The sequence below is a fragment of the Enterobacter sp. 61D5 genome (genome assembly GCF_034107965.1).
Lineage (GTDB): Bacteria > Pseudomonadota > Gammaproteobacteria > Enterobacterales > Enterobacteriaceae > Enterobacter > Enterobacter cloacae_M.
In genome coordinates this window covers 1-56,820 of record NZ_JAWNFK010000007.1, presented here as the reverse complement: position 1 = coordinate 56,820, position 56,820 = coordinate 1, and the positions used below count along the sequence as shown (strand labels likewise).

At 55.1% G+C, this 56,820-nt stretch carries 56 protein-coding genes, 1 tRNA gene and 3 pseudogenes (1 of these 60 only partly in view); 37 read left to right on the top strand and 23 right to left on the bottom strand.

From position 1 onward, the window contains the following. Positions 1-278: the final stretch of a UDP-N-acetylmuramate:L-alanyl-gamma-D-glutamyl-meso-diaminopimelate ligase gene (gene mpl / locus UTM25_RS08520; RefSeq protein ID WP_194401558.1), read on the top strand. 1,102 nt of this gene lie to the left of the window's left edge; only the last 278 of its 1,380 coding nucleotides appear in the window; its start codon lies beyond the left edge, outside the window; the stop codon is at positions 276-278. 94 nt (positions 279-372) lie between these two features. Here mpl and yjgA read toward each other — a convergent pair whose 3' ends face one another. Further along, on the bottom strand, positions 373-924 hold the full coding sequence (gene yjgA, locus UTM25_RS08515) for a ribosome biogenesis factor YjgA (protein ID WP_029739257.1): 552 nt from the start codon (positions 922-924) through the stop codon (positions 373-375). A gap of 95 nt (positions 925-1,019) precedes the next feature. Between yjgA and pmbA the strand changes: the two genes are divergently transcribed. The 12 genes from pmbA (at position 1,020) to UTM25_RS08455 (ending at position 11,701) form a co-directional block, all read left to right on the top strand. After that, positions 1,020-2,372 carry a metalloprotease PmbA gene (pmbA, locus tag UTM25_RS08510; RefSeq protein WP_194401557.1) on the top strand — a complete coding sequence of 451 codons (1,353 nt, stop codon included), beginning with the start codon at positions 1,020-1,022 and terminating at the stop codon, positions 2,370-2,372. A gap of 41 nt (positions 2,373-2,413) precedes the next feature. Beyond that, a complete protein-coding gene (cybC, locus tag UTM25_RS08505; protein ID WP_008501412.1) occupies positions 2,414-2,800 on the top strand; it encodes a cytochrome b562 in 387 nt (128 codons plus the stop codon). Between the two features lie 315 nt (positions 2,801-3,115). After that, positions 3,116-3,454, top strand: coding sequence for a glycine dehydrogenase (locus UTM25_RS08500; protein WP_194401556.1), 339 nt, complete (start codon positions 3,116-3,118; stop codon positions 3,452-3,454). A gap of 10 nt (positions 3,455-3,464) precedes the next feature. After that, a complete protein-coding gene (locus tag UTM25_RS08495; protein WP_023293430.1) occupies positions 3,465-3,827 on the top strand; it encodes an SFCGS family glycine-rich protein in 363 nt (120 codons plus the stop codon). Positions 3,828-3,829: 2 nt separating this feature from the next. Then, complete coding sequence (locus UTM25_RS08490; RefSeq protein ID WP_006810338.1) at positions 3,830-4,129, top strand: DUF4312 family protein; 300 nt, start codon at positions 3,830-3,832, stop codon at positions 4,127-4,129. Between the two features lie 22 nt (positions 4,130-4,151). After that, a complete protein-coding gene (locus UTM25_RS08485) occupies positions 4,152-4,928 on the top strand; it encodes a DUF4311 domain-containing protein (protein ID WP_023310182.1) in 777 nt (258 codons plus the stop codon). Positions 4,929-4,941: 13 nt separating this feature from the next. Beyond that, positions 4,942-5,583 (top strand): DUF4310 family protein, encoded by a 642-nt coding sequence (locus UTM25_RS08480; RefSeq protein ID WP_023310183.1) that lies wholly within the window; start codon positions 4,942-4,944, stop codon positions 5,581-5,583. A 42-nt stretch (positions 5,584-5,625) separates the two neighbouring features. Continuing rightward, on the top strand, positions 5,626-6,759 hold the full coding sequence (locus UTM25_RS08475) for an amidohydrolase/deacetylase family metallohydrolase (RefSeq protein ID WP_194401555.1): 1,134 nt from the start codon (positions 5,626-5,628) through the stop codon (positions 6,757-6,759). After that, entirely contained in the window at positions 6,743-7,861 is a 1,119-nt protein-coding gene (locus tag UTM25_RS08470; protein WP_194401554.1) for a DgaE family pyridoxal phosphate-dependent ammonia lyase, read from the top strand. Before UTM25_RS08475 ends, UTM25_RS08470 begins: the two co-directional genes overlap by 17 nt. Further along, complete coding sequence (gene dagF / locus UTM25_RS08465; protein ID WP_023310186.1) at positions 7,858-8,598, top strand: 2-dehydro-3-deoxy-phosphogluconate aldolase; 741 nt, start codon at positions 7,858-7,860, stop codon at positions 8,596-8,598. Before UTM25_RS08470 ends, dagF begins: the two co-directional genes overlap by 4 nt. A gap of 36 nt (positions 8,599-8,634) precedes the next feature. After that, on the top strand, positions 8,635-9,771 hold the full coding sequence (locus tag UTM25_RS08460; protein WP_320714628.1) for a lactonase family protein: 1,137 nt from the start codon (positions 8,635-8,637) through the stop codon (positions 9,769-9,771). Positions 9,772-9,790: 19 nt separating this feature from the next. Further along, the gene (locus UTM25_RS08455) at positions 9,791-11,701 is read left to right on the top strand and encodes a PRD domain-containing protein (RefSeq protein WP_194401552.1); all 1,911 of its coding nucleotides are present in this window, start codon (positions 9,791-9,793) and stop codon (positions 11,699-11,701) included. A 32-nt stretch (positions 11,702-11,733) separates the two neighbouring features. On the opposite strand, the gene nrdG is transcribed toward UTM25_RS08455, so the two are convergent. The 5 genes from nrdG to treR form a co-directional block, all read right to left on the bottom strand. Continuing rightward, positions 11,734-12,198, bottom strand: coding sequence for an anaerobic ribonucleoside-triphosphate reductase-activating protein (gene nrdG, locus UTM25_RS08450; RefSeq protein ID WP_194401551.1), 465 nt, complete (start codon positions 12,196-12,198; stop codon positions 11,734-11,736). Positions 12,199-12,340: 142 nt separating this feature from the next. Further along, complete coding sequence (gene nrdD / locus UTM25_RS08445) at positions 12,341-14,479, bottom strand: anaerobic ribonucleoside-triphosphate reductase (protein WP_023310191.1); 2,139 nt, start codon at positions 14,477-14,479, stop codon at positions 12,341-12,343. Positions 14,480-14,854: 375 nt separating this feature from the next. Continuing rightward, positions 14,855-16,498 (bottom strand): alpha,alpha-phosphotrehalase, encoded by a 1,644-nt coding sequence (gene treC / locus UTM25_RS08440; protein ID WP_194401550.1) that lies wholly within the window; start codon positions 16,496-16,498, stop codon positions 14,855-14,857. A gap of 51 nt (positions 16,499-16,549) precedes the next feature. After that, positions 16,550-17,968 (bottom strand): PTS trehalose transporter subunit IIBC, encoded by a 1,419-nt coding sequence (treB, locus tag UTM25_RS08435; protein ID WP_029739268.1) that lies wholly within the window; start codon positions 17,966-17,968, stop codon positions 16,550-16,552. 129 nt (positions 17,969-18,097) lie between these two features. Next, entirely contained in the window at positions 18,098-19,045 is a 948-nt protein-coding gene (gene treR / locus UTM25_RS08430) for a trehalose operon repressor TreR (RefSeq protein WP_047174646.1), read from the bottom strand. A gap of 387 nt (positions 19,046-19,432) precedes the next feature. On the opposite strand from treR, the gene mgtA reads away from it, so the two are divergent. Together mgtA and UTM25_RS08420 are read left to right on the top strand one after the other, a co-directional pair. Next, positions 19,433-22,141: a magnesium-translocating P-type ATPase gene (gene mgtA / locus UTM25_RS08425; protein WP_167818966.1), complete on the top strand. Its 2,709-nt coding sequence runs from the start codon at positions 19,433-19,435 to the stop codon at positions 22,139-22,141. A gap of 210 nt (positions 22,142-22,351) precedes the next feature. Next, a complete protein-coding gene (locus UTM25_RS08420) occupies positions 22,352-24,736 on the top strand; it encodes a beta-N-acetylhexosaminidase (RefSeq protein ID WP_194401549.1) in 2,385 nt (794 codons plus the stop codon). A 51-nt stretch (positions 24,737-24,787) separates the two neighbouring features. On the opposite strand, the gene ridA is transcribed toward UTM25_RS08420, so the two are convergent. The 4 genes from ridA to UTM25_RS08400 all read right to left on the bottom strand — a co-directional run bounded on the left by ridA (position 24,788) and on the right by UTM25_RS08400 (position 26,793). After that, positions 24,788-25,174 carry a 2-iminobutanoate/2-iminopropanoate deaminase gene (gene ridA / locus UTM25_RS08415; protein WP_008501391.1) on the bottom strand — a complete coding sequence of 129 codons (387 nt, stop codon included), beginning with the start codon at positions 25,172-25,174 and terminating at the stop codon, positions 24,788-24,790. 73 nt (positions 25,175-25,247) lie between these two features. Next, positions 25,248-25,709, bottom strand: a complete 462-nt coding sequence (pyrI, locus tag UTM25_RS08410; protein ID WP_023310197.1) for an aspartate carbamoyltransferase regulatory subunit — start codon at positions 25,707-25,709, stop codon at positions 25,248-25,250. 12 nt (positions 25,710-25,721) lie between these two features. After that, positions 25,722-26,654 (bottom strand): aspartate carbamoyltransferase, encoded by a 933-nt coding sequence (gene pyrB / locus UTM25_RS08405; protein ID WP_023310198.1) that lies wholly within the window; start codon positions 26,652-26,654, stop codon positions 25,722-25,724. A gap of 34 nt (positions 26,655-26,688) precedes the next feature. Then, positions 26,689-26,793 (bottom strand): pyrBI operon leader peptide, encoded by a 105-nt coding sequence (locus UTM25_RS08400; RefSeq protein ID WP_022646880.1) that lies wholly within the window; start codon positions 26,791-26,793, stop codon positions 26,689-26,691. On the opposite strand from UTM25_RS08400, the pseudogene UTM25_RS08395 reads away from it, so the two are divergent. Further along, a pseudogene (locus UTM25_RS08395) lies at positions 26,773-26,890 on the top strand (hypothetical protein). The gene UTM25_RS08400 and the pseudogene UTM25_RS08395 sit on opposite strands and share 21 nt — an antisense overlap. A 3-nt stretch (positions 26,891-26,893) precedes the next feature. Here UTM25_RS08395 and UTM25_RS08390 read toward each other — a convergent pair. The 5 genes and pseudogenes from UTM25_RS08390 to arcA all read right to left on the bottom strand — a co-directional run bounded on the left by UTM25_RS08390 (position 26,894) and on the right by arcA (position 32,168). Further along, a complete protein-coding gene (locus UTM25_RS08390) occupies positions 26,894-27,373 on the bottom strand; it encodes an arginine repressor (protein WP_029739272.1) in 480 nt (159 codons plus the stop codon). A gap of 80 nt (positions 27,374-27,453) precedes the next feature. After that, a complete protein-coding gene (locus UTM25_RS08385; RefSeq protein WP_063441362.1) occupies positions 27,454-28,857 on the bottom strand; it encodes a YfcC family protein in 1,404 nt (467 codons plus the stop codon). Between the two features lie 47 nt (positions 28,858-28,904). Beyond that, complete coding sequence (gene argF / locus UTM25_RS08380; protein ID WP_023310201.1) at positions 28,905-29,909, bottom strand: ornithine carbamoyltransferase; 1,005 nt, start codon at positions 29,907-29,909, stop codon at positions 28,905-28,907. 118 nt (positions 29,910-30,027) lie between these two features. Next, a pseudogene (arcC, locus tag UTM25_RS08375) lies at positions 30,028-30,937 on the bottom strand (carbamate kinase). Positions 30,938-30,947: 10 nt separating this feature from the next. Continuing rightward, on the bottom strand, positions 30,948-32,168 hold the full coding sequence (arcA, locus tag UTM25_RS08370) for an arginine deiminase (RefSeq protein ID WP_194401547.1): 1,221 nt from the start codon (positions 32,166-32,168) through the stop codon (positions 30,948-30,950). A 674-nt stretch (positions 32,169-32,842) separates the two neighbouring features. Between arcA and UTM25_RS08365 the strand changes: the two genes are divergently transcribed. After that, a complete protein-coding gene (locus UTM25_RS08365; RefSeq protein WP_194401546.1) occupies positions 32,843-33,295 on the top strand; it encodes a YhcH/YjgK/YiaL family protein in 453 nt (150 codons plus the stop codon). A 66-nt stretch (positions 33,296-33,361) separates the two neighbouring features. On the opposite strand, the gene argF (UTM25_RS08360) is transcribed toward UTM25_RS08365, so the two are convergent. Both argF (UTM25_RS08360) and argL read right to left on the bottom strand, forming a co-directional pair. Beyond that, complete coding sequence (gene argF / locus UTM25_RS08360) at positions 33,362-34,366, bottom strand: ornithine carbamoyltransferase (protein ID WP_023299201.1); 1,005 nt, start codon at positions 34,364-34,366, stop codon at positions 33,362-33,364. Next, the gene (gene argL, locus UTM25_RS08355) at positions 34,336-34,431 is read right to left on the bottom strand and encodes a putative translational regulatory protein ArgL (protein ID WP_213328991.1); all 96 of its coding nucleotides are present in this window, start codon (positions 34,429-34,431) and stop codon (positions 34,336-34,338) included. Before argL ends, argF (UTM25_RS08360) begins: the two co-directional genes overlap by 31 nt. A gap of 99 nt (positions 34,432-34,530) precedes the next feature. Between argL and rraB the strand changes: the two genes are divergently transcribed. The 7 genes from rraB to UTM25_RS08320 all read left to right on the top strand — a co-directional run bounded on the left by rraB (position 34,531) and on the right by UTM25_RS08320 (position 40,232). Further along, a complete protein-coding gene (rraB, locus tag UTM25_RS08350) occupies positions 34,531-34,956 on the top strand; it encodes a ribonuclease E inhibitor RraB (RefSeq protein ID WP_023334329.1) in 426 nt (141 codons plus the stop codon). Positions 34,957-35,002: 46 nt separating this feature from the next. Further along, complete coding sequence (miaE, locus tag UTM25_RS08345; RefSeq protein WP_194401545.1) at positions 35,003-35,761, top strand: tRNA isopentenyl-2-thiomethyl-A-37 hydroxylase MiaE; 759 nt, start codon at positions 35,003-35,005, stop codon at positions 35,759-35,761. A gap of 30 nt (positions 35,762-35,791) precedes the next feature. Further along, the gene (locus UTM25_RS08340) at positions 35,792-36,517 is read left to right on the top strand and encodes a topoisomerase II (RefSeq protein WP_194401544.1); all 726 of its coding nucleotides are present in this window, start codon (positions 35,792-35,794) and stop codon (positions 36,515-36,517) included. A gap of 106 nt (positions 36,518-36,623) precedes the next feature. After that, positions 36,624-36,708 (top strand) — tRNA-Leu (locus tag UTM25_RS08335). A gap of 546 nt (positions 36,709-37,254) precedes the next feature. After that, a complete protein-coding gene (locus UTM25_RS08330) occupies positions 37,255-38,166 on the top strand; it encodes a restriction endonuclease (protein ID WP_094317794.1) in 912 nt (303 codons plus the stop codon). A 35-nt stretch (positions 38,167-38,201) separates the two neighbouring features. After that, positions 38,202-39,017, top strand: coding sequence for a hypothetical protein (locus UTM25_RS08325; RefSeq protein WP_112018755.1), 816 nt, complete (start codon positions 38,202-38,204; stop codon positions 39,015-39,017). Between the two features lie 588 nt (positions 39,018-39,605). Then, positions 39,606-40,232 carry a recombinase family protein gene (locus UTM25_RS08320; protein ID WP_001598168.1) on the top strand — a complete coding sequence of 209 codons (627 nt, stop codon included), beginning with the start codon at positions 39,606-39,608 and terminating at the stop codon, positions 40,230-40,232. A 39-nt stretch (positions 40,233-40,271) separates the two neighbouring features. On the opposite strand, the gene UTM25_RS08315 is transcribed toward UTM25_RS08320, so the two are convergent. After that, on the bottom strand, positions 40,272-40,481 hold the full coding sequence (locus UTM25_RS08315; protein ID WP_001598170.1) for a hypothetical protein: 210 nt from the start codon (positions 40,479-40,481) through the stop codon (positions 40,272-40,274). Positions 40,482-41,545: 1,064 nt separating this feature from the next. Between UTM25_RS08315 and UTM25_RS08310 the strand changes: the two genes are divergently transcribed. From UTM25_RS08310 to UTM25_RS08250, 13 genes are all read left to right on the top strand, one after another. After that, the gene (locus tag UTM25_RS08310) at positions 41,546-43,390 is read left to right on the top strand and encodes a DEAD/DEAH box helicase (RefSeq protein ID WP_001598173.1); all 1,845 of its coding nucleotides are present in this window, start codon (positions 41,546-41,548) and stop codon (positions 43,388-43,390) included. A 37-nt stretch (positions 43,391-43,427) separates the two neighbouring features. Beyond that, complete coding sequence (locus UTM25_RS08305) at positions 43,428-43,865, top strand: hypothetical protein (RefSeq protein WP_044264644.1); 438 nt, start codon at positions 43,428-43,430, stop codon at positions 43,863-43,865. Continuing rightward, complete coding sequence (locus UTM25_RS08300) at positions 43,862-44,065, top strand: hypothetical protein (RefSeq protein WP_001598176.1); 204 nt, start codon at positions 43,862-43,864, stop codon at positions 44,063-44,065. Before UTM25_RS08305 ends, UTM25_RS08300 begins: the two co-directional genes overlap by 4 nt. Further along, a complete protein-coding gene (locus tag UTM25_RS08295) occupies positions 44,065-44,256 on the top strand; it encodes a hypothetical protein (protein ID WP_001598177.1) in 192 nt (63 codons plus the stop codon). Before UTM25_RS08300 ends, UTM25_RS08295 begins: the two co-directional genes overlap by 1 nt. After that, positions 44,240-44,821: a hypothetical protein gene (locus tag UTM25_RS08290; RefSeq protein ID WP_001598178.1), complete on the top strand. Its 582-nt coding sequence runs from the start codon at positions 44,240-44,242 to the stop codon at positions 44,819-44,821. The genes UTM25_RS08295 and UTM25_RS08290 overlap by 17 nt, the downstream gene beginning before the upstream one ends. A gap of 247 nt (positions 44,822-45,068) precedes the next feature. Beyond that, positions 45,069-45,308 (top strand): hypothetical protein, encoded by a 240-nt coding sequence (locus UTM25_RS08285; RefSeq protein WP_001598182.1) that lies wholly within the window; start codon positions 45,069-45,071, stop codon positions 45,306-45,308. A gap of 2 nt (positions 45,309-45,310) precedes the next feature. Beyond that, positions 45,311-46,006 carry a hypothetical protein gene (locus tag UTM25_RS08280; protein ID WP_137578986.1) on the top strand — a complete coding sequence of 232 codons (696 nt, stop codon included), beginning with the start codon at positions 45,311-45,313 and terminating at the stop codon, positions 46,004-46,006. A gap of 159 nt (positions 46,007-46,165) precedes the next feature. Continuing rightward, positions 46,166-46,513: a hypothetical protein gene (locus UTM25_RS08275; RefSeq protein ID WP_194401542.1), complete on the top strand. Its 348-nt coding sequence runs from the start codon at positions 46,166-46,168 to the stop codon at positions 46,511-46,513. Between the two features lie 68 nt (positions 46,514-46,581). Beyond that, the gene (locus tag UTM25_RS08270; RefSeq protein WP_194401541.1) at positions 46,582-47,577 is read left to right on the top strand and encodes a capsid protein; all 996 of its coding nucleotides are present in this window, start codon (positions 46,582-46,584) and stop codon (positions 47,575-47,577) included. A gap of 16 nt (positions 47,578-47,593) precedes the next feature. After that, positions 47,594-48,103 (top strand): HNH endonuclease signature motif containing protein, encoded by a 510-nt coding sequence (locus UTM25_RS08265; protein WP_194401540.1) that lies wholly within the window; start codon positions 47,594-47,596, stop codon positions 48,101-48,103. Between the two features lie 18 nt (positions 48,104-48,121). After that, positions 48,122-48,547, top strand: a complete 426-nt coding sequence (locus UTM25_RS08260; RefSeq protein WP_001598187.1) for a hypothetical protein — start codon at positions 48,122-48,124, stop codon at positions 48,545-48,547. After that, complete coding sequence (locus UTM25_RS08255) at positions 48,531-48,830, top strand: hypothetical protein (RefSeq protein WP_320714616.1); 300 nt, start codon at positions 48,531-48,533, stop codon at positions 48,828-48,830. The genes UTM25_RS08260 and UTM25_RS08255 overlap by 17 nt, the downstream gene beginning before the upstream one ends. Next, on the top strand, positions 48,803-49,228 hold the full coding sequence (locus tag UTM25_RS08250; RefSeq protein ID WP_194401539.1) for an endonuclease domain-containing protein: 426 nt from the start codon (positions 48,803-48,805) through the stop codon (positions 49,226-49,228). Before UTM25_RS08255 ends, UTM25_RS08250 begins: the two co-directional genes overlap by 28 nt. A gap of 26 nt (positions 49,229-49,254) precedes the next feature. Here the strand turns inward: UTM25_RS08250 and UTM25_RS08245 are convergent, their stop codons facing one another. From UTM25_RS08245 to UTM25_RS08225, 5 genes and pseudogenes are all read right to left on the bottom strand, one after another. After that, positions 49,255-49,860, bottom strand: coding sequence for a hypothetical protein (locus UTM25_RS08245; RefSeq protein ID WP_194401538.1), 606 nt, complete (start codon positions 49,858-49,860; stop codon positions 49,255-49,257). A gap of 58 nt (positions 49,861-49,918) precedes the next feature. Further along, positions 49,919-51,127 (bottom strand): site-specific integrase, encoded by a 1,209-nt coding sequence (locus UTM25_RS08240; protein ID WP_194401537.1) that lies wholly within the window; start codon positions 51,125-51,127, stop codon positions 49,919-49,921. Between the two features lie 347 nt (positions 51,128-51,474). Then, positions 51,475-54,705 carry a type I restriction endonuclease subunit R, EcoR124 family gene (locus tag UTM25_RS08235; protein ID WP_320714612.1) on the bottom strand — a complete coding sequence of 1,077 codons (3,231 nt, stop codon included), beginning with the start codon at positions 54,703-54,705 and terminating at the stop codon, positions 51,475-51,477. A gap of 9 nt (positions 54,706-54,714) precedes the next feature. Continuing rightward, positions 54,715-55,995: a restriction endonuclease subunit S gene (locus tag UTM25_RS08230; RefSeq protein ID WP_194401535.1), complete on the bottom strand. Its 1,281-nt coding sequence runs from the start codon at positions 55,993-55,995 to the stop codon at positions 54,715-54,717. A gap of 1 nt (position 55,996) precedes the next feature. Further along, a pseudogene (locus tag UTM25_RS08225) lies at positions 55,997-56,820 on the bottom strand (type I restriction-modification system subunit M); the annotation flags it as partial.

Genomic DNA, 56,820 nt, shown 5'->3' with positions numbered 1-56,820 from the left:
GCATCTGCAAAGATGACCTCGCGCCGTCGTTAGGACGTGCCGATGAGGTCTTCCTGCTGCAGCCGCAGCATATTCCGTGGCAGGTGGCAGAAGTGGCCGACGCCTGCATTCAGCCTGCGCACTGGAGCGCGGATGTGGATGCGCTCGCGGATATGGTGGTGAAAGCCGCTCAGCCTGGCGACCACATTCTGGTGATGAGCAACGGCGGTTTTGGTGGGATCCATCAGAAGCTGCTGGACGGTCTGGTGAAGAAAGCGGAAGCGGCAGCCGCAGAGTAAAAAAAGCCCGGTGGCGCTTGCGCTTACCGGGCCTACTTTCCCGTATTTTCTCCCTCGCCCCTCCGGGGAGAGGGCCGGGGTGAGGGGGAAGAGATTACTCTTCGTTCTCAGACAGCTCGCGCAGATACTGGAAAATCAGGCGCGCAGACTTCGGCGGCTTATTCCCTTCTTTCTCTTTCTGCGCGTTGCGGATCAAGGAACGCAGCTGCTGGCGGTCGGCATCCGGCCACAGGTTCAGCACTTCCGGTACGGCATCATCACCCTGTTCAATCAGGCGATCGCGGATCTGCTCAAGCTTATGGAAAAACGCAACCTGCTGGTTGTGGCGGTTTTTCAGCTTGTCCAGCGCCTGGCGGATCGGATCGACATCGCGCTGACGCAGCATTTTCCCGATAAGCTGAAGCTGGCGACGACGGCCTTCTTTCTTGATTTTCTGTGCCAGTTCAATGGCATCACGCAGATCCTGGTCGAGCGGGATCTTGTCCAGCGCGTTTTTACCCAGTTCTACCATTTCTGCGCCAAGCTGTTTTAACTCTTCGGCGTCACGTTTAATTTCACTTTTACTGACCCAGATGATCTCATCATCTTCGTCTTCGATGTCATCACCGGGAACGTCGTCGAGCCAGTCTTCGGGCTGCTTAGTCATGTCAGGCTCCTTAAAAAAAGAGGCTAATGTTACCAGTTAAGACGCGCACTGAAAAACGGTTCTCTGTTAGACTTCAGATAACTCTCTCTTACAGTATGGCATTTGCGATGAAAGTAACCTCACAAGTTGAAGCGCAGCGTAAGATTCTTGAAGAAGCCGTCTCCACCGCGCTGATGCTTGCTTCAGAAAAATCAGATGGCGCCGAAGTGGCGGTCAGCAAAACCACCGGCATCAGCGTGAGTACCCGCTATGGTGAAGTGGAGAACGTAGAATTCAACAGCGATGGCGCGCTTGGGATCACGGTGTATCACCAGAATCGCAAAGGCAGCGCGTCATCCACCGATCTCAGCCCGGATGCCATTGCCCGTACGGTGCAGGCTGCGCTGGATATCGCCCGTTATACCTCTCCGGATCCTTACGCAGGCGTGGCGGATAAAGACCTGCTGGCGTTTGACGCGCCGGATCTCGATCTTTTCCATCCGGCTGAAGTGACCCCGGACGAAGCGATCGAGCTGGCCGCGCGCGCCGAGCAGGCTTCCCTGCAGGCGGATAAGCGCATCACCAATACCGAAGGCGGCAGCTTCAACAGCCACTACGGCATCAAAGTCTTCGGCAACAGCCACGGCATGCTGCAGGGCTACTGCTCCACCCGTCATTCGCTCTCCAGCTGCGTCATCGCCGAAGAAAATGGTGACATGGAGCGCGACTACGCCTACACCATTGGCCGCGCGCTGGGCGACTTGCAGTCTCCTGAGTGGGTGGGTAAAGAGTGTGCAGAACGCACGCTGTCTCGCCTGTCGCCGCGTAAACTCTCCACCATGGAGGCCCCGGTCATTTTTGCCAACGAAGTGGCGACCGGTCTGTTTGGCCATCTGGTGGGCGCTATCGCGGGCGGCTCGGTTTACCGTAAGTCGACCTTCCTGCTCGACTCGCTGGGCAAGCAGATCCTGCCGGAATGGCTCACCATTGAAGAACATCCGCACCTGCTGAAAGGGCTGGCCTCCACGCCGTTCGACAGCGAAGGCGTGCGCACCGAACGTCGCGATATCATCAAAGACGGTATTCTGACCCAGTGGCTGCTGACCAACTACTCCGCGCGCAAGCTGGGGCTGAAAAGCACCGGACACGCTGGCGGCATCCACAACTGGCGCATTGCCGGACAGGGCCTGAACTTTGAGCAGATGCTGAAAGAGATGGGCACCGGCCTGGTCGTCACGGAACTGATGGGGCAGGGCGTAAGCGGTATCACCGGAGACTACTCGCGCGGCGCGGCGGGCTTCTGGGTGGAAAACGGCGAAATCCAGTATCCGGTGAGCGAAATTACTATCGCCGGCAACCTGAAGGACATGTGGCGCAATATCGTTACGGTCGGTAACGATATTGAAACACGTAGCAATATACAGTGTGGTTCTGTACTTCTGCCGGAAATGAAAATCGCCGGTCAGTAATATCCGTAAAGGCGTTTTAATAATAAAAAAGGAAGTGAGCAATGCGTAAACATCTGTTAGCGATCGTCGCAGCTTCAACGCTGGTTCTTGGCTCTTCTGCGTTTGCTGCCGATCTTGAAGACGACATGGGCATCCTCGGTCAAAACCTGAAGGTGGTGCAGAAAACCGACAATGCGGCTGAAATGAAAGACGCGCTGACCAAAATGCGTGAAGCGGCGCTGGACGCACAAAAAGCAACGCCTCCTAAGCTGGAAAGCAAAGCGGCAGACAGCGCAGAGATGAAAGACTACCGCCACGGCTTTGACGTGCTGGTCGGCCAGATCGACGGCGCGCTGAAGCTGGCTAACGAAGGCAAAGTGAAGGAAGCCCAGGCGGCGGCCGAGCAGTTTGTGACGACCCGTAACACGTATCACAAGAAATACCGTTAACCGATCGCGCATCTGACAAACAACCAGCGGGGGCCAGTGGCTCCCGTTTTTTTTACGCGGTAATAAGTAAACCCTATCGCCATCACATTTTTGCGTCACCACGCCTGAACGTTTCGTTTCCCCGGCGCGCGTTTTGCCGCTGGAATACGTGATATTCATCACGCAAATACCGTGATTAATTCAGATTCACTGCATTTATGTGGCACAGATCACTGCTGCGGCTCGCCTTTCCACTTCGAAGTGGAAAACAACTCGCTACAAACAATTCCCCCCCAACGTTAGTTTTATTCCAGAGCCATTAACGGGGTAAGACGAGTGATTAACGGAGCGGTAATGAACGACGTTGGGGATCAGGCGAAGCAAACAGAACAGCTCGCTAACACCATGCTGCAGCAGGTTTATGCTCTGCTGGCCGGGCACAACATCATCCCCAACGCAGTACAGGAACAGATGCTGACTTCCCACGTGCGCGCTATGGCGCACCGGTCGGTGACAGGCGAGCCGCTGCCGGAAGTTGAAGCAGAGCTGTTTGACGAAATTTCACCGGATTCAATGCGGCTCGCCCGTGAAGTGGTCGCGCAGTTTGGCAATCTTCCTGATGAAGAAGCCTGGCTGCTCTCCGTTCACTTTGAAGTCGCGAAAGACAACCTTTAAGGAGCAACACATGGAACAGATTACAGTCGTGATTGGCGATCGCCTGGGTAAAGGTCAGAAAGTGGCTGCAGGTGTGGAAAAAGCCGGTGGACGCGCGGTTGTCGTACCGGGTATGGCGGCAGACATGAAGCTCGGCGACGTGATGAAAGCGGAAAACGCCACCTTCGGCATCTCCTTCTGCGGCAGCGGCGGCGCGGGTGCCATCACTGCCCAAACCAAATATGGCTACAAGGCTAAATACGGCATGCGTTCCGTGGAAGAGGGCGTGACCGCCATCAACGAAGGCTGCAACGTGCTGGGCTTTGGCTTTATGGATAAAGAAGAGCTGGGCGAGCGTCTGGTGCAGGCGTGGCAGAAGAAATACGGCGCATAAGCATGAAAGAACAGTTCACAACCACGGTGAGAGTGAAGGGGAAAGGCGACGCCAAAGCGCGCGCCTTTGCCGACGCGCTCAACCACGTTCAGGCCGCGGTGATGAAAGCCTCACCGCATATCTTACTGCGTATTGAGCCACAGGATGTGCAGGTTGTTCAGGCGCAAGAAGCGGTGCGAAAAGAAGCGTTTCTGTTCTTCTTTCTGCGCCGGGAAAGACGCACCTACAGCGTGGAGCTGGATGTGACCGTCAACGTGACCGCTATCAATCTCGACCAGGTGGATTTCGTCACGCAACGCTGATTATTCATAAAAGGGCAGACTGATGTTCTTAATTATATTAATAAAATCGCTCATCATTGGCGGCCTGGTTGGCGTCGGTGTCGGAGCCGGTGCTGCACGCATGTTTCATGCGCCTACCACTCAGGGGATGGGCGCGTTTCGTACGTTGGGGGAACTGAACTCCTGTGAAGGGGATCCGGCGTCCCACTTCTCCTTTGGGTTAGGTTTCTTCTTTAACGCCTGGGCCTCTTCCGTGGCCGCAGGTGCCTTCACACAGGACGTTGACCACCGCATCATCCCGAACTGGGGTGCTGCTGCACTGATGATCAAAAACCGTAACGTCGGCGAAACGCTGCACGACCCGCGCAAAATGGCGATTGCCTGCGGCGTGATTGGCATGCTCGTCGTCACCTTCCTGAACCTGACCGCCTCCTCCGTTCCGGCTGCGCTTCAGGTCACCGCCGTGAAGGTGCTGGTACCGGCGGCAAACCTGCTGGTGAACACCGTCATGCCGGTGATCTTCTGGCTGGCGGCCATCGACGCGGGTAAAAAATCGGGCTTCTGGGCCACCATCTTTGGCGGCGCGGCGCAGCTGATCATGGGCAACGCCGTACCGGGACTGGTGCTGGGGATACTGATCGGTAAAGGCGTGGAAGAGAGCGGCTGGAACCACGTCACCAAAGTGATGATGGCGGCGATCGTCCTGCTCTTCGTGCTGAGCGGCTTCTTCCGCGGCTTCGACATGAAGATGATCGAATCCTTCCATCTGACCGTGCCGAACTGGCTCGACATGATCCACAACTCGCTCAGCGGTAAATAACAGGAGCCTCTACATGGAACAGAATAAAGGTTTTTGGTATGCCGACTGGTCGTTCCCGATCTTCGTTGGCCTGCTCTCCTCCGGCGTTTTCGCCGGGACGCACATGTACTACCTCTACGGCATCGGCGCGTTTAACGAAGTGGCCTTCGTGGCGATGCTGAAAGCGGGGATCGATACCGGCGTCTACGGCGCGGTGGCGGCGTTCGGCGCGAGCTTCCTGTTCGCCCGTATTATCGAAGGGTCGCTGGTGGGGATTCTCGACATCGGCGGCGCCATCCAGACCGGCGTGGGCCTCGGCGTTCCGGCGCTGCTGCTGGGTGCGGGCATCATGTTCCCGGTGACCAACTTCATTGCCGCGCTGATTACCGGCCTGGTGATTGGTCTGGCGATTGGTTACGTCATCATCCTGGCGCGTAAGTTCACCATCAACCAGAGCAACTCCACCTACGGCGCAGACGTGATGATGGGCGCGGGTAACGCCTCCGGCCGCTTCCTCGGGCCGTTGATTATCCTCAGCGCCATGACCGCCTCCATTCCTATCGGCGTCGGTTCCCTGCTGGGTGCGCTGGTGTTCTACATCTGGCAGAAGCCGATCACCGGTGGCGCCATTCTCGGCGCGATGCTGTTGGGCTGGCTGTTCCCGGTCGCCCTTTAATACCCGCGGGCGCTCAGGCGCCCGCCTTATCAGGAGATCCTCATGTTTGATTTACTCCTGCGCCGTGCGCGCCTTGCCGACGATACCCTGACCGATATCGCCATTCAGGACGGGAAGATCGCGGCGCTGGGTGAGATTGACGCTCCCGCGCATAAAACGGTTGAGCTGAACGGCGACGTGTTCGTCAGCGCAGGCTGGATTGACTCCCACGTTCACTGTTACCCGAACTCCCCGATTTACCACGACGAGCCGGACAGCGTGGGCATTGCCACCGGCGTCACTTCCGTGGTGGACGCGGGCAGTACCGGTGCCGACGACGTGGACGATTTCTACGAAATCACCCGTAAAGCCTCTACCGAGGTATTTGCCCTGCTGAACATCTCCCGGGTGGGGCTGATTGCCCAGAACGAGCTGGCCAACATGGCGAACATTGACGCCGACGCGGTGAAGCAGGCGGTGAAGCGCCACCCTGATTTTATCGTCGGCCTGAAGGCGCGCATGAGCAGCAGCGTGGTCGGTGAAAACGGCATTACGCCGCTGGAGCGCGCCAAAGCCATTCAGAAAGAGAACGGCGACCTGCCGCTGATGGTGCACATTGGCAACAACCCGCCGAACCTCGACGAAATTGCCGAACTGCTGAGCTCCGGCGACATCATCACCCACTGCTACAACGGCAAACCCAACCGCATTCTGACGCCCTCCGGCGAGCTGCGCGCCTCCATCACCTCCGCCCTGAAGCGCGGCGTGCGTCTGGACGTCGGCCACGGCACGGCGAGCTTCAGCTTTGAGGTGGCGAAACGCGCCATCGCGATGGGCATTCTGCCGCACACCATCAGCTCGGATATCTACTGCCGCAACCGCATCAACGGCCCGGTGGGCTCGCTGGCAAGCGTGATGTCGAAATTCCTCGCCATCGGCATGTCGCTGCCGCAGGTGATTGACTGCGTGACCGCGAACGCCGCCGACGGCCTGCGCCTGACGCGCAAGGGCCGCATTCAGCCGGGTCTCGACGCCGACCTGACGCTGTTTACGCTTAAGCGCCAGCCGACGGTGCTGACGGATGCCGAAAACGACAGCCTGCAGGCTGAACACATTCTGGTGCCGCTTGCCGCGATCCGCGCGGGCAAGGGCTACATGACCGAACAAGGGAGCACGGAACATGCCTTCGATTTATGAGAAGTACAACTTAAAGCAGGTGATCAATACCTCCGGCCGCATGACGGCGCTGGGCGTTTCCACGCCGCGTCCGGAAGTGGTGCAGGCGGCGATGGACGGCATGAATCACTATTTCGAGATGAAGGATCTGGTCAATAAGACCGGGGAATACATCGCGAAGCTGCTGGATGTGGAAGGCGCGACGGTGGTTTCCTGCGCGTCGGCGGGCATAGCCCAGTCCGTGGCGGCGGTGCTGGTCAAAGACAGCGACTGGCTGCTGGAAAACCTGCACGTGACCCCGATTGAGAACAACGAAATCGTCCTGCCGAAAGGCCACAACGTAAACTTTGGCGCGCCGGTGGGCACCATGGTGGCGCTGGGCGGCGGCAAGCTGGTGGAGGCGGGCTACGCCAACGAATGCTCTGCCGATCAGCTGGCGGCGGCGATCACGGCGCGCACGGCGGCGATCCTCTACATCAAATCACACCACTGCGTGCAGAAAAGCATGCTCAGCGTCGAGCAGGCGGCGGTGGTGGCGCGCAAGCACGATCTCCCGCTGATCGTCGATGCGGCGGCGGAAGAAGATCTGCACGCGTACTACCGATCCGGTGCCGATCTGGTGATCTACAGCGGCGCGAAGGCGATTGAAGGCCCAACCAGCGGGCTGGTGATCGGCAAAACCCAGTACGTTGAGTGGGTGAAGCGTCAGACCGCGGGCATTGGCCGCGCGATGAAGGTGGGGAAAGAGGGCATTCTTGGCCTGACCTGCGCCATCGAGCACTACCTGACGGCGACCAAAGAGAGCGGGGCCGAGATGGTGGCGAAGATGACACCGTTTATCGAGGCGCTCAACACCCTGAACGGCGTGACCGCGCGCGTGGTCTGGGACAGCGCCGGTCGCGATATCGCCCGTACCGAGATTAAGTTCGACGAAGCCACGACCGGCGTCGGCACGGGCGATCTGGTGGCGAAGCTTAAACAGGGCGAATACGCCATTTACTTCCGCGGCTACAAGGCCAACGAAGGGATTATCGAGGCGGACGTGCGCAGCGTGAACGCTGACCAGCTGAACATCGTGTACCGCCGCATTAGCGAAGTATTAGGACAGGAGAAAAAAGCATGAAACTGACCCCTAACTTTTACCGTGACCGCGTCTGCCTGAACGTGCTGGCAGGATCGAAAGCCAACGCCAGCGCCATTTACGAGGCGGCGGAAGGTCACGTGCTGGTGGGCGTGCTCTCCAAAAATTACCCGGACGTGGCGAGCGCCGTTGCCGACATGCGCGAATACGCCGCGCTGATTGATAACGCGCTCTCCGTCGGCCTCGGCGCGGGGGATCCGAACCAGTCGGCGATGGTGAGCGAGATCTCCCGTCAGGTGCAGCCGCAGCATGTCAACCAGGTCTTTACCGGCGTGGCCACCAGCCGCGCGCTGCTGGGGCAGAATGAGTCGGTGGTCAACGGTCTTGTCTCTCCAACCGGCACCGTCGGGATGGTCAAAATTTCCACCGGACCGCTGAGCAGCAACGCTCCGGACGGCATCGTACCGGTTGAAACCGCGATTGCCCTGCTGAAGGATTTCGGCGGCAGCTCCATCAAATACTTCCCGATGGGCGGCCTGAAGTGCCGTGACGAGTACAAAGCGGTGGCGGAAGCCTGCGCCCGTCACGACTTCTGGCTGGAGCCGACCGGGGGTATCGATCTGGAAAACTATGAGGAGATCCTGCAGATCGCCCTCGACGCGGGCGTGAGCAAAATCATCCCACATATCTACAGCTCGATTATCGACAAAGCCAGCGGCGACACGCGCCCGGAAGACGTGCGTACGCTGCTGGAAATGACGAAGAAGCTGGTTAAGTAGAACAAAACCTTACCGCACACACCTGAAGGAGCCACCATGCACACCCGTACCCTGCTTGTTGCTTCACTCTCAATGTTCGCCACCGCCGCTATCGCCCAGCCGCAATACGCCTGGGTGGGCACCTACAACCCCAACGGCGAAGGGCTGTACCGCTTTACCGTTGACCCGCAAAGCGGCGCGCTGGCGAATAAAACGCTGGTGAGCAAGCTGCCGAACGCCGCGCAGCTGGCCGTCTCACGCGACGGCAAAACGCTGTATCTGGCAAGCGAAGTGGAGCAGGGCGTGGTGCAGGCGCTGCGGGTGGGGGATAACGGCCAGCTGAGCGAGCTGAATCAGGTGGCCTCCGGCGGTGCGGGGCCGGTTTACCTGTCGCTGACGCCGAACGGTCGCCATCTTCTGGTGGCAAACTACGTCAGCGGATCTATCGCAGTGCTGCCCGTTAAAGCAGACGGCAGCCTGGGTGAGGCCACGGACACACATCAGGATCAGGGCGAGCCGGGCGCGGCGAAGCCGGAAGCGGCAGCGGAGGGCAGCTTTGCCATCAGCGATCATAACGGCCCCCACGCGCACATGATCGCCGCCGATCCGAGCGGGAAATACGTATTTTCCACCGATCTTGGGCTGGATCGCCTCTACCAGTACCGTTTTGACGATCGAACAGGGAAGCTGACGCCGAACGATCCGCCGTTTATCAGCGCCTCCTCAAAAGGCGCCGGGCCGCGCCACTTTGTCTTTACGCCAAAAGGCGATGCCCTGTGGCTGATTAACGAGGAGGCGTCGACGCTCACCCATTATACCGTGAGCGCTAACGGCACCTTAAAAGAGGGCAAAACGCTTTCAGCCCTGCCGGAGGGTTACAAAGGCACCAGCTTTGCTGCCGGGCTCGCATTAAGCGCCGACGGTAAACAGCTGTATGTGGCTAACCGTTTGCATAACAGCATCGGGCACTTTACCGTAACAGCGGAGGGCACGCTGACGCATCAGGACGACGTGTGGACGCGCGGCGACTACCCGCGCACCCTGACGCTCGATAAACAGGGACGCTGGCTGTACGTCATGAACCAGCGCAGCGACAACATTACCCGTTTCCGCGTCGGTCAGGACGGCAAGCTCAGCTTCGAACCGGACTACACGCCGGTCGGCAGCCCATCCCAGATGGTCATTTCACCTTAAGCCGTAAGAGGACAACCCCGTGCGATTTCCGAACCAACGTTTAGCGCAACTTTTCGATCTGTTGCAAAACGAGACGCTGCCGCAGGACGAGCTGGCGCAGCGGTTGTCGGTCTCCACGCGAACCGTCCGTGCCGATATCACCGCCCTGAACGCGCTGCTGGCGAGCCACGGCGCGCAGTTTATATTGAGCCGGGGCAATGGCTATCAGCTCAAAATTAATGATGTGGTGCGCTACCAGCAGCTACAGGCATCCCACCCGCGCGCGCTGCGTATTCCCCGGACCGGGCCGGAGCGCGTGCATTATCTGGTGGTGCGTTTTCTGACTTCGGCATTTTCCCTCAAGCTCGAGGATCTGGCGGACGAGTGGTTTGTCAGCCGCGCCACGCTGCAGAGCGACATGGCGGAAGTCCGCGAGTGGTTCCATCGCTATAACCTGACGCTGGAAACGCGTCCGCGCCACGGCATGAAGCTGTTTGGCAGCGAGATGTCGACCCGCGCCTGCCTGACCGATCTGCTCTGGGAGCTGGCGCAGCAGGATAGCCTGAACCCGCTGGTGACCGACGTGGCGCTGAATGCAGGCGTGGCGGAGCAGATGGTGCCCGTGCTGCACGAGGCGCTGACGCGTCATCACATCCGTCTGACCGATGAAGGCGAGCTGTTCCTGCGCCTGTACTGCGCGGTGTCGGTGCGCCGCATCAGCGAGGGCTATCCGCTGCCGGAATTCCACGCCGAAGACGTGGAAGAGAACGTGCGCGAGGCGGCGAAGGATATCGCCGTCACTATCCAGCAGCTGGCGGGCAAAGCGCTTTCGCCGTCGGAGGAGAGCTGGCTCTGCGTGCACATTGCGGCGCGGCAGATTCAGGAGATAGCGCCGAGCGCCATTAACGCCGACGACGACGAAGCGCTGGTCAACTACATCCTGCGCTATATCAACACCCACTATAACTACAATCTGCTCAGCGACGCGCAGCTGCACGCGGACCTGCTTACGCACATCAAAACCATGATCACCCGCGTGCGGTATCAAATCATGATCCCCAATCCGCTGCTGGATAACATCAAGCAGCACTACCCGATGGCGTGGGATATGACCCTCGCGGCGGTGTCGAACTGGGGAAAATACACGCCTTATGTGATCAGCGAAAACGAAATTGGCTTCCTGGTGCTGCATATCGGCGTCGGGCTGGAGCGCCATTACAACATCGGCTACCAGCGTCAGCCGCGCGTGTTGCTGGTGTGCGACGCAGGTAATGCCATGGTCCGCATGATTGAAGCGGTGCTGCAGCGCAAGTACCCGCAAATTGAGGTGGCCCGCACGCTCACCCTGCGCGAGTACGAGCTGGCGGAAACGATTAGCGAAGACTTTGTGATCGCCACCGCCCGCGTCAGCGAAAAGTCCAAACCGGTGGTGACGATCGCCCCGTTCCCGACCGACTATCAGTTAGAGCAGATCGGCAAGCTGGTGCTGGTGGACCGCACCCGTCCGTGGATGCTGGATAAATACTTCGACGCGACCCATTTCCGCATTATCGACAAGCCCGTTGACCAGCAAACGCTGTTTCGCGAGCTGTGCGCGCAGCTTGAAGGCGAGGGGTTTGTCGGCGCGGAGTTCCTGGATTCGGTTGTTGAGCGTGAAGCCATCGTCAGCACCATGCTCGGCGACGGCATCGCGCTGCCGCACTCCCTCGGCCTTTTAGCGCAGAAAACCGTGGTCTATACCGTGCTCGCCCCGCACGGCGTTCAGTGGGGAGACGAAACCGCGCACGTCATCTTCCTGCTCGCCATCAGCAAAAGCGAATACGAAGAGGCGATGGCGATTTACGATATCTTCGTCACCTTCCTGCGTGAACGGGCAATGTCGCGGCTCTGTAGCTGCAGTGACTTTGCCGAATTTAAGGCGGTGGCAATGGAGAGTTTGAGTCGGTTTTGAGGTAAGGGCGGACAGACAACATCCGCCTTTGTTCAACGCAGATGATGCACAACCTGGTTGCTGCTGCCGCGCCAGATGAGCGCCGGGTCTTTTAAATCCTGCACGAACTTGCCGTCGACCAGGACGTTAATCTGATCCACCACTTCCATTTGCTGCGCGTTCAGCTCTTCCAGCCTGTAGCCTGTCCAGACCCAGATATCTTTTCCCGCACACTCTGCCCGAATGCGTTTTACCAGCTTCAGGATATCCGGCACGTTTTGAGGATGCAGCGGATCGCCGCCGGAGAGCGAGATCCCCTGGCGTTTGATGCGCGTGTCGTTAAGGTCGTTGACGATCCGGTCTTCCATTTCAGGGGTGAACGGCATGCCGGAATTTAAGCGCCAGGTGCTTTTGTTATAGCAGCCGGGGCATTCGTGGACGCAGCCTGAGACGAACAGGGTGCAGCGGGTGCCGGGGCCGTTGACGATGTCGACGGGGTAGTATTGGTGATAATTCATAGCGTTAACCTGATGCCCTCACCCCGGCCCTCTCCCACGGGGAGAGGGAGAAAACCGGAGTCAGGCTTAGCAATGTGCTCGATCGGTTCCCTCTCCCTTGAGGGAGAGGGGTAGGGTGAGGGGGAGAACCCTGCGCAAGAACTTACCCGATCTGCCCATTCCCCAAATGCTTCACGCGGCGCTTCACCTCTTCCTGCTTGCCGGCGTTAAACGGACGCGCGTCCGGGCTGCCGAGATAGCCGCACACGCGACGGGTCACGGAGACACGAGCCGCATCGTGGTTGCCGCATTTCGGGCAGGTAAAGCCTTTGCTCGTACACTCGAACTCGCCGGTAAAGCCGCACTCGTAGCACTCGTCGATTGGCGTGTTGGTCCCGTAATACGGCACGTGCTGATAGCTGTAATCCCACACGTCTTCCAGCGCCTTCAGGTTGTGCTGAATGTTCGGGTACTCGCCGTAGCAGATGAAGCCGCCGCTAGCGATCGGCGGATACGCCGCTTCGAAGTCGATCTTGTCGTAAGGATTCACCTTTTTCTCCACGTCGAGGTGGAAGCTGTTGGTGTAATATCCTTTGTCGGTCACGCCTTCCACGATCCCGAACTCGGCGGTGTCCAGACGGCAGAAGCGGTCGCACAGGTTCTCGCTCGGCGTGCTGTAGAGGCTAAACCCGTAGCCGGTTTCCTCTTTCCACTGGTCTACCGCGTCGCGCAGGCGCTGAACGATGGCGATGCCTTTTTCGCGCAGGGCCTCGCTGTCGTACATATGCGTATCGCCCGCCAATGCGTTGATGGTCTCGTGAATACCGATATAGCCCAGCGAAATCGACGCGCGACCGTTTTTGAAGATCTCAGACACGTCATCGTCCGCTTTCAGACGCACTCCGCAGGCCCCTTCCATATAGAGGATCGGCGCGACGCGGGCTTTGACCCCTTCAAGGCGCGCAATGCGGGTCATCAGCGCCTTACGCGCCAGCTGCAGACGCTCGTCCAGCAGCGTCCAGAATTCCGCTTCATTGCCTTTCGCCTCCAGCGCGATGCGCGGCAGGTTCAGGCTGATGACGCCCAGGTTGTTGCGCCCGTCGTGGATCTGCTCGCCGTTTTCATCTTCGTACACGCCGAGGAAGCTGCGGCAGCCCATTGGCGTTTTAAACGAGCCGGTCACTTTCACGACCTGATCGTAGTTCAGGATGTCCGGGTACATGCGCTTGCTCGCGCACTCCAGCGCCAGCTGTTTGATGTCGTAGTTCGGATCGCCAAATTTGTGGTTCAGGCCGTCGCGAATGGCAAACACCAGTTTCGGGAACACCGCCGTTTTGCGGTTCTTGCCGAGGCCGGAAATGCGGTTGCGCAGGATGGACTGCTGGATCAGGCGTGATTCCCAGCTGGTGCCCAGACCAAACCCGAAGGTTACAAACGGCGTCTGGCCGTTGGCGGTATGCAGCGTGTTCACCTCATACTCCAGCGACTGGAAGGCGTCGTAGCACTCTTTCTCAGTGCGGGAATGCGCGTAGCCGTCGGCGTCCGGAATCTGCCACTCTTCGGCCGTTTTACGATGCTTGTTGAAGCTTGCCGTCACGAACGGGGCCAGCACTTCATCAATGCGGTTAATCGTGGTGCCGCCATAAATATGGCTGGCGACCTGGGCGATAATCTGCGCGGTGACGGCGGTGGCCGTGGAGATTGATTTTGGCGGTTCAATCTCGGCGTTACCCATTTTAAAACCGTGGGTCAGCATGCCCTTCAGGTCGATCAGCATGCAGTTGAACATCGGGAAGAACGGCGAATAGTCGAGATCGTGGTAGTGAATTTCACCACGCTCGTGCGCCGAGACCACGTCGCGCGGCAGCAGGTGCTGGCGGGCATAGTGTTTGGCGACGATACCGGCCAGCAGGTCGCGCTGGGTCGGGATCACTTTACTGTCTTTGTTGGCGTTTTCATTGAGCAGGGCGGAGTTGGTCTGCTCCACCAGGCCACGGATCTCCTGATTCAGACGACCGCGCTTCTCACGCTGCACGTCACGATCGTGACGGTACTCAATGTAGGCGCGCGCCAGCTGCTTGTAAGGCCCCGCCATCAGCTGGTTCTCAACCGCGGTCTGGATCTCGTTGATATCGACCTGGCTGCGTTCGTTCATCTGGCTGCTAACGACTTCTGCGACGGTGGCGCAGTAATCTGCGTCATCGACTCCCGCTGCTTTAGCTGCACGCAGAATGGCTTCCTGAATGCGCTCTGATTTAAACGGCACTTTACAGCCATCACGTTTCATCACATGCGGTGTCATGATCACTCCATTTTTGAAAACAGGTTATCCACAGAGGTGGGGAAGTCATAGCCGGGCGTATTCCCCGTCGGGCCAAAGACTTCCCGCGTTCCCAGCTCGTGTTATCCACAATTCCGGCCAGCGTAAGCGCCGTCTTGTTGTTGGAATAGTAGACGATAAATACAAGATGTTGGGTCGGCGTGCATTTTAAGTGCTACATATAGTGATTTGCATCAAACATGTTTGCGATTTATTTGATGCAGAACAAAGTAAAAAGACGAGAGTACAAACGACGGGCGCTTCAGCGATTGTAAAGGCGTGCGAGAAAAATCTGATTAATTATTCAACAAAAACAGTAAAGTAAGCCGGGTGCTGAGCCGCACCCGGCAGGGAAGGTTACTGCTGCAACCACCAGACGGCTTCAAACGGACGCAGCGACGTCGTTTGCGGTGCCGGGTAGTTACTCATCAGCACCTGCGACCTATCGCTGAGAGCGTCTGTCTGCCATTCCTGAGGCGTATTGCTCAGGTTCGCCACCACCATCAGCGTCTGCCCCTGCCACTGACGGCGATAGCACCAAAGGGAAGGATGCTCCGGCAGGAGATCCTCATAATCTCCCCACGTCAGCACCGGCAGGGTTTTACGCAGGCCGATCAGCGACTGGTAGGTGTAGAACACCGAATCCGGGTCGTCGAGCGCGGCGCAGGCGTTCACCGTCTCGTAATTGTCGCAGACCCCAATCCACGGCTCGCCCTCGGTAAAGCCCGCATTGTGCGAAGCGTCCCACTGCATTGGGGTTCGCCCGTTATCGCGGGACTTACTCGCCAGAATCGCCAGCAATTCCTCAGGCTCGCGGCCGTTGGCGCGCAGTTCGGCGAACATATTCAGGCTCTCCACGTCGCGGTAATCGGTGATGCGGCTGAAGTGCGGGTTAGTCATCCCCAGCTCTTCGCCCTGGTAGATATACGGCGTGCCCTGCATGCCGTGCAGCACCATGCCGAGCATCTTCGCGGCCTGAACGCGATACTCTCCTTCGTCACCAAAGCGCGACACGATGCGCGGCTGATCGTGGTTACACCAGAACAGCGCGTTCCAGGCTTTGTTGTGCATCCCCTGCTGCCAGTGGCGGAAGAGGGTTTTTAGCGCCACGAAGTCCGGCTTCGCCTTCGTCCACTTTTCACCGCCGGGGTAGTCTACCTTCAGGTGGTGGAAGTTAAAGGTCATCGACAGCTCGCTGCCGTCGAGCGAGGCGTACTGCTGGCAGTTCTCCAGCGAGGTCGAGGACATCTCGCCCACCGTCATCAGGTTGCGCGGGGAGAAGACGTCGCGGCTCATCTCCTGCAGATATTCGTGAACGCGCGGCCCGTCGGTGTAGAAGCGGCGACCGTCTCCGGCGTTGTCGTCCGGGAAATCCTGGTCTTTTGAAATCAGGTTAATCACGTCGAGACGCAAGCCGTCCACGCCGCGATCGGCCCAGAACTCGCACACCTTTTTCAGCTCGGCGCGCACTTCAGGGTTTTCCCAGTTGAGGTCCGCCTGCTCCGGGGCGAACAGGTGCAGGTAATACTGCTCGCTCTCGGCGTGCCAGCGCCAGGCGTTGCCGCCAAACTTGGAGCGCCAGTTGTTGGGAAGCTGCTCCGGCGTGCCGTCGCGCCAGATGTAGAACTGGCGGTACGGACTCTCTTTGTTCAGCGACTCGCGGAACCAGGCGTGCTGCGTGGAGGTGTGGTTAAACACCATGTCCAGGACAATGCGGATGCCGCGCTCGTGCGCCTCGGCAACCAGCTCGTCGAAATCATCCAGCGTGCCGTAGGCCGGGTCGATGGCGGTGTAATTCGCCACGTCGTAGCCGTTATCCACCTGCGGGGAGATATAAAACGGCGTCAGCCAGATGGCGTCGATGCCGAGGGTTTTCAGGTAGTCCAGGCGCTGCGTCACGCCGCGCAGATCGCCGGTGCCGCTGCCGGTGGTGTCCTGGAAACTCTTTGGATAAATCTGATAGATGACGCCGTTCTGCCACCAGTGAGGAAGGGTATTCATAATGCGTTCCTGCAAATGCGAAGGGGCGCAACTGCGCCCCGAAAGAAGAAGTTAAACAATCTGCAGCGAGCCCTGACGGAACTTACGCTGGTAAACCACGGTGGTGAGCGCCATTGGGACGATGATCGCGATGGCCATCGCCAGGGCAAACACCTGCCAGTAAGCGGGCTGGATGGAGAGGATGCCCGGCAGACCGCCGACGCCAATCCCGTTCGCCATCACGCCGTTCAGACCACACACCAGGCCAGCCAGACCGGAACCGATCATAGCGCAGAGCATCGGGAAGCGGTATTTAAGGTTGATACCGTACATCGCCGGTTCGGTGACGCCGAGGTAGGCGGAGATGGCTGCCGGAACGGAGATCTCACGCTCGTTGTGCTTGCGGCTGACGATGATGATGCCGGTAACCGCCGACGCCTGTGCAATGTTAGACAGGGCGATAATCGGCCAGACCGGCGTGCCGCCGAGGCTCTGGATCATCTGCATGTCGATAGCCAGCGTGGTCTGGTGCACGCCGGTGATCACCAGCGGGGCGTACAGGAAGCCAAACAGCGCGGCACCAATCGGCGCGAAGCTGCCGGTCATCAGGTGACGGACCGCGAAGGCCACGCCGTCGCCGATCATGCGGCCAAACGGACCGATAAAGGCGTGTGCCAGGAACACCGCCAGGATCAGCGAGCAGACCGGCACCACCACCAGATAGAGGTAATCCGGCACGATGCGCTTCAGGCGCGTTTCAATAAAGCCCAGCGCCAGACCCGCCAGCAGGGCCGGAATAACCTGCGCCTGATAGCCCACTTTGGCGATGGTAAACAGGCCGAAGTTCCACACCTCAGGCACCTGCTGACCAAGTAAGTAAGCGTTCATTAACTGTGGAGAGACCAGCGTGACGCCCAGCACGATTCCAAGAATCGGCGTGCCGCCCATTTTGCGCACCGCGGACCAGCAAATCCCGACCGGCAGATAGAAGAAGATGGCTTCGCCAATCAGCCACAGGAAGTCGTAAACGGTTTTCAGCGCCGGATACATCTGCGCCAGGGTTTTGCCGTCGCTCATCGGCACATCGCCGATGACGTTACGGAAGCCTAAGATTAAGCCCCCGCTGATCAGCGCGGGCAGCAGCGGGAAGAAAATTTCCGCGAAGTGGGAAATCAGCTGCTCGTGCCACTTCATATTCTGGCGCGCAGCCTTCTTCGCCTGCTCTTTATCGGCGGAGGAGTGCCCGGTTGTCGCCAGCAGAGCCTGATAGTAATCGCCCACTTCGGTACCAATAACGACCTGGAACTGCCCGGCGTTGGTGAAGCAGCCTTTGACCATGGAAAGTTCTTCAATGGCCTTCGGGTTGGCTTTGGCCGGATCGTTCAGCACGAAGCGCAGGCGGGTAATGCAATGGCTGACGGTAGCGATGTTTTCGCGGCCACCGACCAGGACGATCAGCCGATCGATATCTGCTTGTTTGACTTTACTCATCATGAAACCTCATGACAGATGGTGAGAGGGTGTAATGACCTGAGCGCAAGCCTACTCCTTCAGCGTGACGGCGAAAATGGGAACGTTCCCGAAATCAGGCGAAGATCACAATAATCTGTTTTAGAGGGGTTACGAAAGGTGAGCGGGAATGACGATCTGACGAGGCTCTGAACGCCCGTTTATCTGCTCGATCAGCTGCGCGGCGGCCTGTCTGCCGGACTCGGCGTAGCCCGGATCGACGGTGATGATCTCCGGGTGCAGGAACTTCATCAGCGGCGTGCTGCCGACGCTCGCCACCTGCAGGTTATCGATGCGCTGCTCCTGCAGATATTTGCTCGCACCCAGCGCCAGGGTATCCGTGGCGCACACCAGCGCGGTGGTCTGCGGCGTCAGAACGCTGGCGGCCTGCTCGTAGCCCTGCTTCATGCCCAGCCCCGGCAGGGAGGCAACGGCGGAGAGATTGTGCTTTTTGCAAAAAGCCAGGTAGGCCTCATGACGGCGCTTGCCGGTGGTGACGTCCGCGTGCGGGACGCCGAGGAAGCTGATGTGGCGATGGCCTTCGTCAAACAGGCGCTGCATCAGGGTGATAATCGCGCCCTCGTCGTCATAGCAAACGGAGGCAAACCCGTGTGCATCTCGCGCCAGCAGCACCAGCGAAGGCTGCCAGGGTTTTAGCATCTCGTCCTTAATGCCGGTAAAACCGAACAGCACCACGCCGTCAATGTTGCGCCGCTGGAGCATGCCCAGATGCTCTTCAACCAGCTGCACAGAGAACTGACTCTCCATCATGATCGGATCATACCCCTGCTCGTAGAAGGCGGGCAGCATGGTCTGCACGGCGAGATTTTCCGACAGAGAGTCCAGACGCGAGACAATGATGGCGACGACTTTATCACTCTGCCCGCGCATGGCGCGCGCGGAGCGGGAAGGGGAAAAACCGTGCTGATTCATGACCGCCTCAACGCGCTCGCGGGTGCGTTCGCTGACGCCGCTTTCGTTGTTCAGCACGCGTGAGACGGTCGATTTCCCCACGCCGCTTAAACGCGCGATGTCTTTAATTGTAAGGCGGTTCTGCATGCTGTATTCCCTGTAACAACGACGATGTAGTGAATTGAGCCTAATGCTATAGCGCGATTTCGCTATGGGCAAAGTCTGGTTTACGTTCGGTTTATTTGCAGGGGGGTATAATACCGCCCGAATCGTCATAAAGGGTATGCCTAAATCCCTGTACTGCGCGGCGACACCCTACTTTTTACTTACCGGAGGCTTCATGGATCCCGATCCCACACCTCTCCTGAACGGGAGAATGCGTTCTTTCCGGTAAGCCAGCTTTTGCTGTCTCACCGGCGTGAGGCAGCAACGTCTTAAACGTTCCTGCTTGAAAAATTGAGTGCCTCTCAGGTACGGCTTTGCCACGCCTGAAGGAATTGCTGCGTCCGCATTCGCGGATGCGGAGGAATGACTATGTTTAAAAATATCACCCGGCAGCTGCAGGCCCTGCTGAGCCGCCACCTGCCACACCGTCTTGTTCAGCGCGACCCGCTGCCAAACGCCAAAAACATGGCGGGGGCGGCGATCCCCGCGTCCCTGACCGAACGCTGCCTGAACGTGGCGGCGATGGATGAAAACGAAGTCTGGCGCGCGTTCGGCGGACACCCGGAAGGGCTCAACGCGGCCGAAGTGGAAAAAATCCGCGCCGTGCACGGCGATAACCAGATCCCGGCGCAAAAGCCGTCTCCGTGGTGGGTGCACCTGTGGCTCTGCTACCGCAACCCGTTCAACCTGCTGCTGACCGTGCTCGGCCTCATCTCCTACGCGACGGAAGATCTGTTTGCCGCAGGGGTGATTGCCCTGATGGTGGGTATCTCCACGCTGCTGAACTTTATTCAGGAGGCCCGCTCCACCAAAGCGGCGGACGCCCTGAAGGCGATGGTCAGCAACACCGCGACCGTCTCGCGCGTGATTAACGATCTCGGCGAAAACGCCTGGGTGGAGCTGCCTATCGACCAGCTGGTGCCGGGCGATCTGGTGAAGCTGGCCGCGGGGGACATGATCCCGGCGGATTTACGCATCATCCAGGCGCGCGATTTGTTCGTGGCGCAGGCCTCGCTGACCGGGGAATCCCTGCCCGTTGAAAAGGTAGCTCGCAGCCGCGACCCGCAGCAGATGAACCCGCTCGAGTGCGACACCCTGTGCTTTATGGGCACCACGGTGGTCAGCGGCACCGCGCAGGCTATTGTCACCGCCACCGGGGGCAACACCTGGTTTGGACAGCTTGCCGGGCGCGTCAGCGAGCAGGAGAGCGAGCCAAACGCCTTCCAGAAAGGGATTGGCCGCGTCAGCATGCTGCTGATCCGCTTTATGATGGTGATGACGCCGATCGTGCTGCTGATCAACGGCTACACCAAAGGCGACTGGTGGGAAGCGGCGCTGTTTGCGCTCTCCGTGGCCGTCGGCCTGACGCCGGAAATGCTGCCGATGATCGTCACCTCCACGCTGGCGCGCGGGGCGGTAAAGCTCTCTAAACAGAAAGTGATCGTCAAACACCTCGACGCCATCCAGAACTTTGGCGCGATGGACATCCTCTGCACCGATAAAACCGGCACCCTGACGCAGGACAAAATCGTGCTGGAGAACCACACCGATATCTCCGGCAAAACCAGCGAGCGCGTCCTGCACAGCGCGTGGCTGAACAGCCATTACCAGACCGGGCTGAAAAACCTGCTCGACGTCGCGGTGCTGGAAGGGGTGGACGAGGAATCCGCCCGCACGCTCTCCGGCCGCTGGCAGAAGGTGGATGAGATCCCGTTTGACTTCGAGCGCCGCCGCATGTCGGTGGTGGTGAGCGAGCAGACGGACGTGCACCAGCTGATCTGCAAAGGGGCGCTGCAGGAGATCCTCAACGTGTCGACGCAGGTTCGCTATAACGGCGACATCGTGCCGCTGGACGACACCATGCTGCGCCGCATCAGGCGCGTCACCGACAACCTGAACCGTCAGGGGCTGCGCGTGGTGGCGGTCGCGAGCAAGTTCCTGCCCGCGCGCGAGGGTGACTATCAGCGTATCGATGAATCCGATCTGATCCTCGAGGGCTACATCGCCTTCCTCGATCCGCCGAAAGAGACCACCGCGCCGGCGCTGAAGGCGCTGAAGGCGAGCGGTATTACCGTCAAAATTCTCACCGGCGACAGCGAGCTGGTGGCGGCCAAAGTGTGCCATGAAGTGGGGCTGGACGCGGGTGACGTGGTGGTGGGGAGCGATATTGAGCACCTGTCCGACGATGAGCTGGCTAAGCTTGCCCAGCGTACCACGCTGTTTGCCCGCCTGACGCCGATGCACAAAGAGCGCATCGTCACCCTGCTTAAGCGTGAAGGGCACGTGGTCGGCTTTATGGGCGACGGCATCAACGACGCGCCCGCGCTGCGTGCGGCGGACATCGGTATCTCCGTCGATGGCGCGGTGGATATCGCCCGCGAGGCGGCGGATATCATTCTGCTGGAAAAGAGCCTAATGGTGCTGGAGGAGGGCGTGATCGAAGGACGCCGCACCTTTGCCAACATGCTCAAGTACATCAAAATGACCGCCAGCTCCAACTTCGGTAACGTCTTCAGCGTGCTGGTGGCGAGCGCGTTTCTGCCGTTCCTGCCGATGCTGCCGCTGCACCTGCTGATCCAGAACCTGATGTACGACGTGTCTCAGGTAGCGATCCCGTTTGATAACGTGGACGACGAGCAGATCCAGAAGCCGCAGCACTGGAACCCGGCGGATCTCGGGCGCTTTATGCTGTTCTTTGGGCCGATCAGCTCCATCTTCGACATTCTGACGTTCTGCCTGATGTGGTTTGTGTTCCACGCCAACACCCCGGAACACCAGACGCTGTTCCAGTCCGGCTGGTTTGTGGTAGGTCTGCTGTCGCAGACGCTGATTGTGCATATGATCCGCACCCGCCGCATTCCGTTCATCCAGAGCCGTGCCGCGTGGCCGCTGATTGTGATGACGGGGATTGTGATGGCGCTCGGTATCGCGCTGCCGTTCTCGCCGCTGGCAGGCTACCTGCAGCTGCAGGCGCTGCCGCTGAGCTACTTCCCGTGGCTGGTGGCAATCCTTGCGGGCTATATGGTGCTGACGCAGATGGTGAAAGGATTCTATGCGCGTCGGTATGGATGGCAGTAAAAACATATCCTCACCCTAACCCTCTCCCTGGAAGGGAGAGGGGACCGCTCGGTGCCGCCTTTCACCCTCGCCCATTGGCGGAGAGGGGACTGGCTTTCCTCCCAAATTCAACAACCTGTGATCTCCGTCGGCGCATTCGCTTGACGACAAATTGAGCGCATGTTAACAGAATGTTTTGCCTTTATTTGGCCCGTCAGATAAGGAACATTCATGTTACGGTACAGTCTCTTAACCGCCGGGCTGATGCTCGGCGCCTCTGCCTTTGCCGCCCCGGCAGGCGATCTCCCTTTGATGCCCTGGCCTGCCAAGGTCGAACGCCCGACGACCCAGGGCGCGCTGGTGCTCAGCAACAACGTATCCATTAGCGTCAGCGGGGACGATCTCGGTGACGCCGTCAACCGCCTGCGCCAGCGCATGGCCCTGCAAACCGGCTGGACGCTGCAGCCGCAGGCCGACAAGCCTGAAAAGCCGACCATTCGCATCGCGGTTGCCAAAAAGGTCAAGCCGCAGCCGCTGCCGGACAGCGATGAAAGCTACAGGCTCACGGTGGATGCCAACGGCGTCGATATCTCCGCCAACACCCGCTTCGGCGCGCTGCGCGCCATGGAAACGCTGCTCCAGCTGATGCAGAACGGCGCGGAAAACACCTCGCTGCCGTGGGTCACCATTGAAGATTCGCCGCGCTTCCCGTGGCGCGGGCTGCTGCTCGACTCGGCGCGTCACTTTATCCCGCTGTCGGATATCAAACGTCAGATCGACGGCATGGCCGCGGCGAAGCTCAACGTCCTGCACTGGCACCTGACCGATGACCAGGGCTGGCGCTTCAGCTCGAAGCGCTACCCTAAGCTGACGCAGCTTGCCAGCGACGGGCTGTACTACACGCCTGAGCAAATGCGCGAGGTGGTGCGTTACGCCGCCGAGCGCGGTATCCGCGTGGTGCCGGAGATCGACATGCCGGGCCACGCCTCGGCGATTGCCGTGGCCTACCCGGAGCTGATGAGCGCCCCGGGGCCGTACGGAATGGAGCGCCACTGGGGCGTGCTGAAGCCGGTGCTGGATCCGACAAAAGACGCAACTTACGCTTTTGCCGACGCGATGGTCAGCGAACTGGCGGCGATCTTCCCCGATCCGTATCTGCATATCGGCGGTGACGAGGTCGACGACAGCCAGTGGAAAGCGAACGCCGCGATCCAGAATTTCATGCGCGACAACAGGCTGGCGGACAGCCACGCGCTGCAGGCGTATTTCAACCGCAAGCTGGAAACGATCCTTGAGAAGCATCACCGTCAGATGGTCGGCTGGGACGAGATCTATCATCCCGACCTGCCGAAAAGCATTCTGATCCAGTCCTGGCAGGGCCAGGACGCGCTGGGGCAGGTGGCGCAGAACGGCTACAAGGGCATTCTCTCCACCGGCTTCTATCTCGACCAGCCCCAGTCCACCGCCTATCACTACCGCAACGAAATTGTCCCGCAGGGGCTGAACGGCGTGGATGTGATTGCAGACACCGACAGCGTCCAGAGCTGGGCCTTTTCCATGCCGCGCCTGAAGGGCAAGCCGGTGGAGGGGAGCTTCACGCTGGTGAAAGGGGACGCAGGCTGGCGCGGGTTTATTGATTTTGCCGGGAAATCCCGCCGCGCGGTGCAGGATATTGAATGGCGTGACGATAGCCAGGTGACCTTCACCGTCGATACGTGGATGGGCGAGACGCGCCCGGTGGTCTCCGTCGATAACGACAGGCTCACCGGCTATTTCCTGGTGGGGAATACGCGTTACCCAATCAGCGGCACGCGTCTGGACGCGGTGCCGAAAGGCATTCCGCCCGTCGTGCCGGACGTGGCGAATCAGGCCAACCTGCTCGGCGGGGAAGCCGCGCTGTGGGCGGAAAACGTGGTGGCGCCGGTTCTGGATATCCGCCTGTGGCCGCGCACCTTCGCGGTGGCGGAGAGGCTGTGGTCCGCGCAGGACGTCAACGACGTCGATAACATGTACACCCGCCTGCAGGCGATGGACAGCTGGTCGACGGTGTCGGTCGGGCTGCAGCAGCATACCCAGCAGCAGGTGCAGTTCACGCGCCTTGCCGGTAATGCCGACACGCTGTCGCTGCTGATCCTCGCTCAGGCGGTAGAGCCCGCGCAGTATTACACCCGCCAGCACCTGAAGTTCCAGGCGGGAAATTATCATCAGTTCGAACCGCTCAACCGCTTCGCCGATGCGCTGAACGCCGAAAGCGCCACCGTGCGCCAGATGCACAAATGGGCGGCCCGCCTGGTGAGCGATGCGGAAGACGCGGAAAGCGCCGACGCGCTGCGCCACGTCTTTAACCGCTGGCAGAGCAACACCAGCGACGCGCTGGCGTTAAGCGAAAACAGCTATCAGCTGAAGGCGATGAAGCCGGTGATCCAGGAGGTGGATAAGCTGGCCTCGATTGGCCTGAGGCTGACGGATCTGGTGGCGCGCCAGGGCACGCTGGATGATAAAGAGATAGCCTCGATTCAGAGCGAGCTGGATAACGCGGCCAAGGTTCAGGACGAGGTGGTGATTGCGGCGGTGTATCCGCTGGAGACGCTGCTGCGCGCGACGCGGAATCAGTAGCAAGCAACAAAAAAGGCAGCCTGGGCTGCCTTTTTTTATCGCCGAAGCGAATTAGCGACGTACCGCAATCGCTTCGATTTCAATTTTCACGTCTTTTGGCAGACGGGCCACTTCCACGCAGGAGCGCGCCGGGAAGGTGGCGTTGTGCTCGGTGAAGAACGCTTCGTAAGTGGCGTTAACGGTCGCGAAATCGTTCAGATCTTTCACGAAAACGGTGGTTTTCACGATATCGCCCACTTTCAGACCGGCAGATTCAACGATAGCCTGCACGTTTTCCAGCGACTGACGCGCCTGTGCCGCGACGTCTTCCGGCACCGCGCCGGTTTTTGGGTTCACCGGGATCTGCCCGGAAGTGATGATCATGCTACCCAGATCAACGCCCTGAACGTAAGGGCCGATAGCCGCTGGTGCATTTTCCGTCGCGAGTACTTTGCTCATGTTTTCTCCAGAATTACAGCGTTAAGAATGTTCCCGGCCATTATAACAGCCGGGATTTCATTACCAACCTCAATTAGTTGGCTAGCACCACATAATGAGAAAACTCTTTTTCGCAGTATTTGCATTTGAGTGCGATGTCATCGGCGCGTTTTTTCACTGCAAAGCTGGAAGAAACCGGCTCAGCGTGACTGATGCAGTTGCTGTTCGGGCAGACCAGCACGCTTTCGATACGATCCGGCAGGCTCGGGCGGGATTTGCCGACCACTTCATACTCGTCGATGCGGTTGACGGTGGCGTCCGGCGCGTACAGCGACAGCTGGTTGACCTGCTCGTCGGTCAGGAAGGTGTTCTCGATTTTAATCAGGTCTTTGCGGCCCATCTCGCCCGACGGCAGGTTCAGGCCGATGGTGATGCGCTGGTCGGTTTCGGTCAGTTTGAACAGCGTCAGCAGCTTAAAGCCCACCTGCGCAGGGATGTGATCAATCACGGTGCCGCGCTTGATGGCTTCAACCTGGAGTTTGTTATCGTGTGTCATGGTCGTTTCCCCTTACAGTGCCAATTCGCGATTCAGAACCAGTGCCAGTAACGCCTGGCGGGCGAAGATGCCGTTTCCGGCCTGCTGGAAGTACCAGGCGTGCGGCGTCTTATCCACGTCTGTGGTGATCTCATCGATGCGCGGCAGCGGATGCAGCACCTTCATGTTGTCGCGCGCGCCCTCAAGGTCGCTGGCGCGCAGCACGAACTGTGCCTTCACGTTGGCGTATTCGGACGGATCCAGACGCTCTTTCTGCACGCGGGTCATGTAGAGAATATCCACGTGGCTCATCACCTCTTCGATGCTGGCGTGCAGGCTCCACTGAATGCCTTTCTCATCCAGCATGTCGAGAATGTACTGTGGCATCGCCAGCGCGTCAGGCGCGATGAAGAAGAAGCGGTTGCCGTTAAATTTCGCCAGCGCCTGGGTCAGGGAGTGGACGGTACGGCCATACTTCAGGTCGCCGACCATGGCGATATTCAGGTTCTCGAGCTTGCCCTGCGTCTCCTGTATGGTGAACAGATCCAGCAGGGTCTGCGTCGGGTGCTGGTTGGCACCGTCACCGGCGTTCAGTACCGGAATGCCGCCGGAGAATTCGGTCGCCAGACGCGCCGCGCCCTCCTGCGGGTGACGCATCACAATCGCGTCGACGTAGGTGCTGATCACTGAAATGGTATCCGCCAGGGTTTCGCCTTTTTTACCCAGCGACGTGTTGCTGCTGTCCGAGAAGCCCACCACGCTCGCGCCCAGGCGGTGCATGGAGGTTTCAAAGGAGAGGCGGGTGCGGGTCGAGGCTTCGAAGAAGCAGCTCGCAATCACCTTGTGCTTCAGCAGCTCCGGTTGCGGATTGGCCTTCAGTTTTGCCGCGGTTTCCAGAACCAGTTCCAGCTCTTCGCGGCTGAGGTCGTTTATGGAAATGATGTGTTTTTGATAAAGCGGATTCATGTTTATCTCCTGACGCCGGGCAAAAAAAAGCCCCTCAAATGAGGGGCTCTGGGAATAGGTTTAGCAACGGGAAGAAAAACGGCAGGCCAGCGTCTGATTTCAGACGCGGTAAGACGTTATGTCGTACACGCTTGACCATGCTTCCTCCCGGCAAATTGTCGGGCATTATACGCAGCTCGCTTTTCGGATCAAGCGATTTAATGCACGCTTTACTCAATGCAAACGGTTCTTTATGAATATTAATGCGTTCTGAGTAAATAATTAATTTGCTTATGCACCAGTGCGGTGCGCTTTACGACCCGGGGAGCGACCCAGACGATACTGCTGCCGGCCACCACGCCTAAAATTTCCGGTAGCTGGTGATAATCCAGAATACGCGCCACCGCGCGGCCATATCCGGCGACGGTATGAACAAGGATAAACTCGCTATTGTGCTCGACGCTGACCACCATTTCGGACACGGTACGCGCGGCGTCGGGGGCAGGGCGTAGCTGGGGATTCAGCGAATAAATCTTTAGCCCTTTGGCATTTCGAATTTTTATGACGCCGAGCAATTTAAGCAGACGTGAAACGGTGGACTGGCTGATGGTCTCAAAACCACGCTCCTGCAAATCCCGGCGGATCTCCTCCTGAGAGAGATAGCTCTTTTCTGCGATCAGGCGCTGGCAGACCGTCAGCTGTAGTTGCTCTTTGGGAGAGTACTCTTCGTAATCCATCATAGTTCCCATATCAGTTCCTGAAATAACCGGTGGCACCGCACCGATCCGTAGGCCGGATAAGCGCAGCGCCATCCGGCAAATCACAACAAGGCACCCAGACTTAACGCCACCATAATCACCACCGTTAAAATACCCAGCAGCGGCGCCACCCATTTCAGATAGCGCACGTAGGGCACGCGGGCGATAGCCAGCCCGCCCATCACTACGGCAGAAGTGGGCGTGACGAGGTTAACGATGCCGGAGGCCGACTGGTAAGCCGTCACCACCAGGTCGCGGTTGACGTTAGCGAAATCGGCAAGCGGCGCCATGATCGGCATCGTCAGAACGGCCAGGCCGGATGAAGAAGGCACAAGAAACGACAGCACGACCTCCAGCCAGTACATCACGTTAATAAACGCTACCGTGGACAACCCGCTGACGAGCCCTTCCGCGCTGTGCAAAATGGTGTGGGTAATCATGCCCTTATCCATGATGACTACGATACCGCGTGCGATGCCGATAATCAGCGCGACGCCCAGCAAATCTCGCGCGCCGTTGATAAACGTCGACGTCAGCTCCTCTTCGCTCATGCGGGCAATCAGGCCGACGATAATCGCGCTGGCGAGAAACACCGCCGAGATCTCTGCCATCCACCAGCCCAGTACCGCCACGCCGTAGATCATCACCGCGAAGGCGAGGGCGAAAATTACCAGGATGATTTTGCGCACCGGGGTGAATTCCAGCGACTGTTCGCCCTTGTCGCCGAGGAAATGGGCGCGGTTCTCTTCCTGTTTATCCGCAACGATCGACAGCGACGGATCCTGGCGCACTTTACGGGCGTAACGCATCACCCACGCCACGCAGATGATCCAGCCGATGACCAGCAGCGCCACGCGCAGGGCGATGCCGTTGGTGAAGGGGATCCCGGCGGCGTTGGCGGCGATTACCGTGGCGAAAGGGTTGATGGTGGAGCCGAGCGTGCCGATCCCCGCCCCGAGCAGCACGGTAGAGGCGGCGACAACCGGATCGAACCGGGCGGCCAGCATCACCGGCACCAGCAGGGTGTAGAACGGCAGCGACTCTTCGGCCATGCCGTAAATCGTGCCGCCCGCGGCAAACAGCGCCATCAGGATCGGGATCATCCACTCCTCACGCCCGCGCAGCCGGGTGGTGACGCGTTCGATCCCCGCATCAATCGCCCCGGTTTTGGTGACGATCCCGAGAAAACCGCCGATGATCAGGATAAACAGCGCGACGTCGATCGCCCCGGCCTGGCCGGAGACCGGATCGTACAGCCCGGCGATGGGCGCCATCAGGACGGAAACCAGCCCCTGCGGATGTGCCGCCACGTGCGCGTACGTTCCGGCAACCGGGACTTCTTTACCGAGGGTTTCGTTCATCGCCATCTGGTACTGACCGGCGGGGACGACCCAGCTCAGCGCCGCCACAACGGCAATCAGGAAAAAGAGAATGGTGTAAGCGGAGGGAAACTTAAACTTGCCCATGATGTTCTCCTTAAACCCGGCGCACCCCGCGGCGCGCCGGGCGGTGATTAGTCGCCGAGTGTCGCCACCATGACCGCTTTAATGGTGTGCATGCGGTTCTCTGCTTCGTCGAAGACGATGGAGTTCGGTGATTCGAAGACCTCTTCCGTCACCTCCAGCCCCTTCAGGCCGTACGCCATCTCGATCTCGCGGCCCACTTTGGTGTGTTCGTTGTGGAACGCCGGCAGGCAGTGCATAAACTTGACGTTCGGGTTGCCTGTGGCCTTCATCACGTCCGCGTTGATTTGATACGGCTTCATCAGGCTGACGCGCTCGGCCCAGGCTTCCTTCGGCTCGCCCATGGAGACCCACACGTCGGTGTAGAGGAAATCGGTCCCCCGCACGCCTTCTTCCACGTCGTCGGTGAGGGTGATACGCGCGCCCGTCTCTTTCGCGATGGCGCGGCACTGCTCAACCAGCCCGGCTTCCGGCCAGAAGGATTTCGGCGCGACGAGGCGGATATCCATCCCCATCTTGGCCGCGCCGACCATCAGCGAGTTGCCCATGTTGTTGCGCGCGTCGCCGAGATAGGCAAAGCTCAGCTCCGGCAGGGTTTTGCCCGGCGCGTGCTCCAGCATGGTCATCAGGTCGGCGAGGATCTGCGTGGGGTGGAACTCGTCGGTCAGGCCGTTCCACACCGGCACGCCCGCGTACTCGCCCAGCTCCTCAACGATGGCCTGGCCGTAGCCGCGGTATTCGATACCGTCATACATGCGGCCCAGCACGCGGGCGGTGTCTTTCATCGACTCTTTATGGCCGATCTGCGATCCGCTTGGGCCGAGGTAGGTCACCTGCGCGCCCTGGTCGAACGCACCCACTTCGAAGGCGCAGCGGGTGCGGGTGGAGGTTTTTTCAAAAATCAGGGCGATGTTTTTCCCGACCAGGGTTTGCTTTTCACGTCCGGCTTTTTTGGCGGCCTTCAGCTCGATGGCGAGGTCGATCAGGTACTGGATCTCCGCCGGGGTGTAGTCCAGCAGTTTCAGGAAGTTACGGTTTTTCAGATTGATGGTCATGGGTAAATCCTTTTTAAAATTTGCTGTTTGATGCCCTCACCCCGGCCCTCTCCCACGGGGAGAGGGTGTAATCGTCCCCTCTCCCTTAGGGAGAGGGTTAGGGTGAGGGGAAAACGACTCAGTTGCGAATCAACGTGCCTTTCTCGCCCGCGAGGATCTCCGCGCCGTCGGCCAGCGCGCCGATCCCGGCCATGCCGTTGCAGGCTTCAACAAACTCGCGGCAGGCGGCCACTTTCGGGCCCATCGATCCGGCGTCGAACTGCATGCCTCTGAGCAGCTCCGGCGTCACCTGCGCCAGCGGGCGCTGGGTCGGCTTGCCCCAGTCGAGGTACACCGCGTCGGCATCGGTCAGGATCAGCAGGGCGTCGGCCTCGATCTGGCGCGCCAGCAGGGCGGCAGAGGTCTTTGTCGATCACCGCTTCAATGCCGCGATAGCCGTTGGCGTTCTCCACTACCGGCACGCCGCCGCCGCCGTTGCAGATCACCAGATGGTCGCGCTGGATCAGCGCCGTGATGGCGTCGCTCTCGACGATGCGTTTCGGCTGCGGTGACGGCACCACGCGGCGGACGTAGCTGCCGTCGGCCCTGAACACCCAGCCTTTTTCCGCGGCGAGCGCTTTCGCCTGGGCTTCGCTGTACACCGGGCCAATGTATTTTGTCGGGTTGCTGAAGGCCGGGTCGGCAGCGTCCACTTCCACCTGCGTGAGCAGGACGCTCACCTCGCGCTGCGGTAGATTGTTTTTCAGCGCCTGCTGGAGCATGTAGCCGATCATTCCCTGGCTTTCGGCGCCGAGAACGTCCAGCGGGTAGGGCGTGACTTTGTCGTAGGCGCTGTTCTGCAGCGCCAGCAGCCCGACCTGCGGCCCGTTGCCGTGCACCAGCACCACGCGCCACTGTTCTGTTAATCCGGCGATGGTGCGCGCGGCCTGCTCGATGTTCTGGCGCTGGATATCCGCTTCCAGCGGCTCGCCGCGCTTGAGCAACGCGTTGCCGCCAAGGGCCACAACCAGAGTGGGTTTTCGTTCCATGATGGCTCCTTTAAATTCCGTCGCGTTCAAGCGGGCAGCTCATGCAGCGCGCGCCGCCGCGTCCGCGTCCGAGTTCGTCGCCCGGGATGGGCAGCACGGTGATGCCCGCCTTGTCGTACTTCTCGTTGGTCCAGACGTTGCGCTCGTAGCCGATCACCACGCCCGGGCGGATGGTCAGAACGTTGTTGGCGTCGTTCCACTGCTCGCGTTCGGCCTCAAAGGCGTCGCCGCCGGTGGTGATCAGGCGCACCTGGCTAATGCCGAGGGCTTTCTCGATGGCGTGCAGCAGATCGGTTTCCTGAGTGCGCATAAGGCCGCCGCGTCCGTCCGGAGTAAGCGTCCAGCACTGGGCGTCTTTGCGCACCACTTCCGGGTAGACGGAGAAGGTGTCCACGTCGATGTGGGTCATGACGGTGTCGAGGTGCATGCAGGAGCGGTGTTTTGGCAGCTCAACGGCGATCACGCGCTCGGCCTGGCGGTGTTTGAACAGGCTGTTGGCGAGGAACTCCACGCCCTGCGGCGTCGTGCGCTCGGACATGCCGATCAATACCGCCCCACGACCAATAACCAGTACGTCGCCGCCTTCTAACGTGGCGTGGTCGTAATTAATATTCTCGTCGCCGAAATACTTAATAAAATCCCCGTTGGCAAACGCCGGGTGCCAGCGATATATTGCCCGCAGGTTATTGGTTTCACGCTGACGGGCCGGTTTGGCCATTGGGTTAATAGAGACGCCGTTATAGATCCAGCACGAGGTATCGCGGGTAAATAAATGGTTCGGCAGCGGCTCCATAATAAAATCATTCGCCGTGTGGGTATCCACCACCATATTTTTAATGGCCGCCGGAATTTCGCCGTAGGTTAATCCGCCGCTCAGTCTGCGCGCCAGTTCCCGGTGCGGCATATCCGCCAGCCAGCCGCGCACATCGCCGGCAAAGGTTGGGCCGAGGCGATAGTCAGAGATTTGGGTATCCAACAGCCAGGCTTTCGCTTCTGCAATATCAAGGGTTTGTGTCAGAAGGTCGGTCAACAGCAGGACTTCCACACCCTGCTCGCGCAGCGTGTTGGCGAAGATGTCATGCTCCTCACCCGCCCGCTCAACCGAGAGCACGTCATCGAAAAGCAGCTCCTGACAGTTTGATGGCGTTAAACGTTTCAGACTTAAATTAGGACGGTGCAGCATAACGCTACGCAATTGACCAATTTCAGAACCGACGTAATGCTTTTCCATAATTATTCCTTTAACTGTTTTTCAGAATAAAAAGGGCATGCGCCATGTGATGTGTTTAATTTCATGGCGGCTAAGCTCAATTGATTTCGTGATTCATACTAGGCGGTTAAATAATCCGTATTGTGATATTGCTCACGCGAAACCGGATATTAAGGGGTTTGTTTTCATTTGCATGATTCGCATCAGATAATGATTAATTTCATATTATTGAGGGGTGAATAGCTAAGCAGGATCCGGTGGCATTATTTGAGGTTGTTATTATTTTGTAGATTTTAATCTTTTGAAATATATCGTTATGTTGCTGATTTTAAATGATAAATATCATGTGCAAGAATGACTATGCAATTAACGTAATTAACTATTTTTGACTTAAGAAAAATCAATAAATAATTATGGTTTTTTAGAGCAAATTATCAAAACAGTAAAGTGTGAGACGGCAACGGGTTTTGTTAATAAGAGAGCATGATCAAGAGGTTAGAGCAGTCGTGAGATAAGCGTTGATTAAGGTTATGCATAACCCCTGCATAATTGCCTGGACAGGATTAACAGTGGGTTAACACATTTTCCGATAAACATGCGCTCGCGCAAACCTCTTCCAAAAAGGGCTGGTATGGCAGCCTTAACTCTCGTATAAAAGAAAAAATGAAACGTTGTTTTACATAGAGGTATTTCACATGATTATCGGCAACATCCACCATCTGCAGCCCTGGCTACCTGACGCGCTGCGCCAGGCCATTGAGCACGTCAAAGCCCACGTCACCGACGCTACGCCGCTCGGCAGGCACGACGTTAACGGCAACAGCCTGTTTTATCTGGTCTCGGAAGATATGACCCAGCCGTTCGGCGAGCGCCGCGCCGAGTACCATGCGCGCTATCTGGATATTCAGATCGTGATGAAGGGTCAGGAGGGGATGACCTTCAGCACCCTGCCGCATGGCGCGCCGGACACCGACTGGCTGGAGGATAGAGACATCGCGTTCCTGCCGGAAGGCGAGCAGGAGAAAACCGTGGTGCTGAGCGAAGGGGATTTTGTTGTGTTCTGGCCGGGCGAGGTGCATAAGCCGCTGTGCGCGGTGGGGGCACCGGCGCAGGTGCGCAAGGTTGTGGTGAAAATGCTGATCGGCTAAACGGGTTTACTCCCTCTCCCTGTGGGAGAGGGCCGGGGTGAGGGCAGCAGCGCTCAGAGGACCAAATCACTCCCCAAGCGTCGCCACCATCACCGCCTTAATGGTATGCATCCGGTTTTCCGCCTGGTCGAATACGATGCTCGCCGCCGACTCAAACACCTCGTCCGTCACTTCCATCCCGCCGTGCAGGTCGAACTCTTTCGCCATCTGCTTGCCGAGCGTGGTCTGGTCGTCATGGAACGCCGGCAGACAGTGCAGGAACTTCACGTTCGGGTTGCCGGTCAGCGCCATCATCTGCGCGTTCACCTGATACCCGCGCAGAAGCGCAATCCGCTCCGCCCACTTCTCTTTGGCTTCGCCCATCGACACCCAGACGTCGGTATAGATAAAGTCTGCGCCCTTCACGCCCGCCGCCACGTCTTCCGTCAGGGTGATTTTCCCGCCGTGCTTCTCCGCCAGCGCGCTGCACTCCGCCACCAGGCTCTCTTCTGGCCAGCAGGCCTTCGGAGCCACCAGGCGCAGATCCAGCCCGGTCAGCGCCGCCGCTTCCAGCATCGAGTTGCCCATGTTGTTGCGCGCGTCGCCCGCGTAGACCAGCGTCATCTCGTTAAACGCCTTGCCCGGCAGGTGCTCCTGCATGGTCAGCAGGTCCGCCAGCAGCTGTGTCGGGTGGAACTCGTTGGTCAGCCCGTTCCACACCGGCACGCCCGCATACTGCGCCAGCGTCTCGACCACTTCCTGGCCGTGGCCGCGATACTGAATGCCGTCGTACATCCGCCCGAGAACCCGCGCGGTATCCTTAATTGACTCTTTATGCCCAATCTGGCTGCCGCTCGGCCCTAAATAGGTAACGCGCGCGCCTTGGTCAAATGCGGCAACTTCGAAAGAGCAACGGGTACGGGTCGAGTCTTTTTCGAAGATGAGCGCGATGTTTTTACCGGTAAGCTTCTGTACTTCCTTGCCATTTTTTTTATCGGCCTTGAGCTGTGCCGCAAGGGTCAGCAGAGAAGTGAACTGAGCAGGGGTAAAGTCGAGCAATTTCAGAAAGTGTTTCTTGTATAAATCGGACATTTTATCCTCGCATGGCGAACGCCACTTATTGAATTAAAATTCACTTTATATGTGTAATTATTCATTTGCAACCCCGTTTCATAAATCTTTCTTACAAAGGTGGAGGCAAACCCGTCCGTGTGTGAAAATAGAAGTATCTGCCGCACTTTAAAGAGGATTGAGCCATGGCAAACCCGGAACACCTGGAAGAGCAACGCGAAGAGACGCGTCTGATTATTGAAGAACTGCTGGAAGACGGTAGCGATCCGGACGCGCTGTACACCATCGAGCACCATTTCTCTGCGGATGATTTCGACGCGCTGGAAAAACTGGCCGTGGAAGCCTTCAAGCTGGGTTACGAAGTGACCGAGCCGGAAGAGCTGGAAGTGGAAGAGGGCGACACCGTCATCTGCTGCGACATCCTGAGCGAAGGCGCGCTGAAGGCGGAGCTTATCGACGCGCAGGTAGAACAGCTGATGAACCTGGCCGAGAAGTTTGACGTGGAATACGACGGCTGGGGAACCTACTTCGAAGATCCGAACGGTGAAGACGGCGAAGAAGGCGACGACGAAGATTACGTCGACGAAGACGACGACGGCGTGCGTCACTAAGCGTTTCAGGCGGTGGCGCGCGCCACCGCTTTTTCAAGGCAGAACCATGGATTACCCGCAAATACTCGCCCCCGTACTCAACTTCCTCCAGTGCCCGACCCCGCAAGCATGGATTGATAAAGCCCGAGACCCGGCGAACCTGCCGCTGCTGCTCACCGACCACATGGTGTGCGAGCTCAAGGCCGCCCAGACCGCGCTGCTGCTGGTGCGTAAATACGTCGCCGACGAAAGCGGTGCCGACGCGCTGCTCGACTGGCTCAAGCCCTACGAACAGTTCACCTTCCGCGACGGCCCGGAGCCGGACTTCATCGCCCTGCACAGGCAGATTGGCAAAAGCGTAATGCCCAAAACCGACGACCCGTGGGGCCAGGCGCTCATCGACAGCATGGTGCTGCTGATTAAAGAGGAGCTGCACCACTTCTGGCAGGTGCGCGAGGCGATGCTGGCGCGCGACATTCCGTACGTCAAAATCACCGCCAGCCGCTACGCCAAAGGGATGCTGAAGGAAGTGCGCACTCACGAACCGCTGACGCTGATCGACAAGCTCATCTGCGGCGCCTACATCGAGGCCCGCTCCTGCGAACGTTTCGCCGCGCTGGCCCCGTTCCTCGACGACGACCTGCAGAGGTTCTATCTCTCGCTGCTGCGCTCGGAAGCGCGCCACTATCAGGACTACCTGACGCTTGCCCGGCAGGTGAGCGACGACGATATCTCACCGCGTATAAAGCATTTTGGCGAAATTGAAGCCACACTTATCTCGACACCGGACCACGAGTTTCGCTTCCACAGCGGCGTGCCGGTTTAAACCGGCACAACTCAAGGATAAGGATGCGAGATGAATAAGACGTGGACCCGTACCGTGATGGTTGTTGTGGTAGCCGCCGCCGTGGCGTTCTGGGTGTTCTTCGACAAAAAGCAGCAGAGCCCGGAGCAGCAGTTAAATACCGCGCTGAACGACATGCCCGCCTGGCAGGTGATTAAGGAGCAGGAGCCCGCGCTGCATCAGCGCATCCTCGACCAGATGGCCGCCCTGCAAAAAGCGGGCGAGCCGGAGCAGCAGATTATCGACACCATCCAGCCGCAGATCCTGCATCTGCAGATGTCGCGTCTGCAAAACGCCCCGGACGCTAACGTGGTGAACTACATGACCATCAATATGGAGCAGACCGCCGCCATCCAGAAGGTGAGCGACGATGCCTGTTTCCGCTTCCTCTACCCGACGGTGAAGGGCGGCGTGAACCCAATGCGCATGCTGGATAAAGACCTGATGGCGCGGCGCATGCAGGCCGACGCCGACATGATGCGCGCGGCCTACGGCAAAAACCGCCACACCGTGACCCAGGCCGAACGCAAGGCGGCCGTCGAGGACGTGCGGCCGATTATGAAGGCACTTGCCGATAAGTACGGCGAGGACATCCAGCTGCTGCAGATGCCGGAGAAGGCGGCGGGCAAAGAGAAGCTCTCCTGCGATATGGTGCAGGAGATGTGGGCGAAGGTGCTGGCGCTGCCGGAGCAAAAGGCGGCTGGGGTGATTCGGCTGGCGGTGTCTGAGCTGGAGTAATGAAGGGCGCTGGTTTTTTGGGCACTTAGCGCTGGTTTAGCGCGTCGTCGCTTGCATGGCGGCGCGCGACAGGTATAATCCACAACGTTTCCGCATCCCCTTCAGTGCCGAAGTGGCGAAATCGGTAGACGCAGTTGATTCAAAATCAACCGTAGAAATACGTGCCGGTTCGAGTCCGGCCTTCGGCACCAAGTCACTAAATTCCTTACAATACAGCTAGTTAGAGAATAAAATCTGTCTCTTTTGCCTGTAAGAAATGCTCTGTTATGTCCCTTGAAAAAGCCGCTGTGGTTGATAGTGGTAATTGGGATGTTAACTCATAGCGGCGTGTAGTTCCAAGCGTCAAACACGTACTGACTCAACTTGAAAGCTATGACGTAGCCACCGTCTCTAAACAATCCCAAAAACTTTTAGTGAAGCGCATTTTAGCCCGATGCCCCCGTTCTGTCGCCGTCGCGAGACGCCGCAGGGGATAAACAGGTTTATGGTGGTCACGGTACTTGCAGACCATATGCAAGCTCTGCCAGCGGTTCGGCCTCGCTCCCCTTGGGTACATGGTCATCCTGATAAGCCTCACTAACTGACATAACCCTGATGAAGTCGCCAGAGGCTCCGCTTGTTGTCTTACCACCAACGGGGCTTTATGGCTATCTTGTATATCAACATAGCGGAATGAGTTTCTACTTCAAGTTGCTCCAGTGGTATCTTTACATATAAGACCCAAACGGAGCGGTACAATGGCTGGTCAAGATAAAAATAAGATTCCCGATTGGAAAGCTCTCGAACAACTTGTTGCCATGATTCAAAAGCAGCTTTCTCCTGATGCTGTAGTGCAACACAATGTGATGCTTGATGGTATCCAGAGCGAAACTAAAAGGCAGGTGGATGTTCTGGTGGAACAGTCCATTGGTCAGTACAAGATGCGTATTGTTATTGATTGCAAAGACTACGCAAATCCGGTGGATGTCAAAGGCGTTGAAGAGTTTCACGGGTTAGTACAGGACGTATGTGCGCATCAGGGAGCGTTGGTTTGTCCTGCTGGTTTTACTAAATCAGCTTTGCGGCGTGCACAGAAATTACAAATTGCGCTTTATCGCCCAGTTTCTACAGGCGACCATAAATGGCGGGCGGAAGTGACTGCCCCTGTATTGTGTGATTTCAGAAACAGTTTCATGAGTTTTGGCATTAGATGTTCTGCTCCTAAACCTCTGCTAATTCCGAATGAGTTTTACAAGTTGCCAGTCTACAGCCCGGAGAACGAGCTATTGGGTACGGCGTTAGGGCTTGCTCAGTCTCGGTGGGATAGTGGTGCTTTACCTAGTGAACCGGGAGAACATGATGAGTTATTGATATTTGAGGGGGTTAAAACTCAAATTGATAATGGATACGGTGATAAGGTGGAAGTCACCTTAACTCTTCGGCTTTTTGTAAAACAAAATCTATATCTCGGCCATTTACCTGTTGAAGATATCAACGGATTACAAGATGAGCATACCGGACACATTGTCACTAATGCTTTTACGCTGGGTGGTCTCAACCCTGATGAGGTTGAACGAGACTGGCAACGGATCGAGGATATGGGCACAATTGAATTTGAACCCCTCCTGAAAGTTGTTGGCTATAACTGCTACGGTATCGGTCCCGGATGAGCTACGGATTTTATTTAACAATATAAGGGCTGGAAATGCAGAGTGAAATTATCACACAGAAAAATGGAAAAGGTATCTTTGACCGCAAGGCTTGGTTAGCTGAGTCCAAAAAACTGTATTTATCAGCAAAGCTATTGAGAAGTGAAGGTGAACGAAATAAAAACCTTTTTAAGATTACAGATAAGAAATCTCCCGTTGTGCATGAATATATCGACATAGCATCCTCAACTGATAAAACTAGCAGGTTGCTGCTGGGGTATGCTTTCGAAATGTTATTAAAATCCGCGATCCTTTTAATGAATCTTGGTGCGCAAAAAGATACTATAGACACTAAGTTTCGCGATTACGGTCATAAACTGGATAGGATGGCTATTGATTTAGAATTGGCATTAACTGTTGATGAATTAAAATTATTAAAAATTGCGTCGCAAGATATTGTGCTTCAGGCCAGATATCCGATTGGCAAAGTTGATGATACAAGTTATATATCCGAATTAAACAAAAGAAATATACAGCTGGCCGATGGCAAGATTTTTGTGGGTATGATTGAACTGTATGACAAAATAAAAGATATAGTTGCCAAGTTTGATAATGACTCAACGAATTGTGCAGAGTTTAATGTGCTTAGAGGGAGTGATTTTATTCTCTTTATGCGAAACGGAGGTGGGCTGTCATCAAGAGCAATAGTAAACTTTGCGGCTCAATTCCCGGAGGGTAATAAACGCAAGTCATATTTAAAAGAAATTATTGAGACGCATGCTGGCAAGTTTGCGTTGTTATATACATATCGTTGGGCTTCATTTTCATTCTTCGAAGACACGGGCAAAAAGCTCATCCCGCTTGAGGAGTAACAAGTTTTCGTAACATCTTATCCGGTACATGTAGTATCTGCCGCATGTTTGAATTTGCGCCTCTAAAACCCCCATCCCAAGCGGCTCTCAGGGGCTTGTGCGCGTGGAGTAATGCTGTTGTACTGGGTATGTGCGCACTACCTCTACAAGCCGCATTCTACCGTTAGCCTATAGCTAACTCCCGGCTTGAAAAATTGCACGCTTACGGTTGCGCCTCCCTCGACGGTTAAGGCTTCAACTCCCCCCGTGCGCCTCTCCCAGCCGAAGGCTGGGCGGGCTGTATATCGATTTGCCTTCCTCTGTGGCGTTTATGACCCTGTTTCGCGTTCTGATCATGAGACTGTGGGTTAGGGTTACTCTTCTCTTTAAACGCTAAATCACTCCTGAATCTCCACTGTTAAAGCACTTTGCGTTGATGCTGGGTGCTGCTCTTGCCTGCGCTTGTGTCTGTCTCGTTTGGGTATACCTGATAAAGACATAGACACACTGTCTCATTTGACTATCTATAAAACTCTATTGACTACACATTGTTGATGTGATCTCTTATAGGTCTTGCTGTGATATTTCATTGAGACTTAGGGGGGAAGCATGGCACACAATGCGCTTATCTATTGCCGCGCCAGTACAGCAGAGCAACACGCAGACCGGGCGCTGGGCTTGCTGCGAGAGTTCGCCAGTGAGCGGGGCTGGCCTGTGCGAGCGGTGTACATCGAGAACGCCAGCGGTGCAAGGCTCGCTCGCCCTGAACTGATGCGCCTGCTGGATGATGCGCAGGCCGGAGAGGTCTTACTTGTCGAGAGCATCGACAGGCTAAGCCGCCTCACGCAAAAGGAGTGGGCGACACTGAAACAGAGGATTCAGGATAAGGGGCTGGTTATCGTTGCCGTTGACCTACCAACCTCGTGGCAACTACTGAACGATACAGCGTCAGAGCTTACAGAGGGCATTCTGAGAGCCGTTAATGCAATGCTGATTGATATCCTCGCTACGATGGCACGAGTGGACTACGAGACACGCAGAGCACGCCAAGCGCAGGGCATCGAACGTGCCAAAGCAGAGGGGAAATATAACGGGAAGTCTAAGGATGAGAGCGCCCGTGAAACTGTCCGCGCTATGCTTACTGTTGGGAATAAACCAGAGCACATCATGAAAGCTGCCGGGATAAGCCGGGCAACGTTCTACCGTATCAAGCGGGAGATACTTGCAGGTAGATAAAATTATAGGGGCAGGTTTTTAGACTTGCCCCTGATTAGCTTATTCTAAGCGACGGAGCTGTGTTTTAACGTATTCAAAAAATTCTTTATGAGTAACCATTGTCTTGCGTAATACGCCTTTGAGTTCAGTCCCCATAACACGTAATGTAGAACGGTTTGCCTCTGTCTGACGCTTACCCACGCGTGTCAGCACATAATTTAATTCGTGGTCTTGCGAAAAGTTAACGTAATCATGATCACTAATAGGCATGAATCAAATCCCTTCTTAAAGTTATAACTTTAATCAATGAGTTACCTAATGATGTGCATTTCAAGAGGCAACCTTCCATACATCCATTAACATTAAGAAACTTGGGCATCGTTTTTTCAAGTGCAGATTTAAAACGCCATAATTAGTTCGTGTCAAATGTGACGTAGAGCAAAAATATCCTCTCTTTATAGTATACGGTTTTACTTGCGGCTCTCGATATGAAGAGGTGGCGGGGCTTTAGCCGTGCCAGACGATGAACATCGAGATCAGATTGTGAATGTGATTTATCACTGAACAATTCGAGGGATAGGGCAGGGGAAGGGATCAAAGGCTGTGTTGTCCAATCACTAAGCTAGATTTGAGGCTGGTTAACACGTTAGTAGTATCTTTAAAGTTGCATTTAAAATACATGTACAAAAAAGGGTTCTTCCCTTTCATCCCTTCTCCTAATCAGTGTTATCGCTTTTCGCTCTACACTGGCTGCGCTTCTCGCGTCTGCGAGTCCGCTTTCATTCGCCTGCGGTTCATTCATCGGCCTGCGTCCGCTGTGATGCTCGGCCCTCCACGCAACCGCGCTTGCCGGGCAGTCAACGCGGCGGGGGATAGAGTAGTGGTACGGTACTCTCTATCGGTACTGTATTTGCCGTATCATCTTCCTTATCCACCCCCTCACAGGTACTCATCTCAGGGCTTCACCCCTGCGCCCTATCACTATACTGCCCTACTGCGTTCACGTTTTGCCGTCTGTCATCCTGCCGGATTCCACCCAATGAAGGCTACTATATTGGGATATGGTACTCACAATGCCGCTCCTAACCACACCCATTCTAGTGTCCCGCCAAACCTACCAAAAGTTATCGCCTAATCATCCATAAAGTCAGATAGAGCAAGGCTTGAGAGAGCCATGGTTAAAAAATAACCATATAAGGGCATCTACTGTGGGGAGACGGAGCACTGCCACCGCTGCAATAAAAACCTCCACTAAGAAGAACAGACTGCCACACTCCCGGCGCTGCCGTCCTACGCCCCATTCTATACTCACCTTACTTTTTGGAGATTTCACCATGCCAACGAATCTACGCCGTTTGCTTGCGCAGGCTGCTGACGCTGACCCGTTCAATACTGCAAACGCAGATGTACAGCAAATGATTGCTGACGGGATTGTTATCCGCCGTTCCAAGATATGTCCCGTGAAACGTAAACCCGTTAAGGCGGCATACAACACAAAGACCGAGGAGTTTTATTACAATGCAGATGGCTCCGCGATGACCTTGCGGGAGTGGCGAGCGCTGCACGGTGTTCAACCGAAGAAGCAAAAACAGCGCTCTGACACTGGGTTGCGGCAAGTCATCCAGCCCGGCGACGCTATTCATTGCCGACGCGCTGAGATAGAAATGTGGCTCAACAAGAAGCCTGCTCGTTATGTTGACCCGCTGCCGCCAGATATCCCCGGCGTCCGCGTAGACGATGCCGCATTGAAACCGCGCGAGCACGCCGTACCCGAATCGACAACCGGGCAGAATGCTTTTCTCAAAGCCTGCCGTGAGTTTCTGATTTGCGATGACGCCACCCTGAAAAGAATCAGCCGGGGTATGGGCCAACTGGAAGCTATGCGCCATGCTGATTTTACGCGACTGGGTGAAAGCCCGGCTTTCCGTCAGCTATGGTGCGGTGAGCTGAAACCCACAGATGATAAATTCAATACGCTGAATCTGCATTGTGACATTGGGGGCGCTGACCTGCCGCCGTCCATCCCGCCGTTGATTACTGCGCCGTACAGGTTCCGCGAGCTGGAGCAATGCGACCGCCCGGCGTTTGTGCCATTGCCGCCGCCAGACGGTGGCGACTGGCGACCCGGACAGCAGGACGTAGCCGCCGCTGTGTTTGCCCGTGACCGCGATATGCTGGCGGTACTACCGACCGGGTACGGAAAGACGGCTGCATTCACCTATGCCCTGCAATTTGAATCCGGTGCTGGCGAGGGGCTGACCGTTATCGTTGTGCCGACGAACACCATCAAGCAGCAGGTGCTACAGCAGTTAAGGGAGGCTGGCGTTCACGCGGTGGCCTTTGGCGATAAACTACCGAAGCGGCGTAATGCGCAGCAACTTGCGGGGCTGGCTGCCGGGGCGTTTCGGGTGATTGTCGTTTCTCCTGAGCATCTGGTGCCGGGTAGTCAGGTGCTGGCGGCACTGATGGCCGCTGGTGTGGACAGGTTCATAATAGACGAGGTTCACACCGTTGAGGACTGGGAGTTCCGCGCCGCTTTCCCCGCGATGAAGCATACCCTGCAAAATGCCTTCCCCGCTGCGCAGCGTTGTGCGTTCACTGCCACTTTGCGAAAAGGTGATGAGGCTGCCTTGATGCAAGAGCTGGGCTGCCGTGGTGATTTTCTCACCTTCCGCGCCAGCGCTGCCCGTGAAAACATCCAGCTTGTTCCTGTTCGGCAATGTGAAACCCAGCGCCGGGCTGCCGTTGGTCTGGTTGATGCTCTGCCGGAGGATGAGAAAGTTTTAATTTTGGTGGACAGCATAAAAATGCTTTACGCGTATCTCGATGAGCTGGGAGACCGCGCCCGGCCTTATCATTCTGACGTCAAGCGACTGCCCCGTGACCAGCGCCATGCGAACGCTGCGTGGTTCGCCAGCACGCCGGGTGCTGTTCTGGTGGCGACCAAAGCCTTTGGCCTCGGCGCTGATATCTCTGACGTGCGTAACGTAATTGTCACTTATGTTCCCGAAGACCTGCCCGATTTAGTGCAAATGGTTGGCCGCGCCGGACGTGACGGGCAGGCAGCTCGCGCGTTTCTGCTGTGGTCATCGCTGGCGCTGGATGCTGCGCCTGATGAGCTTGCTTACTTCTACCGCCCTGAAAACTGCAACTGGCAGTACATCGCTAAATACCTCTGAGTCGAAAGGCTCTCCCTGATTCTCTGGAGTTAATCATATGCCTGTTACCGAACATGCGCAGCGTCATGCTGCGCGTGCGGATGCGCTCGTCACCGCACAATTAGCCTTTGCCCTGAACGGCTATTCCTTTGATGGATTGGCTGAGCGTCATCGCCAGACCCTTAACCGTGAGGCTTTGCTACGTCAAGCAAGTACGCCACTACAGCGGTATTGTCTGCTGAATAATTGTGAGCCGTGGGAGTGTCTGGCCGCTGTGCTGAACCGCATGAAAAGGCCGGATGGTTCGCGTCGCTGGAAAGCTGTCCGCCTTTCTGATCGGGTTTTCAATGGCCGAGTGCATCCAGTGCGCAAGACGCCTGATGAAGTTTACGCCGCTATTGCCCGCCGCTTGTTCCTGCCGAAGCCCGTGCATCAAGAAGTAATACAGCACATCCGGGCGCTTGGCCTGTTACCTGTTGGAGATAACCACCAATGACGAAATCTGAATTTGAAACCGGGACATGGGAGTTAAAGACCCTGCTGCTGGGTGCGTTAACTCGCAGGCTCCGGGAAGACGAGGCAGGAGAATCCCGCATGGCTGCTGCCGAGTTGTCATCCTGCGTGAACTTCCTCAAGCAGAACGCCGCCGACTCGCCTGACGCATCGTTTAATCGCGTATTTGAGGATGATGATTGATGACGCCACAACACTTTCGCCAGTGGTTCGCCTCACTGCCTGAGAAGTACCAGAAGCAGGCCAAAGCCATGTACGACAACACCCGGCGCAGCGGTGGTGTCCACACCGCAACCAGCCTCGCTTTGATTAAAGACCTTGTAGAAGATTCGATTAACTTTGATGGAGAGTTCCAATATGACAACCACCAGTAACGCGACCTTAACCATTGTGGATATCCAGCACATCAACACGCTGGTGTACAAACAGCTTCTGAATAACGAGCAAATCGCTGCGGCCACTGGTTTCAGCCCGAGCGACATCGACCGTGTAATCCGTGGCGTCTATGTCGATGACTTGGCAGACCAGTGGAAAAACGATGCTGATATCACGTTGGCGGAGTACAGCGCCATCCGCAGCCGCTATAAGCCCGGCAAGCTGCACCGTGATACAGAGTTTATGATTGCCCGCGATATGCTGATTCGCCCTGAAACAGTGCTGGCTATCGCGCATTCTCGGTTCACTAACGCCCACACGCACCCAGTGCCGAAAGCCGTTAAAGCAAAGCCGGAGAAAGTAAAAGCAGTGCGCAAGATAGTGCCTGCTGATTTAGATGAGATCCACAAGTTAGAGCGCTTCGGTTGGCCTGTCGCAGAAATTGCCGAAAAGCTGGGCGTCCCTGTTGAGGCCATCGCGCATGTGCAACGCTGCCTGAGAAATCGATGGAGCTATCCCGACATTCTGGAATCTGTTAATTCCAAATTCAGTGAGGCTGCATGATGGCAGAGAACGAATCGCTGCACCCTGCCGTTAACCCTGATCTCTACGTGAACCTTGATGAACAACGCGAAGGATACGCGCCGATAGAATCACGGGGTTGGGATGTGCTGACGCAGAACCTGTCCGGGGAGGGGCGAACTGGCCCCGGCCAAACACTAAACCAGAATCCGAAACAACGCCCGCGCGGCTCCGTTGGTGAGCGTCGTTGGCTACGCCGTCACGGGCTTATTTAACTGAGGATTATTTCATGAGCACCATCATTTTAATGGAGCCACGCCGCGCGGCTGATTGCGGGCAACAACTGAAATTCATTGCTGACGCCTTAAATCTACGCCAAATCGATTTGGCTCATGTGTACCAGATCGACAGACAAGATCTCGGCAAAGCGTACCACGGACAGAAGATGATTCCTGCCCGATGCGTACACGCGCACATGCTTTTACTTGAACTGGCACACCGCCGAGTTACATCACAAGAGGTTGCATAATCATGGCTGACCAGAATGTTAATCCGTACCTTTCGGGCGCTGATACTGCGTCGCAGCAATCGCCATACATGGCTGCACCTGTTGGCGCTGACAATGGCGCATCCCGCTTTAGCTCTGCGCCTGCTGATGCTGATTTCCTCCGTACCCAGCCCGTTAACGGCAATGATGGCGGCCAATGGAATAATAGCAACATTGCTAATCAGCAAGACCAAAACGCGGACAGCGCCGGGGCGCAGATGGGCGATACTATCCCCCTGATGGATGGAACATCTATTGAGTACACCGCCGAGCTACAAGGGTTAATGGGGCAGTTTCACCAGTCTGTCGAAAGCCAGCTAGGGCAGGGGACAGTTGACGCGATGTTGCAGTACGCTGGCACACTCGACGCTGGGACGCAATCCACCCTTGAACGTATGGTTATGTCTGGCGACCCTGCACAGATGCAGCGGGCGGTTCAGTACCTGCAAGAACGTATGGCTGCTGGTTCTGCTTCCGGGTACGTTTCTGCACAGGGAAACCCATACGGCCAGCCTGCCGCGCAATCTGTTGGAATGTCACATGCGGAGTTTATCGCGGCGTATGACCAGCTTTCGCAGTGGGCGCAGCAATCAGGGTATGGCCCCGGCCATCGCCAGTACGACGATCAATACCGCGCTCTGGTTGCGCAGCGCTCCGCTGGCAAACGCGCTGGCCGTTAAGCAATCGCCTGTCCTGTCTTCCCCACGTCTTAACCTTACGTTTTAGAGCCTGAATCGCGTTGTACATCGCCAGATGTGCATTCGTATACCTGCGCCTGTAAAACGCGAAATTACCTCTCAAACGCCACACATAAACCCACTTTGCATTGAGATCTGACAATGACCTTACTGACACCTGAAAACGTGGCAGCGGCTAGGGCTGCCCGTAGCGCAAGGATTGAACACTGGAAAGCGAACGCCAGCCAGCTTAAACAAGACTTTGTTGATGAAACTCACTGGCGGCGGCTCGCCTCACGCTTTGGCGTGCGTATGCCCTCGGCGTATGTTCCCGGCTCCGAGCTGCGATTGCTGCGCCGGGCGGCCAAACGCGCGGGCATCTCTGGTGCTGATATGCGCGATGCTTTTGGTGGGGGCGTTGCGCACCTGCACGAGCTTAATCCCCATTGGCCTGCCTTCGCGCTTATCGGCCTGATTCTTGAGGTGGCGGCTGAAAAAGCTGCTGCCTGATTCATCCCATTCTCTTTTCCCCTTTTCCATAAATCGCGCTGGCTAACGCTGGCGCGGGAGCTATTTCTATGACTGACAATGTTTATACCCCTGACCAATTCCGCCCGCACTGGGGCGGTGTAGATGCTGACAACGACATTCACATTGAAGCGTATGACCGGGACGTTCAGACCCGTCTTGAGGCAAAGAGCGTCTTTCTGGCCGAGGGGCTTAGCACATACAAGCCGCTGACAGCCAGCAACCAATACCGCATTGATCGCCTGAGTGGTGATCTTGAGGTGAAGGGTAGAACCGCAGGGCAATCGCTGGAGCTTACCACCGTTAAGTCGGACAAGTTGGTTATCTCTGTGGATACGCTGAGCTATATCCGCATCCCGATTGACTATCAGGATGACTGGACAGCTCCTACCTTTCGCGCAGAGCTGAGCCGCAATATCGGTACTGCTCACGCTAAATTCTACGACGAAGCGCACACCATCCAGCTAATCAAAGCGACTGACTTTGTACCGCCGCCGACACTGCAACCAACGTTTAACCCACTAACGGATAATGTTGTATCGCTCGACCTGACAGCGGGGAGCGAAGAGGATGCAGCTAACGAACTGGTTCACGCTATCAAAGCTGCTGTTAATCGATTCTTGACTGAGAAAGATATTCCGGTGGCGGAGCTGGTACTGCTTATCGACCCGGCTTGGTTCAGCATCCTGATGGAACATAAGAAGCTGATGAACGTCCGTTACAGCCGGGATAGTGGCAACGATTACGCATGGCGTCGTGTTGGCTATGTCGCTGGGGTGCGTGTCATTGAGCTGAACAGTTACCCGCAGGAAGCCATTACCGGGCATGAACTGGGCGCTGATTATGACGTTACCGCAGAGGAAGCGATGACGAGGGCGACGCTGTTCCGGCCTGCGTCTGTACTTGTGACGGTGGAAGCCCAAAGTATCACTAATCGCCAGTGGGATGATGAGCGCGAAATGACAATGGTGATGGATTCATATCGCCTGTTCAACGTTGGGCTGCGTCGCCCTGATTGCGTTATCAATTTCCGACAGGCTGGGTAACTGGAGGGGCAGAGTCATGACTAATGATGCTTGCGCCCCTGAGCTGCTGTGCTCCCTTTTTCTGTATGACCCGGTGACAGGTCGCCTGCACCATAAAGCTAACCGACGCCGGGTTAAGGCTGGCTCCTATGCTGACTCCACCCGGCGAGCTGATGGCTATCGTCAAGTTGCCCTGCGACTTGATGGCAAGCAGTACCAGCTAAAAGCCCATCGCGTGGCGTGGATTCTTGCGCATGGCGCTATTCCTCACGGTAAGCAGATCGATCACATCAATGGTATCCGTGACGACAACCGCCTATGCAATCTGCGCTTGGTTACGCAGCGGGAAAACGACCAGAACCGACGCAAGGCAAGGGGGTATAGCTGGAATAAGGGTTGTAGCAAATGGGAGGCTTACATACGCGTTGATGGTGTACGCCATCACCTTGGCTTGTTCACTACCGAAGCGGCGGCGCGTGCCGCGTACCTGAAAGTTAAAGCCAGATACCATCCCTCAACGCCAGCCGATTTATTGCAGGCTGCCTAATCCTCGGAGGTTCCATTAATGGCTGATGAAAAGCCGATTAGAGCGCTGGCAGATGATGACCCGCGCCGCCAGCGGTACGCCGAACTGTTGGCGCAGGCTGGCCGCATGACTATTCCCCGGCTGCATCCGGGCGATGCTAACAGTGTTATGAGTCAGCTTGCGACAATGCTCGGCGCACCTGTCCCGATAGTGGGTGCTATGACGGAGCACGCCGCTGCATGGCGTGCCTGTCTGCTGGAGCAAGGGCTTGGCGATCTGCTGGGTGGCTTGAGTAAGCAGGTGCTGACAATCTTCTTTCTGCTCTGCTGGAGAGACAGCGCCTTGCGATTGGCTGGTAAGCAAAAGGAACGGCTTACAGCGGCCAGCGAGGGTTTGACCATAGAGCAATACCGGGCAATGCACCCGGCTTACAGAGAGGATAAAGAAGATGACAACCACGATTAAATTAAGGTGGCGGTACATCGAGCCGCCGCCAATGGCTGGCGCACTCGCTGACCTGAAACAGTGGGTAATGGATACCGGAGAGTCTGAGCTTGAAGCTGAATTTCGTAAGCTGCTGGGGCTAATGCGCCGCAACGGTATCAGTGACGAACGCGTTAATGCGATGGCTGATGAGCTTTATGTTCTGGTATGCCAACGCCAGCGCGAAGAATACGAAGCCTGCAAGCGGGCTGCCTCTGACAATGGAGACTTTGAATCATGGTTACACGGACATACCAACTACTAAGAAAAGCGATGCGGGGCTATCTGGAACACCTCGGCAACATGCCGCTGGCAGAACGGATTACAAATGCTGCTGTATTCGAAGATGTGTATCGCTTCCTGTTGAATGGTTCCGGGCGGCTGGAGTTGCGCCGCGCTGACGTGGCCGCTGTCCGTGTCTTCTTGTGGAATTATCAATACCGACGCTGTGCAGTGACAGGTAAGCCGCTGCGCCTTGCGTCTGCCGTGCTGGATCACTGCCACCGAACCGGGCGCGTGCGTGCTGTGGTGCATCGTTCTGCTAACGCTGCGGAGGGAGGCCGCTACGTTGGGCGGACGTGTGGTGTTAGCGTTACGAATTTAAGGGATATGGTTTGCAGCTATCGCAAGCAATACAATGGTATTGGCGTGTTATATCCATAACTGCGGGGCGAACCGCCCCGGCAATACTAAAAATAAAATGCGTCTTTAAATTGTATATTTTGGAAGTTAGAACATTTTTCATTATATTCCAACTGTTGTTCTGTAAATGATTTGTATAGCGCCCTCAATTCACCAAGTTCTTCTTGGTTAGGCACCTTTGCTGTAGATGCAGATATTGCTTTACCGAAAAAAGAGTTGACCGTGTTTGTCATCTTATTGGAGATGTCGAGTAGCGCATTTAACTCTTCTAGTGCTGGGGGTTTAATAATATTTCCGTAGCTTGAGGCTCTCGTAAAACATTTGCTGATAGATAACGAAGCCTCAAATGAATCAAGCCCAATCCTTTGGATCTCTATGTAAGTTGTAAGGTCAATTGGTCGATTTTGCGTTAATGCTTCTTCTGTTTTCCCTATCGCGTAATTTAATAGCAATCTCACCCTGCCATGTCTGTCTCTTACATTTACCACTTCTTCATATAAGTTAACTGCTGAAATAAATGCAGCGTCATTCATTTTTGTTTTAAAATACTCATTAACCTTCTTCCCTCCAAAGATTAAACCAGCTATAACGCCAATTGTGGTAATTGAGTTAGATGCAATTGAAACGATATTATCCCATGCTTGTAAATCCATTGCGCACCACCCGGTAACATTTTATCACTGGCGAGCGATTCGCTCGCCCCTATTAAATTTAATCTACACCACTATGATTAATTAATTCTACATACTTCCTCATTTCTACTGGAGAAGCTGCATTTTTCGAGTAAGTTTTGAAGCTCTCTGTACTCCCGCGCTCATGGCCGACGAGCAGGGCAATACGATCCTCTGGCACTTGAGCACGGTCGAGCTGCTGCACAAACGCATGGCGGAGTGAATGAAACACTTTCCTCTCTGCGGCAAGTTCGCCAAGAGCTTTACGCTTTGCCCGTGTGAACTGCTGCGTATGCCACGTTGAGCGTTTCCCATCCGCCCGGTCTGTAATTGACGCGTGATAGAACAGAAAGCCGTTATGCGTGGTTTTAAGCAATGATTTCACGAGGGGAATTAGCTTGCTGTGTACAGGGACGATTCGTGCCGCGCTCTTGGTCTTCCCCTCGGTGATCTCAAAGCACAAAACGCCCTCGATAGTTTTAATACTGCTCTCACGCAGTGTACATATTTCATTGATCCGCATACCGCTGTAAGCACCAATAGCCGTTACCGCCTTCATCTCGTCATCAAGCAAAGCATAGACCGTTGCTAGCTCGCCCGGTGCGAAGACTTCATAGCTGACCTTGCTGCTTTTTGCTTCGAGCGCATGGCCGCGCCAAGGATTGTCCTGTGGTGCATCGTGATAGCGATTGCGTGCCAGATCCCATATCTGCGCCAGTGCGCTTATATAGTTCTGGATGGTTTGGGGCGCTCGCTCAGTTTTGAGCTTATCTAACCAGCCTGTAACTATGGTTCGGTTAATATCCCGCAACTGAATATCTTTCTTTTTCAGGTGGGTTAACAGCACCTCTACGGCTTTGTTGGTCTTGGATAGCGTGGTCAGCTTTCTCTTCTCGCTGTATTGGAGAAGATACAGATCGCGCATTTTAAGTAGGGAAGGGCAAGCCTGAACCGATGCACCAAATGATGCGGGGGCTTCCTTGGCGTACACACTGACACGGCGTAGCTCATCAATGATTTGGTCTACAGATGAGCCGCCTTGTGGCTTAAGCAGATTCCGTAAGCGAGTCCATTCCAGAGCAATAGCATCGCGAAACAAACGCGCTTGCCGTATGTCTCGTGTCCCTGTGCTTTTCATAAAGTAGCGTTTCCCTTGGAACAGGTGGCGCATGTAGCTGGGGATAGCTATCCGCACGAGGTAATTCCCGCAGGGATCTAAAACTAGATAACGATCTCTCTTGAAACTCATACAAACCCCGGTTATGTTGTCGGGGCTTTTTCATGGCTAAACAGTCTGTGAAATGTGCCGGGGTTATGAGCTTTAGTCTCGCTAGTTCAATGAGTTAACAATGATTCTTGAAGCAAGCTAAGCCGCTATAACCCGTGCCGGTTCGAGTCCGGCCTTCGGCACCAAAAGATGCAAATCAAAGTCGCTTAAGGGCGGCTTTTTTTGTGTCTGAAATCGGGTTGCCGCAAGGCTGTCCTCGCTTTTCCGCTCCACCTGATTCAATCAATACAAACGTATTGAAGAAATACTTATGAAAAATCAACACTCAGCATAAGCAGGGCAGTACTTATGCTGAGTGAGGTGATACGTCATGATTTCATATTATCAACAAAATCTTCGCTACTTAATAATTCATCATTTTGTGCTAAAATAAACTGTTTTAAAAACTGCTCGATACGTATATTCAACTTAAATAAAGGCATGCTTACGCCATCTTGTTTTTCAAAATATATTTTTGCTTTTACCTTATCTACCGATTCTTTTAATGCGTCGAAGCGACCAAAATCGTTTAGATTTTTCGCATTAACACTATTAACCATTAATGCTATGAGCAGTTCTTTATCTAAACCAAGAGCGTTAATAACTGCGTTTATTTGCGCATTTTCAGCGTTATTTTTGTAGATGTTGATGTAGTCTCTAAAAGTATGGCCTTCAATTAACTGTGCATCACCGCGCTGCAAGTCGTGCAAGAAGAGTTTGGCATACTTTTGCTCGATTTGGGTGAGCGATGCAAACGACTTGTGCAACTCATTTAATGTAGTTTCAATGCTCGCTGGGGCCTGGTGTTTGTTCAGTTCTTTTAAGTATTTATCAAAGCGGCTGTTCATATAGTCGGCATCGATTTTTCCGGTATCTATTTCAGTTAAATAACCACTGATATCAAAAGGCACATCGCCACCACCTGCACCATCGTGCTCACCTTTAGCTGTTAATTCTTTATAGCGCAGGACCAGACTCAGGTAAGTTTGTTCGTCTATAGCCAGCGTTACTTCATGTTCTGCATTATTTTCAGTAAAGGAATAGATCGACTGTTCCCAATGGAAGCCTTGTACTTTAGCCGCTTCCAGGTGCTGGTTAAAGGTATTAAACAACTTGGCAAATTGGGCACAGGCTTCTATATCGTCTGGCAGTTTTTCAAAATTCTCCACACCAGCGGTAACAAACAGCTCGGTAATGTCAGCTACTAATTCATTTATGGCTTTAAGATTGCTTTCTAATTTGTCAACAAACAAGCCGATAGGCTTATCGCCGGAATAGAGTTTTACCGCAGCATTAATGTGCTGCTCCATTGTATGTGGGTAGCGGTAATAACGGATGATGCCGTGAGGTTTGTCGGGACCAAACAAGCGATTGGTGCGTGAGAACGCTTGAATTATATTTTGATATTTTATTACCTTGTCTAAATACAAAGTATTAAGCCATTTAGAATCAAAACCAGTGAGCATTTGATCCACTACAATCAATAAATCTAATTGCTTTGAAGGCTCGGTATGTATGCGTTCGTAAGGTTTTTTATGAGCAAGGCGTGCCGCTAAATCTTTTTTAAAAGCGGCGTGGCGGGCAAAATCAAAATCGTGGCCATAACGCTTATTGTAGTCACTCATAATTTCATCCAGCCCATCGCCTTTAAACGTTGGGCCTCGGTCATCGCTACCGTCGTTATCAATATTTGGATCAAACAAGGCTGAGATTTTTAGCTCAGGTTTGGCCGCTTTTAAACGCCGGTAATAGTCAATCGCTTCAGCGATGCTATTTGTGGCTAAAATTGCGTGAAATTTATTTCCTTGGCTGAGTACATCCCATTTATCTAAAATGTCACTGACGACTTTTTCCTGGTGGGTAGCCGTTAAATATTGGCTTTTAGGTACATAGTCTTCAATGCCTTTATGGTATTTGCCTGTGGCATCTTTATAGCCAGCCATCGGTACGTCATTTAAAAAGTGATTAAACTTTTTCTTTTTAGCGGGATCCGCCATCGCATCAGAAACCGAATTAGCCTTAGCTTGTTCTAATGCAACTTCTTTCCTAAGATCACTATCTCTAAAAGTAGGTACTTTGTAAGGATCAAAGCCCAAAACGTTACCATCACGTATACCATCGGCTATGCTATAGCGATGCAACTCGTTACCAAATACATCAGCAGTAGTATTGCTATTGATTTTATTTTCATCATGAATTGGCGTGCCGGTAAAACCAAAAAAAAGTGCCTTAGGGAATGTTTTTTTAATGCTTACCAGCATGCCTAGTTTATTTTCTTTGCCTCCACTCATCGTTGAGCGATGTGCTTCATCAATAATAAATACCAGGCGCTTAGCACGGATTTTTTCTATATCAGCTGAATTTGTTGCTGTTCCCTCATCATCAGCTTCTTCAAAAATATTACTCATTTTTTGAATGGAGCTAACAATTAACGTATCGGAAGTTGCACTGCTTTTTAATTTGGTAATGAGTACATGAGTATTCTCTGTAGCTTGAACGGTTTCACCATCGCTAGCAAAATTGCGATATTCCGTCAGAGATTGGGTACCCAGCTCAATCCTGTCCATTAAAAAAATCACTTTATCGGCATCTTTCGATTGTGCAATTAACTGCGCCGATTTAAAACTGGTCATGGTTTTTCCCGAACCGGTAGTATGCCACACATAACCCCCGAGACGATCAGGGTTATTAGCGCTACCCAGCTGTTGCCAGTTGGTTTTGGCTACTTTGTCTGATATCGCATTGGCGGCGTAATACTGATAACTGCGCATTACCTTAAGCACGCCGTCGGTATCGTCGGCGACGGTATAAAAGCCAATCAACTGATGCGCCATAGGGATAGAAAGCAAGGTAGAGGCGATGTCTTTCCAGTAGTTCATGGGTTCGTTATTAAAATCGGCCCAGTTAAACTGATAATCGGGGTTAAACTTGCCGTCTAGTCCGGGGTTGGCAAAGTATTTGGTCTCGTTTGGCGCCATAGCCACAAATACCTGGATGAGTGAAAAAAGGCCGCTAAATAAGCCTTCTGTACTGTACTTTTCAATTTTGTTTACGGCCTGGCTAACCGGGATACCGCTGCGCTTTAACTCTACATGGATCACTGGCATACCGTTAATCAGTAGCAACACGTCACCTCGTCTGTCGTTACGCAAAGGGCTGCTGCGTTCAAATTTAGGCTGCTGTACAATTTGGTAACGGCTTTGACCTGCAGCAATTTCCTGGCGATCGTATATTTTTAAGCTGACTTCTTTACCCATATGCAAAGTATCGGCTGGGTTATCGCGCTTAATGGCTACGGTTTTGCCGTTAATTAAACCGTTGAGCTTGAGTGGTGTTTTAAGTTCTTTAATTTGCTCAATAATTTGCTGCATTTCAGTTGCAGTAAGCGGGACATCGTTTAAGCGATCTTGCTGGCGATTGTTTTCAAATAAAATCGAAGACCAATTTTGCAGTAAATCTTCTTCGCTTTTGTTTTTGAGTATATCCGGCTCCCAACCTTTGTTGGTTAGTACCTCAATAAAGGCCTGCTCAAATTGTACTTCGGTTTTGAAAGTGATCATGTACGCTCCTTATACAAACATTTTGTTTAAGCAGGCCTGCTTGATGTTATTGAGTTTGGTGATTTGTTGTTGGTGTCGGTTGATTAGTGCGTCGAGTTTTTGGAAGAATAACCCTATTTTTTCTTGCTCCACAATAACAGGAAGTGGGACATTCAGTTTATAGAAGTCCTTTAAGTTATAATTAGCTCTGCCATCACCTGTAGATACATTGAGTGCAAAATTTTTATGAAAGTCCGTATTAAGGAATACATTCAAATAATTTGAATTAACAATATTCTTGTTTGGCCTTGAAATAATGGTTGCAAATCCTATAGAACCTTCTTCTTTTTCTGTAACAACAGCAGAAGTGCCAACATCCCCTGTATGAACTGTTACAATATCACCCAGCATTAGTTTTCGACTCGAGTTTTCATCAGCAAATTTTTGATCTAAATAAATTTGATTCGCTGAAAACTCAAATCCATTACTTTTTATGTCCGAATTTCTTATTAGTAGTACCCCATGGCTTCTATACGAAGTAGTCATGGTGGTTACTAACCCAATAAAAACTTTAGAAATATCTGTTATACCCTTGTTTTCCCACTCCTCACTAAACCCTTTAAAGCGGATTTCTGGGATGGTTTTGCCTTGTTTTGGGAACATTTTTTCCAACATGGCTTTTTTAATGCTGTTGAGCTTGTCATGCTTTTGTTGGTGTTGGCTGATCAGCGCGTCTAGCTTTTGGAAATAGTTTCCGATTTGGGCCTGTTCTTCTGAAATCCTTGGGAATTTAACATTCGTGTTCTGTAGTGCTGTCTTTGATATTGATAGTACTTTTGTACCCTGCATCAAAGACAAAAGCTGATCATGATATGAAGATGAGTTTAAGTAGTATCCAAGATATTTAGAAGCAAAAGACAACGTAGGTCTAACAGCAATCGTGTGCAATCCAGAAAGAATCCACTGCTCATCTATATTATATAACTCTGTGCATTTTCCAACCATGCTGTCTTCAGCCGCATCTGCAATGATAATATCACCATTGCGCAAGGCGGCATGTTTTAGCTTATTGGCTACGTCATCGTTTGTAATAAAAGGCAATGGCTCATTTCTTGCATCCAGAACTTCGCCAAATTTAATTAATATGTCCCCATAGTGAATATTTTTGGCCAATCCTGTTTTGTGGTTTAAGTCTGCTCTAGAAAGAGTATTGTTCGGTACGTTGACAAAGCAAGATCCAAATGGCTTCATCTCCCATTCCTCTCTAAACTTTTCAAAACGAATGTCTGGCACTTTCTTCTCCACACTCATCTTATTCACCCTTCAGTAAACTGGTGAGTTCGCCCAAGCCCAGTAGATCAAAGTCATCACCCGTAAGCTCGCCCATCATTTCCGCCAGCTCTTGCTCGGTGGTTTTTATCTCATTGGCTACCTGCGAATAGGTGACGGCGTATTTATCAGCAAGGGCTTGTACCTTACTGGTAAGCTGGCTAATCACGGCGTTTGGCATAGCAGCGAGTTCGATGTTTAATGGCGCAATCCATTTAAGGTGCAGCAGGTTGTTCACCTGTTCCTCGGTTAATGCTTCGATGGTTGTTTTGGTTTTTAGGTGCAGGGCGGTGGCGGCATCTTTGACCGTTTTCTTCAGGTTTTTTTCTTCATCGCTGAGTTTATTCGCGCGAATGATTTTGGCTTCATAGCTATCTTCTGCGAATTTAACATTGCTGTCTTTTTGTGCTTTCAAGAAGGCTTTGGCTGCCTTGCTTAATTCGACATTGGCAAAGCCGTCTTTGTTTTCTTTGACCGTATCTTGTTCTTTCTCTTCTTCGGTCAAGGATTCTAAAATTTCTTCCAGCGTGCTGGCTATTTCCGATAAGCGGGACTCTTTAGCCGCCAGAGCCCGTAAGTCATCACTTAAGTAAATTTGCTGCACTAAATTAAAGGGTAGTATATGGCCTTTCCAGCCATCTTGTACTTCAGTGTCCTGGCCGTTTTTTTTCTTTATAATAATGTTAGGATCAACTTGTTTAGTGGCAGCAAAGCCTTCGGTTTGCATCATTTCTAAATCAGCGCTGATGAGTTGCCATTGGTTGTTCAGACATTGATAAGCTTGGTATGGACTGACCCCGCCCCGGT

Coding starts and splice junctions, on each gene's coding strand:
- yjgA (WP_029739257.1), bottom strand. CDS start 924: ATGACTAAGCAGCCCGAAGACTGGCTCGACGACGTTCCCGGTGATGAC.
- pmbA (WP_194401557.1), top strand. CDS start 1,020: ATGGCATTTGCGATGAAAGTAACCTCACAAGTTGAAGCGCAGCGTAAG.
- cybC (WP_008501412.1), top strand. CDS start 2,414: ATGCGTAAACATCTGTTAGCGATCGTCGCAGCTTCAACGCTGGTTCTT.
- UTM25_RS08495 (WP_023293430.1), top strand. CDS start 3,465: ATGGAACAGATTACAGTCGTGATTGGCGATCGCCTGGGTAAAGGTCAG.
- UTM25_RS08490 (WP_006810338.1), top strand. CDS start 3,830: ATGAAAGAACAGTTCACAACCACGGTGAGAGTGAAGGGGAAAGGCGAC.
- UTM25_RS08485 (WP_023310182.1), top strand. CDS start 4,152: ATGTTCTTAATTATATTAATAAAATCGCTCATCATTGGCGGCCTGGTT.
- UTM25_RS08480 (WP_023310183.1), top strand. CDS start 4,942: ATGGAACAGAATAAAGGTTTTTGGTATGCCGACTGGTCGTTCCCGATC.
- UTM25_RS08475 (WP_194401555.1), top strand. CDS start 5,626: ATGTTTGATTTACTCCTGCGCCGTGCGCGCCTTGCCGACGATACCCTG.
- UTM25_RS08470 (WP_194401554.1), top strand. CDS start 6,743: ATGCCTTCGATTTATGAGAAGTACAACTTAAAGCAGGTGATCAATACC.
- dagF (WP_023310186.1), top strand. CDS start 7,858: ATGAAACTGACCCCTAACTTTTACCGTGACCGCGTCTGCCTGAACGTG.
- UTM25_RS08460 (WP_320714628.1), top strand. CDS start 8,635: ATGCACACCCGTACCCTGCTTGTTGCTTCACTCTCAATGTTCGCCACC.
- nrdG (WP_194401551.1), bottom strand. CDS start 12,198: ATGAATTATCACCAATACTACCCCGTCGACATCGTCAACGGCCCCGGC.
- nrdD (WP_023310191.1), bottom strand. CDS start 14,479: ATGACACCGCATGTGATGAAACGTGATGGCTGTAAAGTGCCGTTTAAA.
- treC (WP_194401550.1), bottom strand. CDS start 16,498: ATGAATACCCTTCCTCACTGGTGGCAGAACGGCGTCATCTATCAGATT.
- treB (WP_029739268.1), bottom strand. CDS start 17,968: ATGAGTAAAGTCAAACAAGCAGATATCGATCGGCTGATCGTCCTGGTC.
- treR (WP_047174646.1), bottom strand. CDS start 19,045: ATGCAGAACCGCCTTACAATTAAAGACATCGCGCGTTTAAGCGGCGTG.
- mgtA (WP_167818966.1), top strand. CDS start 19,433: ATGTTTAAAAATATCACCCGGCAGCTGCAGGCCCTGCTGAGCCGCCAC.
- UTM25_RS08420 (WP_194401549.1), top strand. CDS start 22,352: ATGTTACGGTACAGTCTCTTAACCGCCGGGCTGATGCTCGGCGCCTCT.
- ridA (WP_008501391.1), bottom strand. CDS start 25,174: ATGAGCAAAGTACTCGCGACGGAAAATGCACCAGCGGCTATCGGCCCT.
- pyrI (WP_023310197.1), bottom strand. CDS start 25,709: ATGACACACGATAACAAACTCCAGGTTGAAGCCATCAAGCGCGGCACC.
- pyrB (WP_023310198.1), bottom strand. CDS start 26,654: ATGAATCCGCTTTATCAAAAACACATCATTTCCATAAACGACCTCAGC.
- UTM25_RS08400 (WP_022646880.1), bottom strand. CDS start 26,793: ATGGTCAAGCGTGTACGACATAACGTCTTACCGCGTCTGAAATCAGAC.
- UTM25_RS08390 (WP_029739272.1), bottom strand. CDS start 27,373: ATGATGGATTACGAAGAGTACTCTCCCAAAGAGCAACTACAGCTGACG.
- UTM25_RS08385 (WP_063441362.1), bottom strand. CDS start 28,857: ATGGGCAAGTTTAAGTTTCCCTCCGCTTACACCATTCTCTTTTTCCTG.
- argF (WP_023310201.1), bottom strand. CDS start 29,909: ATGACCATCAATCTGAAAAACCGTAACTTCCTGAAACTGCTGGACTAC.
- arcA (WP_194401547.1), bottom strand. CDS start 32,168: ATGGAAAAGCATTACGTCGGTTCTGAAATTGGTCAATTGCGTAGCGTT.
- UTM25_RS08365 (WP_194401546.1), top strand. CDS start 32,843: ATGATTATCGGCAACATCCACCATCTGCAGCCCTGGCTACCTGACGCG.
- argF (WP_023299201.1), bottom strand. CDS start 34,366: ATGTCCGATTTATACAAGAAACACTTTCTGAAATTGCTCGACTTTACC.
- argL (WP_213328991.1), bottom strand. CDS start 34,431: ATGAATAATTACACATATAAAGTGAATTTTAATTCAATAAGTGGCGTT.
- rraB (WP_023334329.1), top strand. CDS start 34,531: ATGGCAAACCCGGAACACCTGGAAGAGCAACGCGAAGAGACGCGTCTG.
- miaE (WP_194401545.1), top strand. CDS start 35,003: ATGGATTACCCGCAAATACTCGCCCCCGTACTCAACTTCCTCCAGTGC.
- UTM25_RS08340 (WP_194401544.1), top strand. CDS start 35,792: ATGAATAAGACGTGGACCCGTACCGTGATGGTTGTTGTGGTAGCCGCC.
- UTM25_RS08330 (WP_094317794.1), top strand. CDS start 37,255: ATGGCTGGTCAAGATAAAAATAAGATTCCCGATTGGAAAGCTCTCGAA.
- UTM25_RS08325 (WP_112018755.1), top strand. CDS start 38,202: ATGCAGAGTGAAATTATCACACAGAAAAATGGAAAAGGTATCTTTGAC.
- UTM25_RS08320 (WP_001598168.1), top strand. CDS start 39,606: ATGGCACACAATGCGCTTATCTATTGCCGCGCCAGTACAGCAGAGCAA.
- UTM25_RS08315 (WP_001598170.1), bottom strand. CDS start 40,481: ATGCCTATTAGTGATCATGATTACGTTAACTTTTCGCAAGACCACGAA.
- UTM25_RS08310 (WP_001598173.1), top strand. CDS start 41,546: ATGCCAACGAATCTACGCCGTTTGCTTGCGCAGGCTGCTGACGCTGAC.
- UTM25_RS08305 (WP_044264644.1), top strand. CDS start 43,428: ATGCCTGTTACCGAACATGCGCAGCGTCATGCTGCGCGTGCGGATGCG.
- UTM25_RS08300 (WP_001598176.1), top strand. CDS start 43,862: ATGACGAAATCTGAATTTGAAACCGGGACATGGGAGTTAAAGACCCTG.
- UTM25_RS08295 (WP_001598177.1), top strand. CDS start 44,065: ATGACGCCACAACACTTTCGCCAGTGGTTCGCCTCACTGCCTGAGAAG.
- UTM25_RS08290 (WP_001598178.1), top strand. CDS start 44,240: ATGACAACCACCAGTAACGCGACCTTAACCATTGTGGATATCCAGCAC.
- UTM25_RS08285 (WP_001598182.1), top strand. CDS start 45,069: ATGAGCACCATCATTTTAATGGAGCCACGCCGCGCGGCTGATTGCGGG.
- UTM25_RS08280 (WP_137578986.1), top strand. CDS start 45,311: ATGGCTGACCAGAATGTTAATCCGTACCTTTCGGGCGCTGATACTGCG.
- UTM25_RS08275 (WP_194401542.1), top strand. CDS start 46,166: ATGACCTTACTGACACCTGAAAACGTGGCAGCGGCTAGGGCTGCCCGT.
- UTM25_RS08270 (WP_194401541.1), top strand. CDS start 46,582: ATGACTGACAATGTTTATACCCCTGACCAATTCCGCCCGCACTGGGGC.
- UTM25_RS08265 (WP_194401540.1), top strand. CDS start 47,594: ATGACTAATGATGCTTGCGCCCCTGAGCTGCTGTGCTCCCTTTTTCTG.
- UTM25_RS08260 (WP_001598187.1), top strand. CDS start 48,122: ATGGCTGATGAAAAGCCGATTAGAGCGCTGGCAGATGATGACCCGCGC.
- UTM25_RS08255 (WP_320714616.1), top strand. CDS start 48,531: ATGACAACCACGATTAAATTAAGGTGGCGGTACATCGAGCCGCCGCCA.
- UTM25_RS08250 (WP_194401539.1), top strand. CDS start 48,803: ATGGTTACACGGACATACCAACTACTAAGAAAAGCGATGCGGGGCTAT.
- UTM25_RS08245 (WP_194401538.1), bottom strand. CDS start 49,860: ATGGATTTACAAGCATGGGATAATATCGTTTCAATTGCATCTAACTCA.
- UTM25_RS08240 (WP_194401537.1), bottom strand. CDS start 51,127: ATGAGTTTCAAGAGAGATCGTTATCTAGTTTTAGATCCCTGCGGGAAT.
- UTM25_RS08235 (WP_320714612.1), bottom strand. CDS start 54,705: ATGATCACTTTCAAAACCGAAGTACAATTTGAGCAGGCCTTTATTGAG.
- UTM25_RS08230 (WP_194401535.1), bottom strand. CDS start 55,995: ATGAGTGTGGAGAAGAAAGTGCCAGACATTCGTTTTGAAAAGTTTAGA.